This is a genomic window from Chryseobacterium sp. T20 (assembly GCF_047345655.1).
Taxonomy (GTDB): Bacteria; Bacteroidota; Bacteroidia; order Flavobacteriales; family Weeksellaceae; genus Chryseobacterium.
Genome location: NZ_JBLFDU010000011.1, coordinates 115,344 through 173,014 on the forward strand (window position 1 = coordinate 115,344; position 57,671 = coordinate 173,014).

50 protein-coding genes (2 of these 50 cut by a window edge) are annotated in these 57,671 nt (G+C 36.1%); 30 read left to right on the plus strand and 20 right to left on the minus strand.

The annotated features are described in order from the left end of the window. A protein-coding gene (locus tag ACMA47_RS20490; protein WP_413931265.1) for a DUF6759 domain-containing protein crosses the window boundary here: on the minus strand, window positions 1–554 show its 5' portion. 217 nt of this gene lie to the left of the window's left edge; the window shows 554 of its 771 coding nt (coding positions 1–554); it begins with the start codon at window positions 552–554; its stop codon lies off the left edge, out of view. Window positions 555–697: 143 nt separating this feature from the next. Here ACMA47_RS20490 and tsf point away from each other — a divergent pair, with 143 nt between their 5' ends. The 9 genes from tsf (at window position 698) to ACMA47_RS20535 (ending at window position 12,848) form a co-directional block, all read left to right on the plus strand. Next, window positions 698–1,522 carry a translation elongation factor Ts gene (gene tsf / locus ACMA47_RS20495; protein WP_034692936.1) on the plus strand — a complete coding sequence of 275 codons (825 nt, stop codon included), beginning with the start codon at window positions 698–700 and terminating at the stop codon, window positions 1,520–1,522. Window positions 1,523–1,843: 321 nt separating this feature from the next. Next, complete coding sequence (locus tag ACMA47_RS20500; RefSeq protein WP_413931266.1) at window positions 1,844–4,669, plus strand: gliding motility-associated C-terminal domain-containing protein; 2,826 nt, start codon at window positions 1,844–1,846, stop codon at window positions 4,667–4,669. 221 nt (window positions 4,670–4,890) lie between these two features. Continuing rightward, on the plus strand, window positions 4,891–8,289 hold the full coding sequence (locus tag ACMA47_RS20505) for a T9SS type B sorting domain-containing protein (RefSeq protein ID WP_413931267.1): 3,399 nt from the start codon (window positions 4,891–4,893) through the stop codon (window positions 8,287–8,289). Between the two features lie 204 nt (window positions 8,290–8,493). After that, on the plus strand, window positions 8,494–9,288 hold the full coding sequence (locus tag ACMA47_RS20510; RefSeq protein ID WP_413931268.1) for a hypothetical protein: 795 nt from the start codon (window positions 8,494–8,496) through the stop codon (window positions 9,286–9,288). Between the two features lie 294 nt (window positions 9,289–9,582). Further along, window positions 9,583–10,347: a DUF6759 domain-containing protein gene (locus ACMA47_RS20515; protein WP_413931269.1), complete on the plus strand. Its 765-nt coding sequence runs from the start codon at window positions 9,583–9,585 to the stop codon at window positions 10,345–10,347. Window positions 10,348–10,443: 96 nt separating this feature from the next. Beyond that, window positions 10,444–11,121: a tRNA (guanosine(46)-N7)-methyltransferase TrmB gene (trmB, locus tag ACMA47_RS20520; RefSeq protein WP_034692928.1), complete on the plus strand. Its 678-nt coding sequence runs from the start codon at window positions 10,444–10,446 to the stop codon at window positions 11,119–11,121. A gap of 17 nt (window positions 11,122–11,138) precedes the next feature. Then, window positions 11,139–11,837 (plus strand): DUF6759 domain-containing protein, encoded by a 699-nt coding sequence (locus ACMA47_RS20525; RefSeq protein ID WP_413931271.1) that lies wholly within the window; start codon window positions 11,139–11,141, stop codon window positions 11,835–11,837. Beyond that, a complete protein-coding gene (locus ACMA47_RS20530) occupies window positions 11,834–12,274 on the plus strand; it encodes a DUF6759 domain-containing protein (RefSeq protein ID WP_413931272.1) in 441 nt (146 codons plus the stop codon). The genes ACMA47_RS20525 and ACMA47_RS20530 overlap by 4 nt, the downstream gene beginning before the upstream one ends. 388 nt (window positions 12,275–12,662) lie before the next feature. Beyond that, complete coding sequence (locus ACMA47_RS20535) at window positions 12,663–12,848, plus strand: bacteriocin-like protein (protein WP_131797547.1); 186 nt, start codon at window positions 12,663–12,665, stop codon at window positions 12,846–12,848. A gap of 71 nt (window positions 12,849–12,919) precedes the next feature. Here the strand turns inward: ACMA47_RS20535 and rpsB are convergent, their stop codons facing one another. The 3 genes from rpsB to rplM form a co-directional block, all read right to left on the minus strand. Next, window positions 12,920–13,681: a 30S ribosomal protein S2 gene (gene rpsB / locus ACMA47_RS20540; protein WP_034692922.1), complete on the minus strand. Its 762-nt coding sequence runs from the start codon at window positions 13,679–13,681 to the stop codon at window positions 12,920–12,922. A gap of 207 nt (window positions 13,682–13,888) precedes the next feature. Beyond that, window positions 13,889–14,275 (minus strand): 30S ribosomal protein S9, encoded by a 387-nt coding sequence (gene rpsI / locus ACMA47_RS20545; RefSeq protein WP_002976218.1) that lies wholly within the window; start codon window positions 14,273–14,275, stop codon window positions 13,889–13,891. Between the two features lie 6 nt (window positions 14,276–14,281). After that, the gene (gene rplM / locus ACMA47_RS20550) at window positions 14,282–14,737 is read right to left on the minus strand and encodes a 50S ribosomal protein L13 (RefSeq protein WP_002976217.1); all 456 of its coding nucleotides are present in this window, start codon (window positions 14,735–14,737) and stop codon (window positions 14,282–14,284) included. Between the two features lie 348 nt (window positions 14,738–15,085). Between rplM and ACMA47_RS20555 the strand changes: the two genes are divergently transcribed. Beyond that, the gene (locus ACMA47_RS20555; protein ID WP_413931273.1) at window positions 15,086–16,183 is read left to right on the plus strand and encodes a DUF3667 domain-containing protein; all 1,098 of its coding nucleotides are present in this window, start codon (window positions 15,086–15,088) and stop codon (window positions 16,181–16,183) included. 41 nt (window positions 16,184–16,224) lie between these two features. Here the strand turns inward: ACMA47_RS20555 and ACMA47_RS20560 are convergent, their stop codons facing one another. Further along, a complete protein-coding gene (locus ACMA47_RS20560) occupies window positions 16,225–16,557 on the minus strand; it encodes a hypothetical protein (RefSeq protein ID WP_034693234.1) in 333 nt (110 codons plus the stop codon). A gap of 256 nt (window positions 16,558–16,813) precedes the next feature. On the opposite strand from ACMA47_RS20560, the gene ACMA47_RS20565 reads away from it, so the two are divergent. The 4 genes from ACMA47_RS20565 to ACMA47_RS20580 all read left to right on the plus strand — a co-directional run bounded on the left by ACMA47_RS20565 (window position 16,814) and on the right by ACMA47_RS20580 (window position 22,603). Beyond that, on the plus strand, window positions 16,814–20,161 hold the full coding sequence (locus ACMA47_RS20565) for a methylmalonyl-CoA mutase family protein (RefSeq protein ID WP_034692919.1): 3,348 nt from the start codon (window positions 16,814–16,816) through the stop codon (window positions 20,159–20,161). A gap of 167 nt (window positions 20,162–20,328) precedes the next feature. Further along, a complete protein-coding gene (locus tag ACMA47_RS20570; protein WP_413931274.1) occupies window positions 20,329–20,529 on the plus strand; it encodes a hypothetical protein in 201 nt (66 codons plus the stop codon). A 37-nt stretch (window positions 20,530–20,566) separates the two neighbouring features. Continuing rightward, the gene (locus ACMA47_RS20575) at window positions 20,567–21,277 is read left to right on the plus strand and encodes a diphthine--ammonia ligase (protein ID WP_413931275.1); all 711 of its coding nucleotides are present in this window, start codon (window positions 20,567–20,569) and stop codon (window positions 21,275–21,277) included. A 213-nt stretch (window positions 21,278–21,490) separates the two neighbouring features. After that, on the plus strand, window positions 21,491–22,603 hold the full coding sequence (locus ACMA47_RS20580; RefSeq protein ID WP_413931276.1) for a serine hydrolase domain-containing protein: 1,113 nt from the start codon (window positions 21,491–21,493) through the stop codon (window positions 22,601–22,603). 16 nt (window positions 22,604–22,619) lie between these two features. On the opposite strand, the gene ACMA47_RS20585 is transcribed toward ACMA47_RS20580, so the two are convergent. Next, window positions 22,620–23,339, minus strand: a complete 720-nt coding sequence (locus ACMA47_RS20585) for a hypothetical protein (RefSeq protein ID WP_413931277.1) — start codon at window positions 23,337–23,339, stop codon at window positions 22,620–22,622. Continuing rightward, the gene (locus tag ACMA47_RS20590) at window positions 23,336–23,659 is read right to left on the minus strand and encodes a PadR family transcriptional regulator (protein WP_123279028.1); all 324 of its coding nucleotides are present in this window, start codon (window positions 23,657–23,659) and stop codon (window positions 23,336–23,338) included. Before ACMA47_RS20590 ends, ACMA47_RS20585 begins: the two co-directional genes overlap by 4 nt. 81 nt (window positions 23,660–23,740) lie before the next feature. Between ACMA47_RS20590 and ACMA47_RS20595 the strand changes: the two genes are divergently transcribed. Beyond that, the gene (locus ACMA47_RS20595; protein WP_413931278.1) at window positions 23,741–24,265 is read left to right on the plus strand and encodes a 2'-5' RNA ligase family protein; all 525 of its coding nucleotides are present in this window, start codon (window positions 23,741–23,743) and stop codon (window positions 24,263–24,265) included. A 30-nt stretch (window positions 24,266–24,295) separates the two neighbouring features. Here ACMA47_RS20595 and ACMA47_RS20600 read toward each other — a convergent pair whose 3' ends face one another. After that, a complete protein-coding gene (locus tag ACMA47_RS20600; RefSeq protein WP_413931279.1) occupies window positions 24,296–25,654 on the minus strand; it encodes a M64 family metallopeptidase in 1,359 nt (452 codons plus the stop codon). A gap of 2 nt (window positions 25,655–25,656) precedes the next feature. Continuing rightward, entirely contained in the window at window positions 25,657–26,142 is a 486-nt protein-coding gene (locus tag ACMA47_RS20605) for a hypothetical protein (protein ID WP_413931280.1), read from the minus strand. Window positions 26,143–26,242: 100 nt separating this feature from the next. Here ACMA47_RS20605 and ruvC point away from each other — a divergent pair, with 100 nt between their 5' ends. The 4 genes from ruvC (at window position 26,243) to ACMA47_RS20625 (ending at window position 29,487) form a co-directional block, all read left to right on the plus strand. Further along, complete coding sequence (gene ruvC / locus ACMA47_RS20610) at window positions 26,243–26,797, plus strand: crossover junction endodeoxyribonuclease RuvC (RefSeq protein WP_413931281.1); 555 nt, start codon at window positions 26,243–26,245, stop codon at window positions 26,795–26,797. Between the two features lie 154 nt (window positions 26,798–26,951). After that, on the plus strand, window positions 26,952–28,022 hold the full coding sequence (locus ACMA47_RS20615) for a DUF4407 domain-containing protein (protein ID WP_413931282.1): 1,071 nt from the start codon (window positions 26,952–26,954) through the stop codon (window positions 28,020–28,022). A 173-nt stretch (window positions 28,023–28,195) separates the two neighbouring features. After that, the gene (locus ACMA47_RS20620) at window positions 28,196–28,789 is read left to right on the plus strand and encodes a phage tail protein (protein ID WP_413931283.1); all 594 of its coding nucleotides are present in this window, start codon (window positions 28,196–28,198) and stop codon (window positions 28,787–28,789) included. Window positions 28,790–28,794: 5 nt separating this feature from the next. After that, window positions 28,795–29,487, plus strand: coding sequence for a T9SS type A sorting domain-containing protein (locus ACMA47_RS20625; RefSeq protein WP_413931284.1), 693 nt, complete (start codon window positions 28,795–28,797; stop codon window positions 29,485–29,487). A gap of 113 nt (window positions 29,488–29,600) precedes the next feature. Here the strand turns inward: ACMA47_RS20625 and ACMA47_RS20630 are convergent, their stop codons facing one another. The 6 genes from ACMA47_RS20630 to ACMA47_RS20655 all read right to left on the minus strand — a co-directional run bounded on the left by ACMA47_RS20630 (window position 29,601) and on the right by ACMA47_RS20655 (window position 36,510). Further along, a complete protein-coding gene (locus ACMA47_RS20630) occupies window positions 29,601–31,466 on the minus strand; it encodes a GEVED domain-containing protein (protein WP_413931285.1) in 1,866 nt (621 codons plus the stop codon). Window positions 31,467–31,814: 348 nt separating this feature from the next. After that, window positions 31,815–33,275 (minus strand): IMP dehydrogenase, encoded by a 1,461-nt coding sequence (gene guaB / locus ACMA47_RS20635; RefSeq protein ID WP_413931286.1) that lies wholly within the window; start codon window positions 33,273–33,275, stop codon window positions 31,815–31,817. Between the two features lie 241 nt (window positions 33,276–33,516). Continuing rightward, on the minus strand, window positions 33,517–34,020 hold the full coding sequence (locus ACMA47_RS20640; protein WP_413931287.1) for a DUF4252 domain-containing protein: 504 nt from the start codon (window positions 34,018–34,020) through the stop codon (window positions 33,517–33,519). A gap of 13 nt (window positions 34,021–34,033) precedes the next feature. Next, on the minus strand, window positions 34,034–35,320 hold the full coding sequence (locus ACMA47_RS20645) for a DUF4252 domain-containing protein (protein WP_413931288.1): 1,287 nt from the start codon (window positions 35,318–35,320) through the stop codon (window positions 34,034–34,036). 16 nt (window positions 35,321–35,336) lie between these two features. After that, window positions 35,337–36,026, minus strand: a complete 690-nt coding sequence (locus tag ACMA47_RS20650; protein ID WP_413931289.1) for a hypothetical protein — start codon at window positions 36,024–36,026, stop codon at window positions 35,337–35,339. Then, window positions 36,001–36,510 (minus strand): RNA polymerase sigma factor, encoded by a 510-nt coding sequence (locus ACMA47_RS20655; RefSeq protein WP_002976192.1) that lies wholly within the window; start codon window positions 36,508–36,510, stop codon window positions 36,001–36,003. Before ACMA47_RS20655 ends, ACMA47_RS20650 begins: the two co-directional genes overlap by 26 nt. Window positions 36,511–36,777: 267 nt before the next feature. Between ACMA47_RS20655 and ACMA47_RS20660 the strand changes: the two genes are divergently transcribed. Genes ACMA47_RS20660 through ACMA47_RS20670 form a run of 3 tightly spaced genes read left to right on the plus strand, consistent with a single transcriptional unit; the run spans window position 36,778 to window position 39,854 of the window. After that, window positions 36,778–38,103, plus strand: a complete 1,326-nt coding sequence (locus tag ACMA47_RS20660; protein ID WP_413931290.1) for a hypothetical protein — start codon at window positions 36,778–36,780, stop codon at window positions 38,101–38,103. Window positions 38,104–38,122: 19 nt separating this feature from the next. After that, entirely contained in the window at window positions 38,123–38,671 is a 549-nt protein-coding gene (locus ACMA47_RS20665) for a DUF6705 family protein (RefSeq protein WP_413931291.1), read from the plus strand. A 37-nt stretch (window positions 38,672–38,708) separates the two neighbouring features. Then, window positions 38,709–39,854, plus strand: a complete 1,146-nt coding sequence (locus ACMA47_RS20670; protein ID WP_413931292.1) for a hypothetical protein — start codon at window positions 38,709–38,711, stop codon at window positions 39,852–39,854. A gap of 37 nt (window positions 39,855–39,891) precedes the next feature. Here ACMA47_RS20670 and ACMA47_RS20675 read toward each other — a convergent pair whose 3' ends face one another. Both ACMA47_RS20675 and ACMA47_RS20680 read right to left on the minus strand, forming a co-directional pair. After that, entirely contained in the window at window positions 39,892–41,052 is a 1,161-nt protein-coding gene (locus ACMA47_RS20675; protein WP_185103638.1) for a GlmU family protein, read from the minus strand. Window positions 41,053–41,156: 104 nt separating this feature from the next. Next, entirely contained in the window at window positions 41,157–41,408 is a 252-nt protein-coding gene (locus ACMA47_RS20680) for a type B 50S ribosomal protein L31 (protein ID WP_002976190.1), read from the minus strand. Window positions 41,409–41,592: 184 nt separating this feature from the next. On the opposite strand from ACMA47_RS20680, the gene ACMA47_RS20685 reads away from it, so the two are divergent. The 5 genes from ACMA47_RS20685 to ACMA47_RS20705 all read left to right on the plus strand — a co-directional run bounded on the left by ACMA47_RS20685 (window position 41,593) and on the right by ACMA47_RS20705 (window position 46,790). Beyond that, entirely contained in the window at window positions 41,593–43,002 is a 1,410-nt protein-coding gene (locus tag ACMA47_RS20685; RefSeq protein ID WP_413931293.1) for a hypothetical protein, read from the plus strand. Beyond that, entirely contained in the window at window positions 43,002–43,328 is a 327-nt protein-coding gene (locus tag ACMA47_RS20690; RefSeq protein WP_047385875.1) for a nucleotide pyrophosphohydrolase, read from the plus strand. The genes ACMA47_RS20685 and ACMA47_RS20690 overlap by 1 nt, the downstream gene beginning before the upstream one ends. Before the next feature lie 70 nt (window positions 43,329–43,398). Next, complete coding sequence (locus ACMA47_RS20695; RefSeq protein ID WP_413931294.1) at window positions 43,399–44,622, plus strand: 3-phosphoshikimate 1-carboxyvinyltransferase; 1,224 nt, start codon at window positions 43,399–43,401, stop codon at window positions 44,620–44,622. Between the two features lie 240 nt (window positions 44,623–44,862). Next, the gene (locus ACMA47_RS20700) at window positions 44,863–45,546 is read left to right on the plus strand and encodes a hypothetical protein (RefSeq protein WP_413931295.1); all 684 of its coding nucleotides are present in this window, start codon (window positions 44,863–44,865) and stop codon (window positions 45,544–45,546) included. Window positions 45,547–45,815: 269 nt separating this feature from the next. Further along, entirely contained in the window at window positions 45,816–46,790 is a 975-nt protein-coding gene (locus tag ACMA47_RS20705; RefSeq protein ID WP_413931296.1) for a phosphatidylinositol-specific phospholipase C, read from the plus strand. Between the two features lie 216 nt (window positions 46,791–47,006). Here the strand turns inward: ACMA47_RS20705 and ACMA47_RS20710 are convergent, their stop codons facing one another. The 3 genes from ACMA47_RS20710 to ACMA47_RS20720 form a co-directional block, all read right to left on the minus strand. Continuing rightward, window positions 47,007–48,833, minus strand: a complete 1,827-nt coding sequence (locus ACMA47_RS20710; protein ID WP_413931297.1) for an alkaline phosphatase — start codon at window positions 48,831–48,833, stop codon at window positions 47,007–47,009. A 124-nt stretch (window positions 48,834–48,957) separates the two neighbouring features. Beyond that, complete coding sequence (locus ACMA47_RS20715; protein WP_413931298.1) at window positions 48,958–50,466, minus strand: RagB/SusD family nutrient uptake outer membrane protein; 1,509 nt, start codon at window positions 50,464–50,466, stop codon at window positions 48,958–48,960. A gap of 26 nt (window positions 50,467–50,492) precedes the next feature. Beyond that, window positions 50,493–53,381, minus strand: coding sequence for a SusC/RagA family TonB-linked outer membrane protein (locus ACMA47_RS20720; protein ID WP_413931299.1), 2,889 nt, complete (start codon window positions 53,379–53,381; stop codon window positions 50,493–50,495). Window positions 53,382–53,777: 396 nt separating this feature from the next. Between ACMA47_RS20720 and ACMA47_RS20725 the strand changes: the two genes are divergently transcribed. The 3 genes from ACMA47_RS20725 to ACMA47_RS20735 form a co-directional block, all read left to right on the plus strand. Then, window positions 53,778–54,572, plus strand: coding sequence for an SDR family oxidoreductase (locus ACMA47_RS20725; protein ID WP_047435743.1), 795 nt, complete (start codon window positions 53,778–53,780; stop codon window positions 54,570–54,572). Between the two features lie 44 nt (window positions 54,573–54,616). Further along, window positions 54,617–56,275 carry an autotransporter assembly complex protein TamA gene (locus tag ACMA47_RS20730; protein WP_413931300.1) on the plus strand — a complete coding sequence of 553 codons (1,659 nt, stop codon included), beginning with the start codon at window positions 54,617–54,619 and terminating at the stop codon, window positions 56,273–56,275. A gap of 335 nt (window positions 56,276–56,610) precedes the next feature. Further along, on the plus strand, window positions 56,611–57,671 hold the 5' portion of the coding sequence (locus tag ACMA47_RS20735; RefSeq protein WP_413931301.1) for a SusC/RagA family TonB-linked outer membrane protein. 2,080 nt of this gene lie beyond the right edge of the window; only the first 1,061 of its 3,141 coding nucleotides appear in the window; the start codon lies at window positions 56,611–56,613; its stop codon lies beyond the right edge, outside the window.

Below are 57,671 nucleotides of genomic sequence, written 5' to 3' on the forward strand. Positions count from 1 at the left end.
TCACTTTTGTTGACATCATTATTAAAAAGATGAGTAAGCATTGCTGCTCTCCTTTTCCCTTCCTCACTCGGTTCAGCTTTAGATGTTCCTGCTGTTTTTGCTGTACCTGCGGAGCCCACCGATGCAAAAGTAGTTCTTCTTTCTTCTTTTAAAGCTTCAATAGCAGCTGCAGTATTATTAGACACAGCTTTACCGTTTACTGTGTTTGTTTTATTTGCAGCAAGGGTTTTACCACTATTCAGTTCATTATTTTTTACAATATTTTCAATTTTCTCTTTACTAATTGGTCTAATTGTAGGCTTTGCTTCCGGAGAATTATCTGCCATAATAATATCAATCAGCTTTCTTTTAAAATAGTCTGTTTTAGCATGACCAGGGTTCTGTTTCAAAAATCCGGCAATGACTCTTGCCTCTTTTGAAATCTCAGCTTCCTGTTCAGTATAGATAATTACAGTTTCTTTTTCAACAACAGCTTTAGATTTTGTTTTTTTCTTTTTTTGAGAAAAACCTAGAGCAAAAATGCATATAAATAGAAGGAAGAAGATTTTTTTCATTAATCAAACCTTTAAAATAATATTAAATATATTAATAACGTGAAAAGTCATTTTTTAGTTTATCATTAAAATCATTATCTTTGCACTGCTCTAAAATTAAGCTAAAAATTAATACTAATCTTAAATAAAAAATAATAGATATTATGTCTTATACACCAGTTGCTGCAGACGTAGCTAAATTAAGAAACCAAACAGGTGCAGGTATGATGGACTGCAAGAAAGCTCTAGTTGAAGCTGAAGGAGACTTCGAAAAAGCGGTAGATATCCTTAGAAAAAAAGGACAAAAAGTTGCTGCTAACAGAGCTGACAGAGAGTCTACAGAAGGGGCAGTAATCGCAAGAGTAAACGAAGACAACACTTTAGGTGCTGTAATTTCTTTAAATTGTGAAACTGACTTCGTTGCTAAAAACGAAGCTTTCGTTGAGCTAGCTTACGAATTAGCTGAAATGGCTATCTTCGCTGCTACTAAAGAAGAGCTTTTAGCTACAGATTTCCACGGAATCACTGTTGCTGAGAAATTAGTTGAGCAAACAGGAGTTATCGGTGAGAAAATTGAAATCGGATCTTTCGAAAGAATCCAGGGAGATTTCTTAGGAGCTTACATCCACGCTGGAAACAAAATCGCTGCTATCACTTCTCTTTCTGCTAAAGTAGACGGAGCTGAAGAAGCTGCTAAAGCTGTTTCTATGCAGGTTGCTGCAATGAACCCAATTGCTCTTGACGAAACTGCAGTTTCTCAGGAAACTATCGACAGAGAGTTAGAGATCGAAAGACACAAACTTACTGAAGAAGGTAAGCCTGCAAACATTATCGACAACATCTTGAAAGGTAAAATGCAGAGATTCTACAAAGACAACACTTTGGTACACCAGGATTTCATTAAAGACGGAAGTATCTCAGTTGCTGATTACGTAAAATCTGTAAACGCAGACCTAAAAGTAACAGGATTTGTAAGAGTAAGCCTATAAGCTAACTGTTTCAAAAAATATAGAATCCCGGTGAAATTCACCGGGATTTTTATTTTTATATTACTTCTGCTATACTTATTACGTAAACCTATTATCCGGAGGTAAAACCAATAAGATTTTAAACAATTCAAATAGAGAAAATTTTCTCCAGGAAATACTGAAAGATAATTACATAGACTGGGTACAATATTCAATTACCAGTTTCATATTCAAGATGGCTTTTAATTAAATATCAAAGACGATTTTTTAACATTTATTTAAATTTTATTAAAAGTATTTCATTTTTTATTTTATTTTTGTAGAAATCCTAATTCCATACACATGAAAAGATTTCTACTCAGTTTGGTATTAATTTTTTTGACAATTAATACACTCTTTGCACAAAGGGATACCGAGCATTGGATTGCTCCTTATTATGACAGTGTTGGAGGGTATAACAATATGATATACCTTTCTACTGATTCAGACACTCCTTTTGATGTAACCATTTACAACAACAATGCTGTGGTTACTACCGTTACAATCAGTAAAGGTAATCCACAAACCTATAAGGTTACCAATAGCCTTATTTCCACAGGAACATCTACCGATGCATTCATTGTGGGTAACAAAGGGCTTTATTTAAAAGCCGTCAAACCTTTTTACTGCAGTTTAAGACTAGCTCAGAGTGTTCACGGGGAAGTCATTACCAGTAAAGGAAAGGCTGGAATCGGGAAAACATTTTTCGTTGCTGCCGCTCCTAATACCAATACCAGTAGTATTCAGAATTTTACAGCAGGTGTCCTTGCTACGGAAGACAACACGAATGTAACAGTATCATGGAACCCAACTGCCGGAGTAGTTTTTATTAACGGTAGCCCAACTGGAAATACTCAGACCTTTACTTTACAAAAAGGACAATCTTTCATTCTTGCAGGATCTGGCTCTCAGTCCGGAAACAAAACGGGTTTTATTGGCGCCAAAATAGTTGCAACAAAGCCAGTAACCCTTACCAATGGAAGCTGTAATGCCAACTTCTCAGCTTCAACAACAGGAAGTGATCCGGTTCTTGATCAATCTGTTCCGGTTGACAGACTTGGTAATACTTTTGCAATGGTAAAAACAAGATCTACTCAACCTAGCTTAAACATGGAAGGAGGTCTTATTGTTGCTACCGAAGATAATACTGAAGTCTATTTAAATGGTGGTGGTACTTCCGTTGCAACACTTGCTTCCGGAGAATGGTATAGAATTAACGAAACCAGCTATGTTGCTCAGGGGACATCAGGACATTCAAACATGTTCATTTCCACTACCAAAAATGTATATTTATATCAGTTTATCGGAGTTTTGCAAAGTGATGCAACCAATGGATTCAACTACATCCCGCCATTAAACTGTTTTCTTCCAAGAAAAATTGATGAGATCGGAAAGATTAATGAGATGCCTCTTGGAGTAGGAGGAGCCAGCACAACAACAAGTGACCTGGTCGTAAAATTAAACATCTTAACAGAGGCTGGTGCTACTGTCATGTTAAATGATGCTCCTCTTTTGCCTGAAGCCGGACCTTATCCATTGGCTGGAAATGCCAACTGGGTTACCTACGGAATCAACAGTGTATCCGGAAATATTAAGATTACCTCTACAAAAGCTGTAACAGCAGGTATCAACGGAGGATATAGTTCTGCAGGATACGGAGGGTACTTTGCCGGATTCTCATCAATCCCTGTCATTGCGAAAAAGACAGGTGAGTGTGTTCCGGGAATCGTTCTTGAGGTAGACGATGGATATGAAACATATCAGTGGTTCCGTGACGGAGTTGCCATTCCAGGTGCTACAAGTTATACATACACTCCTACACAATCAGGAAATTATACAGTAAAGGTAACAATGGGAACATGTCCTCCTGTGACAACGCCTATCTATAAAGTACAAACTTGTTTAAAAGAAACAACACAAGCACTTAATGCTTGTTCTACTAAAATTATTACCCCTACGTTTACTTCTTCCACTCAAACTGTGGTTCCAAGTACAGTAGTAATTTTAACCCCTCCTACGAAAGGAACAGCTGTAGTGAATCCAAACGGAACCATCACTTATACACCTAATCCTGGATATTTAGGACCAGACAAAATCATCTATAAATTCTGTGGAAACTCAGTTGAATTTACAGATTGTGAGCAAGTGACATTAAACCTTACTGTAGTACCATTCATCGTAACCGATGCTTCCATTAAGGCTTGTTGGTACGATGTGGATCCTTATGCTTATTTTGACCTTACAAAAGCAAAAGTAACGGACTATAATGCTGTTACAAAAAAATACTACCGCACCCTGAATGATCTTACTGCAGGAATCAATGAAATCACAACACCAACCAACTTCCCTTCAACAGGAGGATTTGTATATGTGAAAGTAACAACTGCTGAAGGATGTACGGCAAATGCCAAAATTGAATTAATTGTACTACCAATTAAAAAATCTCCAATCCTTGTAGATCAGTATATCTGTATGGATGCGAAAACTAACCTGGACGCTGGTCCTGGATATGATTCATACCAATGGAGCACTGGAGCTACCTCTTCAGGTATCAGAGACATAGGTGTTGGAGAATACACTGTAATTCTTGGTAAGAATGGATGTTTCCTTACACAGACTGTAAAAGTTAAAAAAGTTGAAGATCCAGTAATTCAAACCATTGAGATCAATAATAATACAGCAACTGTAATTGTAAGCGGTGGTAAAGCTCCTTACAAATATGCAGTTGATGGAACTGCAAACTGGCAGGATTCAAGCACCTTCACAGGTTTAACAAGAGGACAGCACACTTTCTATGTAAAAGATGTTTATAACTGTACTCCTATTGCTGTGGAAGTTACCATTCCTAATCTATTAAATGCCATTACACCTAATGGAGATAATGTAAATGATTATATAGATTACAGTGAACTGGCTTATAAAGAAAATCTAAGCTTTGTAGTGTATGACAGATATGGAAACATGGTGTTCACCGGAAATAGATTCAACAACTACAGATGGGATGGAAAACACTTTGATAAAAAATTAGGAACAGGAACATACTGGTATCATATCAGTTGGAATGAGTCCAACAAAGAAAAGACTCCAATAAAATATACAGGTTGGATTCTTGTTAAAAACAGAGAGTAATAATTAGTTTAAAACTATATTTAATGAGCCGCGATCAGATGATCGTGGCTCATTTTTTTTAGACTTTCAATTAAATCCGCTTATTATATTATGTTAAAAACAAAAAAAATAATATAAATTTAAATTTTGTTTAACCACCTTTTCAAAATCATATTTTTTTATTCTATTTTCAATAATTTAATACTTTTTATCACTAAATTTGTGATAAAGACCACCGCTGAATGAAAAAAATTTTATGTTTTCTGTTTATGCTTTGTACTTTCACCTTTGCTTTTGCCCAGTTGGACCGGGAGCATTGGTTTGCTCCAATGATAGACAGAACAGGCGCTCCCAATCCTTATCAGAAACTTTATTTATCTACTAACAGAACAACTCCTTTTCCTGTAAGCATTTACAATAATAATGTTCTGATTGGAACAGTAAATATCAGTAAAAATAACCCTCAGAAATTTGATGTATTAAGGACTTATATTATTACCAAACTGCAGGCCGATTTATTTACCCCTACAACCAAAGGATTATACCTTAAGGCAGAATTCCCTTTTTACGCCAATTTAAGATTCTCAGTATTCAACCATGGAGAAATTATTACTTCCAAAGGAATTTCTTCCACTGGGCTTAAGTTTTATGCAGCCACAGCTCCTATTACTGTGAGCAACCCCATTCTGAATTTCATGACCAGCGTATTGGCAACTGAAGATAATACAACTGTTACCGTTTCCGGCTACAGTCCTACTGTTCAGTTTTCAAATGGACTGAATGGAACAACCAACCCGACATTAACATTTACTTTAAATAAAGGGCAATCCTACATTATTGACGGTATCGGTAACATAGCAGAAAACTTTAATGGTTTCATTGGCGCAAAGATTACTTCAAACAAACCTGTGAATGTAACCAATGGAAATTTTAATGGTCAATATGCAGGAAATCATCCAGCTGGTTCAGATATTTTAATGGATCAGGCAGTACCTGTCAACAGGCTTGGAAATGAATTTGCCCTTGTAAAAGGTAACGGTTCTATTGGCTCCCATATGGAAGGGGCTATTGTAATTGCTACTGAAGATAATACTCAAATTTTTGTAAACAATGAAATTCCACCTATAGCAACCCTCAATGCAGGAAAATATTTTGTCATTCCTGACTCAAAATATATCCTTCAAGGTAACGGACATTATAACTTATATCTCAAAACATCAAAAAATGCTTATGTCTACCAAATTTTAGCAGGAGTTTCAAATGCAGGAAATGAAACGGCTACCGGTGGATTTAATTATATTCCTGCTTTGAACTGTTACCTGCCAAAGCAAATTAATGAACTTGGACTTATTAATGAAAATTTTGTTCATTCCATTGGTAATCCCGGAGGAGTGCTGAATATACCTACAAAACTTAACATCATTACAGAACGTGGCGCTACTATTACAGTAAATGGAGCTAATCCTCCTGCAATAACCGGCCCTTACAATATGACAGGTACAACGAATTGGGTTACTTATGGTATTCCCGATGTAACAGGTACAATTACTATAGTTTCAAATAGAGCAATTATGGCTGGTATTACTGCCGGCAGTGATGCTGTAGGATATGGAGGCTTTTTTGCCGGTTTTCCTACACAACCTGTTATTTTACAATCCGGAGGCGGCTGTATTCCAGGAATGAGTCTTACTGTAGATCCTTTTATTTATGATACCTATCAATGGTATAGAAACGGGGTTATTGTTCCAGGAGCTACCACTTCATCAATCACTCCTACATTACCAGGATATTATACATGCTCTGTAACAATGGGAAGTTGTGCACCTTTGGTTACTGAACAATTTAAAGTTCTGAATTGTACAAAAATATCCAGTACCTCATACACTGCATGTAATTCTAAAACGATAATCCCAGCATTCAGCGGTTCACCACAAACTCCCGTTCCAAGCACGGTAGCTATTACAACAACACCTTCATTGGGTACAGCTGTTATAAACCCTACTACAGGTGTTATTACTTATACTGTAAATACTACCGGAACGTCAGGAACTGATACGTTCTCCTATACATTCTGTGGAGATGATCCAGACTTTCCAGATTGTGAAACGATAACCGTTACGATGAATATTCAGGCTCTAACCGTAATGAATGCAACATTATTTGCTTGTGATATCAACGGGCAGGGAACCTTCAACCTGACGACAGCAAATATTACCAGTAACTCACCTGTTACTATTACTTATTACCCTACCCTTTTGGATGCTCAGAATGAAAATGCCGCAGCACTAATAACTAATACAACGGCCTATACCGCAACTAACGGAACAATAATATATGCGGTTGTGAATGACAATATTGGATGCAAAAATATTGCACAAATAACATTATCACTTTTTAATAAAGCTATTGTACTGGATAACTACAATGGTACCTTCTGTGATGATAACCTGGATGGAACAGTTACTGTAGTGCTTTCCAATATCACCCCTATTGTTCTTAATAATCCGAATTACTTTACGAATGTAAGATATTATGCAAATTTAGCAGATGCCAATGCAGGGAATAATAATACGCTCCCTAACAACTGGAGCTATACAGCAACTACAACCATTTACATAAGGGTAGATTCTCCGGATGGATGTGCTTCTGTGATCAAACCTTTACAATTTAGTATCGGAGCAAAAATAACATTGATTACAAAAACCGTTACAGAAAGCACCTGTGATGATGATTTGGACGGAATAAAAAGTGTCAACTTAGCTCAGTTTATTCCTCAGTTTACATTAGATCCAAATGTTACTTTCACTTTTCATGCAACTTTAGCTGATGCTCAGAATAATGTGAACGCAGTTTCATCCCCTGTTAACATTACTACTTCACAGACTTATTATATCCGTTTTGAAAAAAATGGAGTTTGTCCTGAGGTAGGTACTCTGAAAATCAACATTAAAGTTCCTAAGAAATCAGACATTTTAAAAGACAAGGCAATTTGTCCAAAAACTACTACTACACTTAATGCAGGACCTGGTTTTGAAAAATACTTATGGAGCACCGGAGCGACCACTCCTTCCATTACGAATGTTGCTCCCGGAAGTTATTGGGTTGAGCTTACCTCCAATGGCTGTGTGTACAAGCAATATGTAAACGTTACAGAATTACCTCTTCCTATCATAACCTCTATTGAAATTGATGGAACAACTGTAAAAGTTGGGGCGAGCGGTGGTACACCTCCATATGAATATTCTTTAGATGGCGTGGTATGGCAGAGTTCCAATGTCTTCTATAATGTACCCAGAGGAGCCCACAACATATTTGTAAGAGACTCTAAAATGTGTGCGGATGTTAAAAAACCATTTGCCATTATTAACCTGATCAATACCATTACTCCGAATGGAGATGGTCATAATGAAGTCATCGACTATTCTTCTTTAATGAAGAATGATAATCTTGTATTCCGGATCTTTGACAGGTATGGTGCAGAAGTCTTCAGAGGTACTCCTGAAAACAGATACACCTGGGATGGAAGAATCGGTGGCAGGTATGTTCCTACAGCAAATTACTGGTACTTCATCACCTGGACAGAATATGGTTCCAGCCTTATGGTAAAACATACAAGCTGGCTGCTTGTAAAACATAGATAACAACAGAAAGCCGGAAGAAAGAGCAACTGAAAATTCAGTACTTCTTTCTTCCGTTTTTTTTATGTAAATGTTTCGTTTTTTACATGAATGGCAAGTTTCTAACACTCCTTAACAATTTAATCCCAAAGTTTAATATAACTTTAACCACTATTCTTCATCTAACTACACAGAATTGCTTTATTTCTATGTAATTTTGCGCATTATATGAAGAAACTGTTTACTCTACTGCTATTGGTTTTTCTGGCAAAAATTAATGCACAAATATATTCCGGGGAGGTATTTCTGAGAGACAACTCTATTTTATATCTCAATCAGGTATATGTCACCAATCTGAATACACAGAAAACCGTTCTTACGGACTACAATGGAAATTTTAATATCCCGGCCAATACCGGGGATGTCATCCGCTTTACCTCTATTGTGACCGAAAGAAAAGACATCAAGCTGACTCCTCAATCCATGGTGCAAAAAAATCTGGTTGAGCTTAAAATCGCCTATTACGAAATTCAAGAGATTGTTCTCAGCAGGTTCAAGCCTACCGGTAACCTCCGATATGACGTCAACTCTTTAAGAAAAGAAGACAAAGCATATGCCCTTAAAAAAGTAATTGGTCTTCCTGAGCCCAAGGGAGACGGAACACCACCGGAACTTCCTGTTGCCGGACTTCGAGATGGAGGACTTACCTTCAGCCTGGAAAGTATTTATGATATTCTTTCCGGGGAAAGAAAGAAAAAACAGCGTTACCAGGCCTATGAAAGGATGAACAGCTCCGTAGCACAGATCAAAAATTATCTGGGTAAAGATTATTTTATAAAGTTTAAAATACCGGAAAACTTAATTGATAATTTCCTTCAGTTTGTTTATTCCTCCGAAAATATCCAGGCTTACGTATTAGCAGGTAACTTTGAAGCAGTAAAAATTCCTATTGAAAAATATCTTCCTATTTATCAGAAAAGGCTCAGAAGCTCACATCTTCAGGAAGTTGTAGGCGGTAACTAGAAATTTCGACAAAAAAAATAATTCAAAATATTTTATAACTCATGTAATTACATGGGTTATTTTTTTGCTGCATAGATGAAAGTACCTGCTATGCTTTACTAGAAGTATTCACAATATGAATTATTCAAATTTTGCAACAAATTATTCCTCAATATTCAAAAATATGTTTAATTTTATCTCACAAACAAGTGTTTAAAATAAAAACACCAGATATTTCGTTATCAAATAAAAAAACTAAGCAACCAAAACGCAAATTAAGAGTGAAGCACCAAATTTCTAACTTAATATTAATTAATGAAAAAAGTACTTTTACTTCTTGGCTGTATGTTCTTTTTTATGGTTTCTGCCCAAAAGAAAGGGAAAGATTATAGTGATATTTTAAAAAGTAAGAATATCTATGAGATCAATGCCTTTTTAAGGGATGCTCACCCTGATGATCCCCGAAGATCTGTTTTGAAACCCAGGGTAATGGAAATGATGAAAGAGTACATCAAAAATGCACACCCTGCTGATCAAAAGGTAAAAGACATGCAGGAAATGCTTGCTATGTTGAGGAGAAGACCTTCTACCAAAATTACTTTTGATGAAATGAATGCCATCATCAAACAAAAGCAAATTGCAAAATACAAAGCTGAGCTGGCTGCGAAACAATCTACCACAGTGTTTACCCCAAGTACTGCTCAAAATACATACGTTGTAAACGCCAATGCTAATGCTGCCATTCCTAATACTGAAGCAGAAGAATTCAATATGCTGATGGCTGTCTCCCCTGTGGAACATAAAAACAGAACTGTAAAAATCTTAAATTCCCTATTTGATAATGATCCTAATGCTAAAGAATGTATTGTTTTGATTCGAAATAAATCAGATTGCAACATCATTGTAAGAATGGAAGGTGTAGGAACGACCAAATATAGACTGGCTATTCCTGCTCAGGGTGAAGGTTCCATTGTGATAGATAAAGGGCAATATCTTTTTACCAGCCTGGTTTGCGGGGCTCAATATGCTTCACAAAAAACAATTGAAAGACCAATTATGGTGGCCTTGGGAGGTCAATAATACAAACTAAATACAAATGATCCCCTTGTCTTTTACTACCAAAAGACATAGAGACTCCATAAATTTTCACTATTTTTGCACTCATTTTATAACTCAATGGGCAAGAATAAATTAGCAAGATTTGCAGAAAACAAAATATTACCGAATGTAATCCAGCCAACAAGAGAAGATGCTTTAAACGGTTTCGATCTTAAAGGAAAATGGAGAGACAATTTTTTTAAAAATGATAATCCTATCGTATTGGAACTGGGCTGTGGAAAAGGAGAATATTCTGTAGGGCTTGCAAAAACATTTCCTGAAAAAAACTTCATCGGGGTTGATATTAAAGGAGCCAGATTTTGGTTTGGCGCTAAAGAAGCTGTGGATAACAACATGACTAATGTAGCGTTTTTGAGAACTCAGATCGAACTTGTAGATTATTTCTTTGCTGAAAATGAAGTAGACGAAATCTGGATTACATTCCCGGATCCACAGATTAAATACAAAAGAACAAAACACAGATTAACACATCCGGATTTTTTAAACCGATATAAAAAGTTCCTGAAGCCAGGAGGCATCATTCACCTGAAAACCGATTCAGAATTCCTGCATGGATACACGCTTGGATATCTACAGGGAGCAGGTTATGAGATCATTTCTGCCCACCATGATATCTATGGTGCACCAGAATATGATCCTAATACGGAACATTTGAGAGACATCAAAACGTATTACGAAGAGCTATTCTCAGCAAAAGGAAAAACTATTACTTACATCAAATTCCGGATAAGCTGATGAAATAAACAAACTTGATGAAAAAAAAATTTTTAACGATTTTATTCTTCACATTTCTTATTCCCCACTTTACACAGGCTCAGAAAAGCAGTAAAGACATTTTAAAAAGCACAAATATCAAAGAAATCGAAGAATACCTGAAGAACGCACACCCTGACGATCCTAAAAAGACTGTGCTGAAACCAAAGCTTATTGCTTTAAAAAACACAGAATGGACAAAGGGAGCACTTACAGCCAAACCTATGGAAGCAAGACCTGTTATTGCAGACATTCCTAAAGGTGCAATGAGAAATCCTAATTCGGACGATGCCGAAGAGTTCAAAAAGCTTATTGCTGAAACCTCTGCTGAACACAAGGCAAAAACTGTAAGAGTACTGAATGCAATGTTTAATGAGGATATTCACCGTAATGAAGCGATTCTCCTATTCAAAAATAATTCTGACTGTAATATTGTATTGCGGATAGAAGGAAAAGAGTTTTACAATCTTGCTGTTCCTGCTCATGCAGAAAATTTCATTGTACTTAAGAAAGACTCATATACATTGAACAGCAATATCTGTGATATGAAATATTCCTCTCAGAAAGACATTAAAAAAAGTATATTTGTAACGGTAGACAATCCAAAACCGTCCAATATTGAACTGAAATCTGCTCAAAAGGAGCCAATAACGGAAAAGCCACAGAAAAAACAAAAGTTAAAAAATAAAATAGGATGAAAAAACTATTAGTTCTTACCGGAATTTCGTTGATTCTTGCCAGCTGTAATGTCAATTATGGAGGCTATCCGGGAAGAACCTCCTACCCTTATCCTGCTAACAATTCAGGGAACAGAGCCAATACAGAAAGAGAGTATAACGATCTTATGAAGACTTATAAGCCGGAAACAGCTGATGTACTTAATGACCTTCTCAACAGTGATGATCCTAAAAATCCAAAGACCTCTATTTCCGTGGAAAATAAATCTCCTTGTAATATGGTCCTTATGGTGAGCGGCGGCAGTTTCTTCAAGAAGATTCCCATTGGTGCAGGTAAAATAGGATATACCATGGTTCCGAAAAATCAGAATTACAGATTATCCGGAGTAGTTTGTAATTCTAATTACCAGTCTACAAAGTTTGTCACAACTTCTTATTCTATAAAACTTTCAAACTAAAATATAACCTGCAGAATCCTGCAGGTTTTTATTTTTTAATGAAGGTATTCATCTTTATTATAATCAATAGCTATTGACCGCAAGACCATATTGCTTTTAAAGCTCTCAAAATAACTCGCTATAGGAAAAAGTATATGAAAGACTTTATACTGCCTGAAAACGCTTAATAGAATGATCAGCATCAACAAATATCCATAAGCCAGTCCTCATATTTCATTGTTCTTGAAATAATGCTGAGCTAAATTCCTTTTATTAAAAGTGAAAATCGGCATCCAATCAAAATAATATTTTGAAAATCAAATACATAAAAAATATTTCCATATATTTAGAAATATAATTGCGGTATCCGAAAAGCATATAGAGTAGGAAAAAAATTAAAACTAAAACCATGAAAAATTTAAAAAAAGTCTCAAGAACTGAGCTAAGAACAATCAAAGGAGGATACAGAAGCTGTATGGACGGCTGTAGTATGGAACTGGGAGAAATGTGCTGCAACGGAGTATGCAGAATTGGAGTAATTATTCCTAGTACCGACCCTGATCTACCGGAGTTGATGGTATGTCCTAAGAAATAATTCCTGGTATAAACAATAAAAAACGCTGGACCGAAATCCAGCGTTTTTCCTATATTAAAGAAAATCTTTAATTATTCTGCATCGAAATCAGCATCTGTATCAGCAGATACTTTTTCTCCTTCTTCTTTAGATTTTTCTTTATCAGCTTTTCTTTGAGACTGACCTTCTTTGATAGATTCAGAAACTACGCTAAGGATCATATCAATAGACTTAGAAGCATCATCGTTTCCTGGGATAACGAAGTCAACTTTTCTAGGGTCAGAGTTTGTATCAACTATACCGAAAACTGGAATACCTAGTTTCTTAGCTTCAGTTACCGCGATGTGTTCTCTTAAGATATCAACTACAAATACAGCAGATGGAAGTCTCACCATGTCAGCGATAGAACCTAAGTTCTTCTCTAGGTTAGCTCTTTGTCTGTCAACTTGTAATCTTTCTTTTTTAGATAAAGTTTCGAACGTACCGTCTTTTTTCATTTTGTCGATAGAGTTCATCTTCTTTACAGCCTTTCTGATAGTAACGAAGTTCGTTAACATACCACCTGGCCATCTTTCTGTAATATAAGGCATATTAAGTTCAGAAGCGTGTTTTGCAACTACTTCTTTCGCTTGCTTCTTAGTAGCTACGAAAAGAACTTTTTTACCTGCAGAAGTTAATTTTTCTAAAGCGCTGCACGCTTCATCCAATTTAACTGCTGTTTTATGTAAGTCTACAATGTGAATACCGTTTTTCTCCATAAAAATGTATGGAGCCATATTTGGATTCCACTTTCTAGTCATGTGACCGAAGTGTACGCCAGCCTCTAAAAGGTCTTTTACATTTGCTTTTGCCATGTTTTCTGTTTTTGTTAGTTTACTTTCCGTCTTTTAAACAATCAACAACTTCTTTAGATGGGAGAAGCGTTTGGATGCTAAACGTAACGGGCAATTGGCGGTTTGCTTTTTGCTTTTGGCAATGGGCTTTTCGCCGAGATTAAGTTTAAAAAAAATTTAATACATTCCTGTAGCCAATAGCTATAAGCCATCTGCCAACGAGAAATCTTAACGTTTTGAGAATTGGAATCTCTTTCTTGCTTTTTTCTGACCTGGCTTCTTTCTTTCCACCATTCTTGCGTCTCTTGTAAGTAAACCAGCTGGCTTCAATGCTAATCTGAACTCAGCGTTGATTTCGCATAAAGCTCTAGAAATACCTAATCTGATAGCCTCTGCCTGACCTGTATTTCCACCACCGAATACGTTTACGGTAACGTCATACTGACCAACAGTCTCAGAAAGGATAAACGGTTGGTTTAATTTGTAAACCATCACGTCTGTAGAGAAATATTCTTTAGCATCTTTACCGTTTACTGTAATAACACCAGAACCTGGTTTTACATAAACTCTAGCTACAGAAGTTTTTCTTCTTCCGATTTTGTGAACTATAGACATAATTAATTATTTAAATTCGTTAACATTAATTGTTTTTGGCTGTTGAGCTTCATGTTTGTGCTCAGTTCCTTCATATAAATAAAGGTTCTTAAGGATAGCAGCTCCTAATCTGTTTTTAGGTAACATACCTTTTACAGATTTCTCTAATACCTTTAAAGAATCTTTCTTTTGAAGTTCAGCCGCAGTCATAGACTTCTGTCCACCAGGGTATCCTGTATGCCAGATATAAGTCTTATCAGCCCACTTGTTTCCGGAAAGTGTAATTTTCCCAGCATTCAAAACGATTACGTTATCACCACAATCTACGTGAGGTGTGTAGTTCGTTTTGTGCTTACCTCTCAAAATCTTTGCAACCGTAGAAGCTAATCTACCTAACGGCTGTCCTTCAGCGTCTACCACAACCCATTCTTTATTAGCAGTAGCTTTGTTCGCTGAAACAGTTTTGTAACTTAATGTATTCACACGTTTTAGTTAAAGATTAAACATAATTTACCCCTAAAAGGGTGTGCAAAGGTACAAATTATTTTCGTAACCCAAAAACATATTTTATTTAATCTATATAATCTTCATTCTACACCCCTCTATCAATAGATTTTAACACTATTTATAATTTTGGCACAGATCTTGCGAACTAATGAGCCGATGAAAAAAACACTTCGAAGATTCTAAAAACACCAATGAAACAGCAAAGAGTTTATTCCCTCAACTCTTTCTTTTATTAAATTTACTTTAACGATTCACGTAAAATATACTAGTATATATATAATTTCATTGAAATAATTATATTTGTGGCAACCATACTCCATAATCATGAGCCACGGAAAAGTACGAGAAGATAAAACCTGTTTAAACTGCGGACACCAGGTTGAAGAAAGGTTTTGCCCCCACTGCGGGCAGGAAAATATTGAAAGACGACAACCCTTCTATTTTCTTTTTACCCATTTCATTGAAGATTTCACTCATTATGACGGTCAGTTCTGGGGAACAGTAAAAAATCTGTTATTTAAACCCGGTAAACTGACAAACACTTATCTCGAAGGGAAGAGACAGAAGTTCGTGCCTCCCGTAAAGCTTTATATTTTCGTCAGTTTTATTACATTCTTTGTATTTGCCCTGTTTCCTATGGTTAATATAGGTTCTCCAAAAGAAGGAAAGACGCAAGAGCACAATAAGACGAGTCTTTTAAAAATCATGAACCCAGTCGGGAAACAGAAGCTGATAGACAGTATAAAAGCAAAAAAGCATCTGACTGAAAAGGATTCTCTTACTATCGAAGAGCTAAAAGCAATCCCTGATTCTTCTGAGATAGGAGACATGATGAACATGGACAAAAAAATAGATCCGGACGTTAGCTTTGGAGAATATAAAACCAGAAAGGCTTATGATTCTGCTAAAGCCAAAAACCCGTCATCTCTCAGTTTTATTGAGGCCCCCATTGTTCACAAATTCTTTGAACTTAAAGAAAAAGGGGTTAAGAAAAAGGAGATTATTGCCGGTATGGTAGAAAAGTCTTTTCATAATCTTCCAAAAGCTCTTTTCATCTACCTTCCTCTTTTCGCATTCTTTTTATGGGTTTTCCATAGTAAGAAAAAGTGGTGGTATTTTGATCACGGAATCTTTACGCTGCATTATTTTTCGTTTTTACTACTCACCATCTTATTCATATTTTTACTTTCCAAATTGACAGGTCTTATAGACTTCTGGCCTATTAATACCATTTTATATTTAACAATATCATTCCTGTTATTATATACTATGGCATATTTCTTTATTGCCCACAGACGGGTTTATCGTGCCCATGGTTTGGTAAGCATTATTGTCGGAATGGTATTATTCTCCATTAATTTTATAGCATTCATGTTTTTACTCCTGGGCCTCGCTCTGATAAGTTTCATGATGATCCATTAATAAAAAAAAGAGGCTTTCCAATGTGAAAGCCTCTTTTTTATTTATTTTCTTAATGATTTAGTTGCCCTAAAGCTCGCTATGACATAATAGGCGACAAACACCATGGAAAACTTCAGAATGGATGGAATAGCCAGCTCAAGTTTAAAAATGAGAGTTCCTACAACAACCAGAATAGCCATTACTACAAAAGACAGTCCCAGTTTCTTTACCAATGTAATATCCGGAGTATCTAGATAATAAGCAATCCCCCACGCTGCACCAAAAGCAATAGCGTAATAGAACTCTAACCCGATATTCTCTGAACTTAAAAAGAAATAATTAATCAGGAAACTTACTGCAGTTCCCAATGCGAAATATATCAACGCTTTTTGCATGTCTGTAAAATATGGTGCAAAAATAGAGAAATTAATTTGAGAATCTGAAGAAGCCCCTTTTGAAAATGAAATCGTCATAACTCATTTTAATTCTGTAGTTACCGAACCATTCAACTTTCAAACATTTAAACACAAAATTGGGGAGATATAATTAAATAACACAAAGTAACAAACTGAAAGTCAAAAATATAAAATCAAACACTATGTTCTTTTTTTATTATTATATTTGGAAACTTAGAAACTTTCTAGAATTTTTATGGAAACCCAAAAATATACTCCAACCAACAAGGTAAGAATTGTAACTGCTGCCTCATTATTTGATGGGCATGATGCTGCAATCAATATTATGCGTCGTGTCATCCAGGGCACAGGATGCGAAGTGATCCACTTAGGACACGATAAATCAGCAGAAGAAGTTGTAAATACAGCAATCCAGGAAGATGCCAATGCTATTGCATTAACTTCATATCAGGGTGGTCACAATGAATATTTCAAATATATCTATGACCTTTTGAGAGAAAAAAATTCACCTCAGATCAAGATCTTTGGCGGCGGTGGCGGTGTAATTCTTCCGGAAGAAATCAAAGATTTGATGTCTTATGGAATCGACAGAATTTATTCTCCGGATGACGGTCGTGAGCTTGGTCTTCAGGGAATGATTGATGATCTGGTACACAGATCAGATTTTGCAACTGGAAAAGATGTTACCGCAAAAGATCTTGACGATATCAGTTTTGAAAACCCTTCAAGCATTGCACAAATTATCTCAGCTGTTGAAAACTTCTCCGAAGAAAAGCCTGAACTTGTACAAGCTATTGATGAAAAATCTAAAGATTTAACCATTCCTATTATTGGTATCACAGGTACTGGAGGAGCTGGTAAATCTTCTTTAACAGACGAATTGGTAAGACGTTTCTTACGTTCCAATACAGATAAAAAAATTGCCATTATTTCCATCGACCCTTCGAAAAAGAAAACCGGAGGTGCTTTATTGGGAGACAGAATCCGTATGAATGCGATCAATGATCCAAGAGTTTATATGCGTTCAATGGCAACAAGAGAAAACAACGTTTCCGTTTCTCCTTTCATTCACTCTGCACTTAATGTATTGAAACTGGCTCATCCGGATGTTATTATCCTTGAAACGTCAGGGATCGGGCAGTCTGGTTCAGAAGTTTCTGATTTTGCAGATGTTTCCATGTATGTAATGACTCCTGAATATGGAGCTTCTACACAGTTGGAAAAAATCGACATGTTAGACTATGCAGATCTTGTAGCATTGAATAAATCTGACAAACGTGGTGCATTGGATGCGCTTCAGGCGGTAAGAAAACAGTTCCAGAGAAACCACCTTCTATGGGAGAGCCCATTAGATGATATGCCGGTGTATGCAACCAAGGCCTCTCAGTTTAATGATCACGGAACTACAGAATTATACAACAGATTAGTTTCAAAAGTAAACGATAAATTCGCTGATTTAAATCTAAAAACTTTTGTAGAACAGGAAGTTACTGAAGAAGTAACAATTATTCCTCCAAAAAGAGTCCGTTATCTTTCTGAAATTGTTGAAAACAACAAACAATACGACATCAATATTGAAAAGCAGGCCGAACTGGCCAGAACAATGTATCATATTGAAGGCGTAAAAAATATCATTTCCAATGAAGTTTTAGAGACTGAATATCAAAAAGCAGAGAAAGAACTTCAACAGGATAATATCGACTTCTTAAAAACATGGGACGATACGAAAAAAGCTTTCCATGCTGAGTTTTATTCTTATTACGTAAGAGGAAAAGAGATTAAAGTGGAAACGTCCACAGAATCTTTATCTCATTTGAGAATTCCAAAAATTGCATTACCAAAATACAATGACTGGGGTGATCTGATCAAATGGAAAGGTCAGGAAAATCTACCGGGAAGCTTCCCTTATACTGCTGGTATTTATCCGTTCAAAAGAACCGGTGAAGATCCAACAAGGATGTTTGCAGGAGAAGGAGGTCCTGAAAGAACCAACAGAAGATTCCATTATGTTTCTGCAGAAATGCCTGCAAAACGTTTATCTACAGCATTTGACTCTGTAACGTTATACGGTCAGGATCCTGCTTTACCACCAGATATTTATGGTAAAATTGGAAATGCCGGGGTTTCTATCGCAACACTGGATGATGCTAAAAAATTGTACTCCGGATTTGATCTGGTGAATGCATTAACTTCGGTTTCAATGACAATCAACGGCCCTGCACCGATGCTACTGGCTTTCTTTATGAATGCTGCCATCGACCAGAATGTTGAAAAATATATTAAAGAAAATGGTTTAGAGTCTAAAGTAGAAGCTAAACTGAAAGAAAAATTTGATGATAAAGGCTTAGAAAGACCGAAATACAACGGTGAACTTCCTCCATCCAATAACGGTTTAGGACTACAGCTCTTAGGATTAACAGGTGACGAAGTAATCCCTGCTGATGTATATGCAGAAATTAAGGCTAAAACAATTGCTACGGTTCGTGGTACTGTTCAGGCTGATATTTTAAAAGAAGACCAGGCTCAGAATACTTGTATCTTCTCTACAGAATTTGCATTGAGATTAATGGGTGACGTTCAGGAATATTTCATCAGAGAAAAAGTAAGAAACTTCTACTCTGTCTCCATTTCAGGATACCATATTGCTGAAGCAGGAGCAAATCCGGTTTCCCAATTGGCATTCACACTGGCTAACGGATTCACTTATGTGGAATATTACTTAAGCCGTGGAATGGATATCAATGATTTTGCACCGAACTTATCTTTCTTCTTCTCTAACGGTATTGACCCTGAATATTCAGTAATCGGACGTGTAGCAAGAAGAATCTGGGCAAAAGCCATGAAATTAAAATACGGAGCAGACGAAAGAAGCCAGATGTTGAAGTACCACATTCAGACATCAGGTCGTTCTCTTCACGCTCAGGAAATTGATTTCAATGATATCAGAACAACTCTTCAGGCGCTTTACGCGATCTATGATAACTGTAATTCACTTCACACGAATGCCTATGACGAAGCCATTACAACGCCTACTGAGCAATCAGTAAGAAGAGCAATGGCGATTCAGTTGATCATCAACAAAGAATTAGGATTGGCTAAAAACGAAAATCCGCTTCAGGGATCATTCATCATTGAAGAATTAACGGATCTTGTAGAAGAAGCTGTATATACTGAATTCGACAGAATCACAGAAAGAGGTGGTGTTCTTGGAGCGATGGAAACGATGTATCAGCGTTCAAAAATCCAGGAAGAGTCTATGCATTACGAATGGTTGAAGCATACTGGTGAATATCCAATCATCGGGGTAAATACTTTCTTAGGAAAAGATGGTTCGCCAACCGTTTTACCAGGAGAAGTTATCCGTTCTACAGAAGAGGAGAAACAAGCGCAGATTGAATCTCTTCACAATTTCCAGCAAGCGAATGACAGCAGATCTGAAGAAGCCTTGAAACAACTTCAACATGCAGCTATCAACCAGCAAAACTTATTTGAAGTGATGATGGATGCTGTGAAATACTGTTCTTTAGGACAAATCACCAATGCTTTATTTGAAGTGGGCGGTAAGTACAGAAGAAATATGTAAGCTTATACAGCAAACATTTTTTATAAAAAACCTCAAAGGATTCCTTTGAGGTTTTTATTTTTAATGTCACAAAAATCTATTTTTTTTTACCGGTTTCGATTATAATGTTTGTTAAAAATTAAAAACAAACTAACCTGACCCTATATATTTGTCATCAAAAAATTCGAATGAAAACATGTATTAAAATTATTTCGGTGTTTGGTCTTTTTGTGGTATTAAGTTCTTGTAAAACTACTCCTGTGGAAAATGCTCACAAAAGCGATATGGTTAGAAATGCTGAAGAATTACAAAAAAGAAACCAGGCAGAAAAAGATAGAGTTGATGTTACAAGCTCCCAAAACAATTACGGAAAACCCGTTTCAAAATAAGAAAATCTCCCTACTTTTGGGAGATTTTTATTTTACAATGAAACCAAAAGCTTTATTCAACTGGAGCAGCGGAAAGGATTCTTCCCTCGCTCTTTATAAAATACTCCAGGAAGGCCAGTACGAGGTCAGTACTCTGCTTACCAGTATCAATCAGGAATTTCAAAGGATCTCTATGCATGGAGTTCATGTGTCGCTTTTAGAAAAACAAGCGAAAAGCATTGGTATTCAGCTAATTAAAATGAAGCTTCCCAAAGAACCCTCTATGGAAGAATATCAGCAAATCATGAGTACAACAATGACTGAAATTAAGGCTCAGGGCATTACGCATTCAATTTTTGGAGATATCTTTCTGGAAGATCTGAGAAAATACAGAGAAGACCAATTAAACGCTATTGGTATGAAAGCCGTATTTCCTCTTTGGAAGCAAAATACCTCCAACCTCATCCATGAATTTTTAAGTCTTGGCTTTAAAACTATTGTAACCTGTGTGAACGGTGCTTACCTTGATCAAAGTTTTGCAGGACGAATTATTGATCAGCAATTCATTGACAATCTTCCTGAAAATGTAGATCCATGCGGAGAAAACGGAGAGTTTCATACTTTTACTTTTGATGGGCCTATTTTCAAAAATCCGGTTCAGTTTAAAATTGGAGAAACAGTAAAGAAAACGTATCCTAAACCCAAAACATCTCCTGACGAAGAAGATGGAGAATATGTTTTCTGGTTCAGCGACCTGGTATTAAAATAAGCCTGTGAATTTCCTTCCACAGGCTTTTTCAATGTACTATTTATTCCAGGAGTTATTTCATTCATAAGACTGAAATATTCCACAAAGATTGATTAAATCAGTATTAAATTGCTCCGAAACCTCATCCTAGCACGCAATTTGCTTCCCTTACTGCTCTTTAGGATATTTTAGTATCTTTAAGAATATCAATCATCATTAAAAAATACAACACCTGTGATCAAAAATTTAGTATTCCTTTCCCTTTTCTGTGCTTTGCTTTCATGTAGTACTACTGAAGCACCAAAAATGACGTATGTTGATAAAAAAGCAATTATTGATTCTACCATCGCTGCTTTTGAGAAGACACTTTTAGAACAACAGATTGATTCTACTTTCAAGAAGTACCATTTCAATGGAAGTATTGCTGTTTTTAAAGATTCTATCCCACTTTACAGAAGGGAAAACGGTTATTCAGATTTTAAAAGAAAAACTAAAATTGACAGCAATACTATTTTTGCAATCGGATCTGTGAGCAAACAGTTCACTGCTGTTTTGATCCTGCTCCAGATGGAACAGGGAAAACTGAATGTGACAGATAAAGCCTCAAAATACCTGAAAGAGTTTCAGATCAAAGAATATGAAAACATCACAATTCATCAGCTGTTAAACCATACTTCAGGATTGAATCTGATGGGCGGAAAACTGATGTTTAAAAGTGGTTCAGACTTTTTCTATTCCAACGACGGATTCAATACTCTTGGAAAGATTGTGGAAAAAGTCACTGGGAAATCATATGATGAGAATGTATTAGAACTGTTCAAAAAAGCAGGAATGACCCATTCTTCAACAGGAAATATTTTCAAAGGGAATAATTGTGCCAGTGCGTATGTCGGGACACCTGCCAAATACTCAGAAGTTCCCAATATGCCGAAAAGATTAGGTGGATCAGAAATCGGTACACCCGCTGGTGGAATATTATCTACGATTCAGGATCTTCATTCATGGAATAATGCTCTCTATGGCGGAAAAATTTTAAAACCGGAAACCCTTAAACTCTTCATGGCAAAAAGTTCAGAAAGACACCATGCTATTTTGGGAAAAATGGGTTACGCTTATGGAATTATGCTTAATATCGGTCAACCCAATTCTTATTTCCACAGCGGTTATATAAAAGGTTCTCCTTCCTTAAACATCTATTATCCGGACACCAAAACGTCTGTCATTATTCTGTCTAATATTGCGGATGAAGAAAGAGGAAAAGGAGTGATCTTCAGACCTCATATTGAAGTGAAAAAGATCACTGATCATCTTGAGAATACGCTTACACAGCTCAGGGTAAAACAGTAGTTTTAACGGTAGGCTTCTATGCAGGTTTTAGAAATTCCAGCATTTTTACCAGGTTCTTTTTATGTTCAATGAAATTAAGTACAGCAAAAGTAAGTGCAGTTTGCAATACAAAAGGAATTATTAAAGTCATCAATACCCCAACAACATCCGTATAATTTTGTTGTCCGAAAAACTGGTAAGCATAATCTCCGCTCTTCAATGCTACCTGTGTCATAGAAGTGGCACATACAACCATTAATCCAAGATTCTGCTGATACATGGTATAAAGACATTTTCCTTTGTATTTAAAGTCTGCTTTTATATACTTCCAGATTTTATAATTAAAAATCCATATCAATAGTGTTGTCACTACAAATGAGCCATTAAGAAGTCTGAAAAATAGTTTATATTCCTCCTGATTTCCTGCCATAAAAATCAATAATAGATTAATTACAAATGCAAGAACGGCTACCATTAAGGATTTTTTGAAAAGACCACTGTATTTCTCCTGAATAATTCTTTTGGCAATCAAAGGAATTTTAGTGGGATAAAACAGCAGGTAATTAACCATTGTAAACTCTCCTTTCCAGGATTCTTTTACTTTTGAGAAAGCTTCCTCAAAATTGATATTCTCATGGCTCTGAATATCCAAAATCTGACTGATCATATGATCTCTGATTTCTACCAGAATATCCAGAGACAACTCTTGGGCTACCAGATAATCTGTAATTCTATTTTCCTGTGCTTCGGTCATCATATATTGAATATTGTCTGTAGGTTGAGTAAATAACTTTTCATCTCAGTTTCCTGTTCTGCCTGTTGTTTTTTCCCTTTCTCGGTCAACAGGTAATACTTCCTGTCTCTCCCATTAATCTTCTGAATTTCGGAAGTGATCATGCCATCGCTTTCTAATTTATGCAGCAATGGGTAGAGCGCACCTTCCGTCATTTCAAGTTCACCCAGAGTAAGTTCTTTAGCTCTTTGGGTAATCTGATAACCATACATCTTCACTTCTTTCGAAAGGAGCTTCAAAATAATATTCTGCAAAGTACCCTTATAGAGACTATTCTTTTTCATAGAATGATTTATATACATTGCAAACTTATGCATAATTTTCTTATGTATTAAAATTTAATTTAAAAACTTTTAATTTGTCATATGAAAAAAATGTACTTCATAGCCATCTATCCTCCTCAGGAAATTATTGAAGAAGTAAAAGCGTTTAAAGAAGATCTGGCAACCAATTATGCCAATTCCAAGGCTTTGAAAAATGAAGCACATATTACCCTCTTTCCTCCCTTCTCAAGAGAAATTGAACTTGAGAACGATATTCACATTGCTTTTCAGAAGATCAATACAGAAATCACACCTTTTGAAGTAGAGGTGGATGGCTTTGGAAGCTTTCCCAATCCTAAAAATCCTGTACTCTATATTCAGCCAAAAGAAAATATTCAATTAACAGAGCTTTATCATAGGGTAAAGCAGCATTTTAATTTTGCTCAATATTCTTTTCACCCGCATATGACAGTGGGATTCAGAGATCTGACCTGGGAAAATTATCTTAAAGCCTGGGAAAAATATGAAACCATGGAATATAAAACTAAATTCATAGTTGATAAAATTCTCCTTCTCCGTCATGATGGACAATGGGTACCTGTAGCAGAGAAAAAACTGGAAAAATAAAACCGGCTGCTGGAGCCGGTTTCGTTTCATTTATTCTTTGATAATTTTCTGAGAAATAATCAGGTTTTTATTTTCTTTTACATTCAACAGATAAGTACCTGCCGGATAGTTTTTAATATCAACCTTTATAGCAGAATCATTCAATTCAAATCTGGATGGAATAAGCTTTCCTGAAGCATCATAAACTTCTACTCTTACCTCTTTTGAAAAGGCTTGTTTGCCTTTAATGAAAAATTCTCCATCTGTTGGGTTCGGATAAATACTAAACCGTCTTTCTTCAGCTTTTACCTCTGAAATTTTAAGCGTAGTTTTGCTCAAAGTCCAGGAAACATTGGTGACATGGAGTGTACTATGATTGTCCACTTTCAAAAGCGGATTGTTATCCACTACCGAAAGTGTCAGGGTATTATTTCCATTGTTAAGTTGTCCCGGAGTGATAGTAATGCTACTTCCTGTTTCTCCAAGAGTCGTTCCGTTTAAACTCCAGGAATTAACCAGCGTATTCGGGATGGGAAGGATTTCATTGGCCGTGAAAGTAACATTGGATGTAGCATCCACCGTTGTATTATTTGCCGGAGTATAGGAATCTACAGGAGAAACCAGACTATGAATTCTTTCAATAATTGCCTCTTTACATACGGAGCAGAACTGTTGATTAAGATATCTCATTTCACAACTCTGATGCGGTCTGAACCAGGTTGGGCTCTCAGCATGGGCATACACCCCTACTCCATTCAATCCCACCCAGTTTTTCCATTTTATCGTTGCCGGATTAGAGTTCTGAGTTTTATTCGGAGATTCCAGTGACCCAGCAAACCAGTATTCATCAGCTAATTTTCCAAAAGAATGTCCCATCTCGTGTACTACAACTTCATTTGCAGAAGTATTTAACGAAGCAAAAGCATAAGTTCCTCCACAACCACCATATTCTGTAGAATTACCCAGCACATAAGTAATATCATAGTCTGGAATATTGGCCGCCAGAACCTGTCCTACTTTATTGCTTGTATTACTGTAGATACAACGGTGAACTCCTACATCAAAAGTAGATCCAAGATAGTTATTGGGGTTGGTTACAGGAATTACGGGCTCGGTAACGTCTGTTGCTGTTCCCGGATGCTTTACTCCGGATTCGGCAGAAATTACTTTTACGGCATAGGCATTAAAGTAATTTTTATATTCCGTATAGGGACTTTTGGTAAAAAGATAATTGACTGTATTCAGAGCCGATGTTGTAAAAGCAGTTTGCTGTGCGGAAGTAAATCCGTCTCCTAAAATGGCAATCACTACACGTTTACTGTTGTCTCCATTCTGTAAAAGTGGAACAGTCTCGAATGTCTGTGCAAAACAACTGCTCCCGATTAAAAGGGATAATAAAGTTTTTTTCATCATTATAATTTTTGTGTGAATAATATCTGTACTCCATCATCAGTTGCTTTTTCAATCTTTACTGACTGTACATTTTCAGAATAAGAAAACCGTGTACTGAATTCCGTATTTTGAAGGGAAGCTTTATGTCTGGAAATTCCTTCTTTTTCATATACCTCCAATTCAGGATTAAAAGGATCTTTCACAAGCTGTTTACCTACTTCTTTTCCATCAGACCCTGTTAATGTAACCACAAGATCACCCTTACGAATGTCATCTCTTTCAAAAGAAGGTATATGTTTTAGTCTACCGTCTGCAATTTTAGTACTCTGAAGCGTAATTTTTGCATTTCCTGAATGATCTTTATCCGCCTTGAAAAACAGATAAATAATTCGCTCGCTCTTTGTTGTGACGATTTCCGAATCCTTACTTTGAATTAAACTACTTTCCTTCTGGAAGCTGCATAACAGGAAAGCAGGAACAATAAGTGCATTAAATACATTTTTCATAATCATTTTTGTTTAAAGGTACTAAAGTTTTAAATAAAAATGAAAATCATTATCAATACTTTTTTATACTCAAAACATAGAAAGCCCTATCTTTGAAGCAATGATTTCAGAGAAAATAATTTTAGGAATTGACCCGGGGACAACGGTAATGGGATTTGGTATCATCTCCGTAAAAAAAGGAAAAATGGAGATGGTCTCTATTCATGAACTGATCTTAAAAAAATATCCCAATCACGAAACTAAACTTAAGTATATTTTTGAAAGAACCTTGTCTCTTATTGACGAGTTTCATCCTGATGAAGTCGCTCTTGAAGCTCCTTTCTATGGAAAAAACGTACAGAGTATGCTGAAGCTTGGACGTGCTCAGGGCGTTGCCATGGCTGCCAGTCTTTACAGAAACATCCCTATTACGGAATATTCTCCGAAAAAAATCAAAATGGCTATCACCGGAAATGGTAACGCCAGTAAGGAACAGGTAGCAGGTATGCTTCAAAACCTTCTTAAATTAAAGGAATTCCCTACAAAATATTTAGACGCTTCCGATGGTCTTGCTGTTGCAGTATGTCATCATTTTAATTCAGGAGCTATAGCTGATACTAAATCGTATTCTGGATGGGAAAGTTTTTTAAAGCAGAATCCGGATAGATTGAAATAATTTTTGCATTCCCTTTGTAAGTTTTCAAAAAAATAAATTTTAACCTTCTTAAAAACAACATTTTAAGCAAATATGCATAATTACTTGGTAAAACATAATACTATCTTTTACATTGGTATGATTTTTAGTACTACCTTTGTATAAATTTTCAGTTATGAAAACAAACCAACAAACTATAAATCAAGGGACTCATAAAATAAACTGGTTCCAAAAGTTTCTGATGGTATGTTCTGGCGGGAACATCCATATTTTAAGAAAGACTCCGAGTGAATGGAATAAGTTTTCCGGCATTGGAGGTATTGTCCTTTTCACTGCAGTATTCGCCACTTTGTCTGCAGGCTATGCCATGTATACAGTCTTCGATAATATTTGGGCCTCTGTAGGATTTGGAATTCTGTGGGGATTAATGATTTTCAATCTTGACCGTTATATTGTTTCTTCCATCAAAAAAACAGGAACATGGTGGAATCAGATTCTGATGGCTATTCCTCGCCTTATCCTTGCGACTTTTCTGGGAATTATCATCTCTAAACCTTTAGAACTTAAAATTTTTGAAAAGGAGGTGAATAAACAGCTGAATACCATTATTCAAAGAAATAAAAAGCAGCTTCAAGGTGAAATGAATGGCAGGATCCTTCAACAAAGCGGTCCTTTTGAAACAGAAAAGCAGCAAATTTCAGGAAAAATTGCTCAGTACCAGCAATCCTATGACTCTGCTTCTGTAGAGCTTGAAAAAGAAATCCTGGGAAAGCAATCGGGATTAACCAGTGGAAAAGAAGGTTATGGGCCAAATGCCAAACGTAAGCAACAATTGAAGGAGCAACGCCGATTGGATCTTGAAAACTATCAGAAGCAGGCAGCTCCCAGACTTGAATATCTGGATAAAGAAATATCCAAGGTATACACTAATCTGGAAACAGAAAGAAAATCTACAGAAACTTTTGAAGATAAATTCAATGGTTTTGCAGCAAGACTTCAGGCATTGGATGAGCTTGGTAAAAATTCTGCGATCATTGGACTTGCAGCTGCTTTTATCATGGGATTGTTTATCTGTCTTGAGATTTCTCCGGTTCTGGTAAAGTTAATCTCTCACGTAGGACCCTATGATTATCTTTTAGAAAAAACAGAAAATGATTTCAGGTTGTATTCCAAAGAGAAAATTGAAAAAGGCAATGCTCTGACTGATTTCAGAATTGATGATTTTAAGGATAATCTGAAAAATTAAAATGATAATTTACTCCATCATCCAACCTTAAACATTAGAGAAAAAATCTATAATAAATTATTTTTCAATAAATAAAATCTAACCTTTCGTTTTATAACGAAAGGTTTTTCTTTTAATTAAGTGTTTTATGTAAAATATTTTTTAATTTTATATTACTTAAAATTCTTGCTATCATGAAAAACTTAATTTTTGCTTGTACACTGCTAATAGGCAGTGCATTTGCTCCTGCTCTAAAAGCACAGGCATCAGAACCATTTTTAGGGCAAATAGCCTTTGTACCTTATAATTTTGCTCCAAAATACTGGGCAGAATGTAATGGGCAGCTTCTGCCTATCGCTCAAAATCAAGCACTTTTTTCATTGTTAGGAACCACTTATGGAGGAAATGGGACCACCACATTTGCTTTACCAGACATGAGAGGGAGAGTACTTGTTCATAACGGACAGGCTCCGGGAGGTCCTACTACGTATACCATGGGAGAAACCGGAGGAACTGAAAGTGTAACACTATTGATAACACAAATGCCTGCCCATAACCACACGGTAAATGCTGTAACTACTGAGGGGAATCAAAATTCTCCTACCAACAGCCTTCCGGCAGACACCAAAATTCTTGATAAAGAGTATTCTGATGCACCAGCAAATACTACTATGAAGAGTACAATGGTAAACAACACCGGCGGAAGTCAGCCACACGAAAACAGACCTCCGTTTATTACCCTGAAATGCATCATTGCATTAGCGGGAGTCTTTCCATCACAAAACTAATAATTATGAAAATTCTTTACTTATTATGTCTTGCTATGGGAAGCTCAGCTTTCACGCAGACAATAACTTTTAGCGGATGCCCTAATCTGTTTGATAGTCCTCCTAATACTTTTGTTTTTAACAAAACAGGTGTAGATGCCTTTAGTAAGAACATCTATATGACCACTCCTATTGATGGTGGACAGGATTGTAGTGGACTAGGGACCTGTGAATTTAAAATTCAATGGAACAATGCTCTTACAAGATGGGAATTTCTTGGAGATGAAGGAAACGGAACCTTTACCACTCCTTCCCTGATTTATTATAATTCAACAGGAAATAATGCTCTCCCTATCCCTCCAGGTAATATTGTTGGAACCTGGGTAGAGAATACAGCAATTACAAATGGACAGTGCGGTGGAAATCTTACTGCAGCAAATTCTACCATGACCGGTGATGTACAAACCACAACGTTAGGAACTTCGGAGCTTACGAAAAATAAAATTCAGATTTTCCCTAATCCTGCGACTGAACTCATCAGTATTAAAGGTATCGACAACGGAACATCAATCCAGATTTATACTATTGACGGACGTCTTGTAAAGTCAGAAATGTTTGATTCTAAGATTGATGTTTCACAACTTGTTCCCGGAGGATATGTACTGAAAATAAATACCAGAAATTTTCAGACGCATCAATTTAAATTCGTGAAAAAATAAATGATTAAAGCTTTCGAAATTTTCGGAGGCTTTTTTTGAATCCAATTTTGACGTAAAATAAAAATGTCCCCATGTAAATGAGGACATTTGTATTTATTTAGATGATATTCAATTTATTTGATGATCAACTTAGAAGACTTACTGTCTTTTCCATTAGAAACCTGAATCATATAAACTCCTTTTTCTAATTGCTGGTCTACTTTGAAAACACCATTTCCTTCTTCAGATACAGATGGGCTTGATACCAATCTTCCTGACATATCAGAAATAGAAACTTTCAGATTCTTACCATTTTTAGCTTTAATGAAGATTTTATCTCCGGTTGCTACTGGGTTAGGATAAACAGTTAAGTCACCATTATCGGCTTTCACTTCACTTGTTCCTAAGTTGGTAACAAATTTTACAGTATAATCTTCAACCTGTCCGTACTTTAATTGTCCACAAGGAGTCATGTTAGAATTCTCATCATCTACAAGGACTCTCATTCTTAGTGGAGTATTCAATACTACTGAAGCCGGAGCTGTAATGGTAGTACTGTAAGTACCTACTAAAGTAACAGGATCTGCAATAATATTATCAGCCGAGCCTACAAGTTCAGAAGCTTCAAACGTTCCGTTATTATTATAATCGATCCATACTCTTACATCGTTATTTGAATCTGATACATTCACCTGAAGATTATGAGTTCCCGTTGCAGAAAGCTCAGTTGATGTTGCTCTTAAGCAGCTTGCTCCTGTATAATCTTCATAGAAATTAGCAGCACTCTGCCAATATCCTGTTGATGCATTATTGATATTTCCTAGTTTCACTAAAGTAGGGCCTACGAAATAATTACTTGGTGTAGTAATACCTGTTGGATTACATGCAGCCGCAATAGGAGCTCCAATAGCTGCTCCTGCAGAAGGAGCTGTTGCTCCTAATGAAGTACTTAGCCCTCCTTTCATCAAGAAGAAATAAAGAGCTGCTCTATCATGTTGTCCATTAGTAAATTTAAATGCTGATGGATTTGTATAGTTCATCATATTGTACTGTACTCCCTGATAGTTCACCCCTGAACAATAATTCATATCATTGTTGGTTGGTGCAGGATCATTTAGCAAACTTCTTGATCTTTCTGTGTCACATACCTGATCATCATCTGTAGCACAGTTACCAGTAGTTGGTGGGCAGAAATTAGTAGTTGTATCTCCTTGTGGTGCATTAGGGTCTACATTTCCAAAAGTATGAAGTAATCCCATACTGTGTCCAAATTCGTGCGCCAAGGTAATATCATCCTGTAGTGTAACTACAAAAGATTTCATAAAGGATTCATAAGAAGAATCAGGATTTTGAGGTAATCCTGCCCATCCCATGATACCATAAGTACCACCGCCATCTACTTTATTCATAATATAAATATTGAAGTAAGATGCTTCCGGCCAGTGAGGAGCAATAGTTTTTACCTGTGCTGTTGTAACTCCATTAGCTCCGTTACGCTTTACTCCATAAGTATCATATCCGGTAAGAGCTCCTCCGTTATATCGAATAATCCCCGTAGTAGCATTACAGCTAGGATCTCTTTTAGCCAATACCAATTTAATTGGCATTGTAGCTGCGTTACCAAAATCTGCAGGAATTCCCTGAGCCCATTGATAAGTCCCTGCATACATTTGATTACAATGATCCAACCAAGCCTGAATTTGTGCATCACTCTTATTGTAAGCTGTACCAATAGCAGCACCGGTAGGTGCTATTACGTGTACTACTACAGGAATTTCGTAAACTCCATTTACAATTTTGTATGCACTTCCATTTTTAGCAGTAGTATTTTGATTACCGCTAATAATTTTGTTACGGATATTGCGAATCATTTCATCAATTTCCGCATTCTGTTTTTGGTGTACTCTCTGTTCATTATCAAAGTCACACCAATCTTTTTTTTGCTGTGCAGATACTGAAAGGGATAGTAACAAAGCCCCACAAAGGATAGTTTTCTTCATTTCACTAATTTAAAAAATTAAACAATTTGCAAATTTACTGCCTTTACATCCTTACTCGTGATATTCACAACTAAAACAAGCAATAAATTTAAAATTTTATTACAGTTAGTAGAAAAAACTTAACTATTGTTACATTTAAATCAAAAAATAAAATTAACACAAAACCCAACAGAGCTAATTTTATTTATATTATAATTAAAAAACACAGAAAAATAAAAACAAATTGACAATTTAAAAAACAAACAATTTAAAATTAACACCCTATCAGCCAAATCATTAAAACAAAATCAGAAAATAAAAAAACCGCACAAATTGTACGGTTTTTCATATTTAAATTCAATTATAATTTTATAAAGAATAATTCGGCGCTTCCTGTGTAATAATTACATCATGCGGGTGAGATTCTTTCAATCCGCTTCCGGTAATCATAACCAATTTTGAGTCTCTTTGAAGGGTTTCAATATCTTTTGCACCACAGTATCCCATTCCGGCTCTTAAACCTCCTGTCAATTGGAAAATAACATCTTCCAGCTTTCCTTTATGCGGCACTCTTCCTTCAATTCCTTCCGGAACGAATTTTTTAGCTTCACTTTGGAAATATCTTTCTTTACCACCTCTCTTCATTGCTGAAAGGCTTCCCATTCCCTGGTAAGATTTGAATTTTCTTCCCTGGAAGATAATTTCTTCTCCCGGAGCCTCATCTGTACCTGCTAAAAGTGAACCTAACATTACAGCACCTGCACCACTCGCGATAGCTTTTACAATATCTCCGGAAAGTTTGATCCCTCCGTCGCCAATTACCGCTACATTTTGAGATTTAGCATATTCATAAACGTTATAGATAGCAGACAGCTGAGGAACTCCTACTCCGGCAACTACTCTGGTTGTACAGATAGATCCCGGACCTACTCCTACTTTCAATACGTTTGCTCCTGCTGCAATAAGATCTTTTGCGGCATCTGCTGTTACAATATTCCCTCCCACAATATCAAGGTTAGGATATGCTTTTCTGATTTCTGAAATTTTATCTAAAACTCCTTTAGAATGACCATGTGCAGAATCGATCGCTACGATATCAACTCCTGCCTGTACTAAAGCCTCAATTCTCGTTAATGTATCTTCTCCTACTCCTACTCCTGCTCCTACGATAAGACGACCATTTTCATCTTTATTAGCGTTAGGGTACTCCAGCTGATTATCGATATCCTTGATGGTAATTAAGCCTACAAGTTTGTTATCTTTATCTACGATAGGAAGTTTTTCAACTCTGTTCTTAAGAAGGATTTCTTTAGCCTTTTCAAGATTGGTATCTTTGTCTGAAGTGATCAGATTTTCTTTAGTCATGATCTCTTCTACTTTCATATCAAGATTTTCCTGATATTTTACATCTCTGTTGGTAATAATTCCGATCAGGACATTATCGGGATCTACTACCGGAAGACCGGAAATCTTATATCTTGACATAAGATTTTTAGCTTCACCTAAAGTATGATCTTTAGATAAAGTAACCGGATCAGAGATCATTCCGTTTTCGGAACGTTTTACACGGTTTACCTGAGCAGCCTGCTCAGCGATTGTCATGTTTTTGTGGATAAATCCTAACCCTCCAACTCTTGCTAAAGCAATTGCCAGATCAGCTTCAGTAACAGTGTCCATCGCAGCGGAAACTATCGGAACATTCAGCGTGATTTTGTCGGTAAGTCTTGATTTTAATGAAACCTGGTTAGGTAAAACTTCTGAATAAGAAGGGACTAGAAGAACGTCATCGAAAGTGATGGCTGTCTCTACAATTTTGTTATGAATAGACATCTTTACTTTCTTTGCAAAATTAGGTTATTTTAGTGAGATATGAAAATCCTTTTTGATAGTTTAAATAAAAATTAATAATCAATAACTTAAATCAAAAAACCGTTCTTTTATCAGAACGGTTACGGTACAAAATAATTGAATAAGTATGAAACTACTTTATTTATATATTAAATATGAACATTGAAGGTCTGTTTCACGAGGTTTCCATTTTCATCCAGTTTGAATGCTTGAGGTGATGTGATTACTTATCAGAAACAGAATTTATCATTCTTGAAATATCATGAGCCGTAAAGTTTCCTTTCACATCTACGAAAACCATTTCATTCTTACTGGAACCTACAGTGATCAGCATATTTTTAATCATCTCACCATCCTGTTTTACTCTAATGTTAACATCCTCTCCATCATGTTTTATGCTGGCCCATTCTTCATAATGATTGTTATTCAAAAACTGGGCATAGTCATTTAGCATTTCCTTACTCCCATTGGTTACAGTAAGAACTTTTATTTTAGAGGCTTTCTTAACCAGCTCTATGGTCTCTTCACTTTCTCCTTCTTCTCTCAGAGCTTTCTTAATATAAGATTTAGCTAAAACCATAGGCACATTAATACTTGCAAACTGCGCCCCCTTGAAATCATATTTTGAATTCTGAAAAAAATCTATATTCGGCTTTTCTGAAACAATACACGACTGCATCAGCCCTATTGTCAGAATCATGAGAAAAATGTTTTTAAGAGTCTTCATAGGTTAGTTTTTTTTATTTGACTTGTCTGAGGCTTCCTCCTGAAATCTTGTCTACTTTGGCATCCAGTTCGGGATTTCCTTTCAGTTTCACATCAGCTCCTGAAGAAACACTTACTTTTAATTTATCTGTAACAAGTAAGGAAAGACTTGCTCCTGAAGTAGATTCTACTACTGCCGTGGTAATCTTAAGGTCATCGGCTTTGCACGAAGCTCCACTGCTCGTTTCTATTACTGCGGAAACAGCTTCTCCGGATAAATTTACACTTGCTCCGCTTGAGGTATCCAAAGCCAGTTTCTCAGTGATAAGTTCAGCATTCAAAACAGCACCAGAGCTCACGGCAACAGCGGCAGCTTGTCTTACATTGAAAGCTCCCTTAATAATAGAACCTGATTCCGCATCAATCTCCATGCTATTCCCATTAACAGGATCCACAGCTGTAAAAATACTTCCCGATGAAGTTTTTATACCGTGAAGATTAGGAGCAGAAACATTAACATTAAGGTTTTTAAATCTCAGATTTCGAACGCCTTTATTATCCACATATATTTTCAGCACTCCGTTTTCCACTTTAGTGATGACATATTGAAGTTTATCTGCATCAGCAATCACTTTTACACTTCTGTTATTTTCCTGCTTGAAGGTAACATTTACTCCCACGCTGGCATCTATTTTTGAAAACTCACCTACATTTCTGCTATCTCCATTCAGGTAAGAAGATGTATTCTCCGAAGTAAGGCTGCTTTTCATGGTACTTGTCACAGAAGAAGTAATAGTTTCGCCGGAATTAATAATCTTGTTTACATCTGACAGCTTCATTTTTCCATTAAGAATAAAAATGATATTCTCTTCTTTGGAATCTACATTGAACACTAGGTTTTCAAGATAATTATCTTTTTCTTCTTCGGCAAGAAACTTCATGGAAGTACCGTCGCTGCTCATGGACATCAGTTCATTGAAATTCAGAGACCGTAAAGCTTTGTTTACCCGATCTGTCTTCTCTTCGTTCATTCTTATATTCGCAAGATTTTCATCTTTCAAACGGTCCGGGAATGTTATTTTGGGAATGATCAGAATTTTCAACCCCTCTACTTCGTTCAGAATAGGTTTTATCTTTCCAATATAGGCATCATTAACATCAATGGTATTCAATAGCTTGAACATCGGTTTTTTGATATTGATAGAAGTTACTCTTCCATTTTTTTCAAAATCCTGAAAAAGCTTGTCTAATTTCTCAGTCTGTGCAGAATAAGTTGCAAAGCTGCTTAGCATCATGGCTATTATAAAAAATATTTTTTTCATGAGATTGATCTGATTTTTAGTATTCGCTGTCAAGATTTTCATTTTTTTGGGAAGATGCTACTGTTTTTTTAAACTCGTTTCCTAATTTCATAAAGGAGTATCGTGTAACATCCAGGGCTTCTTTTTCACTACTAATTCTTTTTCCGTTTACAATAACATAAGAGTCATTGTAAGCTGTTGCAGAATCATTTAAATTTTTATTTGGGAAGGAAGAATTATCAACATATCTAGGTTTTCTTTCTTTTTTAAGTCTTCCTCTTTTTGGCAGAATTTCGTCCATTACATCTTTTTCTGCTACCTGATTGTCCTGAAATACAGAATCTTTTTTCACTCCGGAAATAGAGTCTGTATGATTCACTGCAACCTGTTCCTGATGATCGCTGTTTTCCTCAATGAACCCGGATTTCTGTTTTAAGATCTCGTCTTTTACCAGTTTTTCTCTGTCCTGGGCATCTGCTGTCCTGGAATTATTATAATTGATAAATAAGCCGATACCAAAAACCAGCATTACACTGGCGGCCATCCAGAACCATTTGGGAAAAGAAGGTTTCTTTTTTTCGCCCAGTGGGATGATAGGTGCCATATCCTTTTCAGGTTCCGCACCTTCTGCAGTCTGAAGAAAGTCTTCAAAACTCCAGTCCATTTTTTCTTCCTTAATATCCCGGAAGACTTCGTTGTATTTATCTTGTAATTGATCTTTTTTCATAGCTCATCAGTTGTGAGATTTGTTCTTTTACTTTTTGTCTCGCACGCATCAGGTTTACCCTTACTGCATTTTCCTCCATTTCCAGCATTTCAGAAATTTCGGAAACATCATACTCTTCTACATCTTTCAAGTGGATGACCATCTTTTGTTTTTCAGGGAGCTGATTGATAAATCCTACAATATGTTCCTTAAGGTTATCAACTTCCATACTGTAAAGCTCCGAGCGATGAAGCTGCATATCCGCAAAGCCGATCTTTACGTCGTGATGCTTCAGGCGGTTCAGGCATTCGTTCCGGACAGACTTCAGCGCATAGGATTTAAAATTCCCGAATTGCTCAAGCTCATCCCTCTTCTGCCAAAACTTCATCATGAGATCCTGTACAACATCTTCTGCTTCATCACTGCTCATGACAAACCGCTTCGCAAAACGATACATCTCGTCTTTGAGAATAAACACCGTATTCTTGAAAGTTTCTTGGGTCATGAGTTTTGTTTCTTATAAGTAAGACAATTGCCGTTACTTATCTATTACATCAAAAATAAAAAAACTTTGAAAAATTTTGACATTTTTTATTTTTGACCAAAGACTCACTGAGCCAAACTACTGTAAAATCACAAATCGTTCTTTCCCAAAAGATACTATACATTACGGAAACCCATAACTCTACTCTCTATTATTTCAATTTATTATTCACACATTTGTAGAGTTATAAAAGTTTTATATATTTAACACTATAAAAACCAAATGTCTATGATGAAAAAAAATTTGAAGCTGCTCGCTTCAGCAATGGGATTCATTTTCCTTCTCTACGCCTGTAGAACAGATGAAATGGTCAATTCTGAGCAAAGAGCACAAAATGAGAAAATAGGAGCTTTCGAAAGATTTGAGAACCTTCGCTCCCAGGAAATTCTCAACAAGAAAACCCACTCTTCTAAAAGTGGAGTCTCTCTTCCGCTAAGCTATGCACAGCCTTTCAGTGAAATTATTTACCAATTTCTGGTGAACCATCCTGATTTTTATGATAAACTAGCGGACGATTTTGGAGAAATAGATTATAATGTGGCTTCACAAACCTTCGGTGAGGATAAGAAATACATTTTCTATCCGATATTGAAAGATGGAAAAGTGACCTCTTTATGGTATGGAAAGCTGAATGAAGACAGAAGCTGGGTAGATTTTTATCTGGTACATGATTCTTCTGCTTCTACTCAGAGAATGATTGGAGAATTTCAGAATTATTATTCTAAAAAAATGGCAAGCAGAGGTGAGCCAGATCCTCCTGTAAAAGAAATTCCAGAGATCATCATTACCCCTCCAAGCACCAACCCTCCCATACATGATCCTATTCCCGGTACAGGTGGTGACGGAACCTATACACCTCCCTATACCGGTGATATGAGCGGTGGCCCGATTATGCATGGTGGAGGAACTGGAACCAGTACGACGCAGGATCCTTGCAAAAAATTGAAAGCTCAGAATACAGATTCAAATTTTAAAGCTAAAGTTGCAGAACTTGATAAAAAAGAAGTCTTTGATAAAAAAGAGGAAACAGGTTTTGCTGCAGTATATGGTACAACACCTTTTGAGCCTTTAGCAAATACAGCAAATGATAACCTAAAATTTCCTCCTGGAAATAAATATTTTGGGTATATTCACTCTCACCTTGACAGTAAAGAAGGAGTTGTAAAAATATTTTCTCCAGCTGATATTTCTACTTTTCTTACATCCTGCGTAAGAAATGCAAAGGATAAAGGAACAATGACAGATGCCTATGGTATGGTCATCACCTCCCAAGGTAATTATATATTAAAATATTCCGGGGATGGTAATTATGGTATAGGTCCTGTTCAAGAAACTGCTTGGCAAACTTGGTATAATGATAATTATACACAACTTAATGAGGATGGAGGATTAAATAATTCGGTTAGTGTTGAAAAACTATTTACCCAGTTTTTAAAAGAAGTAGTAAAAGTAGCAGGTCTAGAAGTATATAAAAGTGATAAAACCACTGGAAATACTACTAAGCTAGAATATAATGGAAAAGATCAACCTGTAAAAACAACACCTTGTCCATAAAACAATTAAATATTACATTATGAAAAACCTATTTTTATTTATATTATTATACATTTCATTCTCTTGCAATGCACAAGTTTATCCATTAAGAACATTCACCCAAATTCCTGAAAACGCTTATCTAAAGGATACGAATAATGAGCTTCCAGCTTATGAAGGCATATGGAAAGGTACTTGGAACAACAAAACTGTTTATATCACCTTTAAGAAGGTTATAAATAAGTATAATGAGAATTTAAAATATTATAAAGATAATTTGATTGGTAAATTTAAAGTTCTAGATTCCAATGAAAATACTCTCTTTGATAATACAAATTTATCTGATGATAACCCTAAAATATGGGGAGGCAAATTTAGAAAGATAGATGATAAATATTCTTTAGTTTATTTAGATTCTGACCTTTGTAATACATCAGGAAATATAATCATTAATTTTACAGATTCTTCTAAAACTAAACTCAATTGGAAGCTTACTTTAGGCAGTAATATGATTACAACAGATTGTCAATATTACAACACCGGAATTCCTGAAGCACTACCAAAGGAAATTATATTAATAAAACAATAAACAAAGCCTCTTCGGAGGCTTTTTCAAATGATGATATATGAAACAAATACTATTTATTTTAATTTTTTTATCTGCTTGTTTTAACTCTCAAGTTATAAAAGATACAGTTTTAGGGAATCCAAAATTCGTAAAAGAATATGTAGTTTTTCTAAATAATTCTGGCCCATTTACCTTTATGAAGGGTGATGATGAATATGGACATGCTGTAATCATGACTCCCAAAAACCTAAGAAGCAGAATGCGGGAGACATGGTTTGAAACAGATTTCTGCCGATATATAAATAATGAAACTTACTATGATAAAAACCGGAATATAACAAAAGAAACGTGGTATTACAAATCAGGAGAAATTGTTGATAATTATGATTATACATTTGATAGTCTTAATAGGTTAATTGAAGAAAAAAGGAAAAACAAATACTCCGAAATCTCTTATCATTATTTTTACAATGGAAATAATAAAACCGTAAAATTTAAAGAAGCCTACTACAAAACTAAAAATAAACCTATGGAAAAATACATAAGCAATATTGAAAGTTTCAAACCTCTGTATATAACGAAATTTGATACTCTAACAAGAACAGACAGTATTTTTACAATAACAAATGATATTTGGAAAAAGGTAGGTGAGCGTTCTTATACTGAGGTTAAAGATTCTATTTTCCATAAGAAACTAAATCGTGTAAAAATTTATGATAATCAATATAGGGTAATTGAAGAAAAATCTTTCGATCATAAACTTGATTATGAAAACAAAAAAATATTTTTAAGCAAGCATATGAAATACGAATATGATAAATCCGGAAATCTAATACAGAGAGCTGAAATTAAAGACGGAAAGTATCATTATTATACTATACTTGAAAACGGTAAAATAATCACAGAAGAAAAAGATGGTAATTATGGAAAACCCATGACTATCACTTATACTTATACCAAAGATCAAAAACTAGAAAGAGTGACAGCACACCACAATAATAATATTTGGCATGATATCCGATTTGAATATAAAGATAATTATATAGCTAAAATATTTTATTTAGATGAGAGCGATAAAAAAAAAGAACCAACGGTAATTATTTTCAAATATAAGTTTGATAAGCAAAAAAACTGGACAGAAGTTATTAAAAATATAGATGGAAAAGATTTATATAAATGGGTCAGAAAAATCGAATATTACTAAAACTACCCCTCAGAAATTCTGAGGGGATTTTATATTTTTAATACGTATCAAAAATATGTTTCAGAATCGCTTTATCCTCTTCTGTTAAAGCCACTTTTCTTCTCGCCATAGCTCTTTCTGCCACTTCATATACTTTATCCAGTTTGAACCTTTCATCGTCTTTCAATCCGCCCCATGAAAAGTTTTCCACAAGGTTAGGCGGAAAGCCCGGTTTGAATATATTGGATGCAACGCCAATTACCGTTCCTGTATTCAATTGGGTATTGATAGCCGTTTTGGAATGATCTCCCACAATCAAGCCCGCAAACTGCAAGCCTGTATCTTCAAACACTTTGGTTCTATAGTTCCAGAGTTTTACATGACTGTAATTATTTTTAAGATTGGAAGAATTGGTATCAGCACCGAAGTTACACCATTCCCCAATCACGGAGTTTCCAATAAAACCTTCATGTCCTTTGCTTGTATATCCGAAAATGATAATATTATTCACTTCACCACCTACTTTACATTGAGGGCCGATAGTAGTAGCTCCGTAAATTTTAGATCCAAGATTAAATTTGGAATCTTCTCCTAATGTAATAGGTCCACGCAGATGACACCCTTCCATTATTTCTGCATTTTTTCCAATATAAATTTTTCCTGTTTTAGTATTCAGAGTAGAAAATTCAATTTCCGCACCTTCTTCAATAAACAGGTCTTTTTTATCTCCTAAGAATCCGTTCGTAGAAGACAGTTCCTGTGAAGTTCTTCCTTTAGTAAGCAGTTCAAAATCAAAATCAATCGCATGATGGTTATAAGAAAACAGATCTTTCGGTCTTTTGAAGAAAATAAGCTCTTCCTTAATATCCGTCATTTTTTCAATCTGATTCAGAGAAAACCCTTTCATATTGATTTTAGCAGCAATCAGTTCGTCTTCATAAACCAATGCTTCCCCTTGCTTAAGATCTTTAATCTGTTGAATTACAGTTTCTGTGGGAAGGAAATTGGGAACTAAAAAAAGACTTTCTTTTTCCTCCGGACTTTTAAATTTATCCTGAAGATACATTTCTGTGAAGTAGGTTACTTCAGTATTTTCAAGAATCTTCTGCCATCTTTCGGAGAAGGTAAGAATTCCGCATCGCATTGCTGCAACCGGGCGTGTAAAAGTAAGCGGAAGAAAGTCTTCCCAATATTGTGCGTCTGAAAATACCAATTGCATCATTCAGTTTTTAAGTTTAAGGTTTAAAGTTCAAGATCAACAAATTTACAATAAAAAAAGTCTCCCAATAATTGGAAGACTTTAATATTTTAAATGTATAAAAATTACTTAGCGAATTTTTTATACTTGTTCATGAACTTATCAACTCTACCTGCAGTGTCAACTAGTTTTACTTTACCAGTGTAGAAAGGGTGAGAAGTTGAAGAGATTTCCATTTTGATTAGAGGATACTCTTGTCCTTCGTACTCGATAGTGTCTTTTGTTTCTGCAGTAGACTTGCAAAGAAACACCTCGTCGTTACTCATATCTTTGAAAACAACAAGTCTATAATTTTCTGGGTGGATTCCGTTTTTCATAATACTATTTTTAAAAAAATTAAGTTTGCTTTCGAAATAGTAATGGATATTTCTCTGCTAAATTTTAGGTTGCAAAAATACAACATTTTTTCTAAATTCCAAATACTGAATTCAATATTTTTTTATTGATAAGAAATTCAAAGTATTTTCGTTAAATTTGGAACTTACTTAAACTTTAATTTCAATGAAATTCAAATTATTACTGGCTTTTTCCTTCTGGATGTTACTTGTAGCAGTATCATGTAATAAAGATGACATAACGTTTGACAGTCCTTCACAAGAACTGCGTTTCTCAAGAGATACGGTATTTTGTGATACAGTATATCATCAGGTACGTTCAGAAACTTATGTTGTAAAAGTATATAATAATGAAGATAAGGATATCATGATCCCAAGAGTGAACCTTGAAAAAGGAGCTGCTTCATTATATAGAATCAATGTAGATGGAAAACCGGGATATGATTTTAAAAATGTTCCTTTAAGAAAGAAAGACAGTCTTTATATTTTTGTTGAAATTGCTCCGGAAGCTACAGGACCGGAAGCCATTGCAGAAGACAAAGTTCTTTTCACAAGCCCTGGCGGACAACAGCATGTCACTTTATTTTCTGTGGTTCAGGATGCTGAATTTTTCATTCAGACGCCTAGCAACCCGAATGTAATTACCAGTTCCACCACATGGAATAACAATAAAGCAAAGATCATCTACGGAAATCTGACTATCAATCCAAGTGTAACTCTTGATATCAACGCCGGAACTAAAGTTTATTTCCACAAAAACAGCGGAATGAAAGTTTCTTCCGGAGCGGTCTTAAATATTAACGGAACTCAGGCCGATCAGGTTATCCTTCGTGGTGACAGAAATGATCCTTATTATGATACGATTCCTAAAAACTGGAATTCTATTAAAATGGAAGCCAATTCTACCCTTAAGATGAACCATGCAAGACTTTTCGGAGGGACGAGAGGACTGGATATGAAGCAAACCAATGCTACCATTACCAATTCCTTTATCCACACTTTCTTTGAATATGGAATCTATGCTGTAGGTTCTACCGTGAATGCGAACAATCTTGTGATGAACAACTGTGGTTTATCCTGCGTAGGGATTTTCCTGGGAGGAAAACACAGCTATACTCATGCTACGATTGCTAACTATTCTAAAACAATGAGTTCTTTTGACAGAGCAGGAATTTTTGCGGCCAATGAATGGAAAAATGATGCCGGACAGACACAACAAGGAGCTTTGCAGCTGCTTGACATTAAAAACAGTATTATATATTCCGATAGGGAGGATGCTGTTCATTTTGAACAAACTCCGGGACAGCAGTTTGAATTCTTACTTCAAAATTCATTAATCAAATATACGAGTGCCACCGGAGCAGGTTTCACTTTTGATAACAATCCGAATGTGATACAAACGGTGAAGAATGCAGAACCTCAGTTTGTGAATTATTTTATGGCTAAAATGAATTTAAGAGTAAAACCTGGTTCACCAGCTCTTGGAAAAGGCAATACAGCGGTAGCAGCAACGGTACCTTTTGATATTGTGAATGTATCCAGAACGACCAACCCAACTTTAGGAGCTTATCAATAATGGAAATTACACAGTTACAGCAGCAGGTAGATGAATGGATCAAAACCATTGGAGTAAGATATTTTAATGAACTTACCAATATGGCGATGCTGACAGAAGAAGTAGGCGAAGTAGCAAGAATCATTGCCAGAAGATATGGTGAACAAAGCGAAAAGGAAAGTGATAAGACTAAAGATCTTGGTGAAGAACTGGCAGATGTGCTTTTTGTAACATTATGTTTAGCCAATCAAACCGGAGTCAACCTACAGGACGCTTTCGACAGGAAAATGAAAATCAAAACAGACCGTGATAAAGACCGGCATCAGAACAACGAAAAATTGAAATAATAATAAATGATGAGTTATAAATAATACATCAATTTGTAACTCATTATTTTTTAAGATAATGTAGATCATAATGAAGCTAGAAAAATCAAAATTAGTAGGTGATAAAACAGTACAGATCAGCGGTTCGAAAAGTATTTCGAATCGTTTATTGATTCTGGAAAGTCTGTTTAACAATATAAAAATCGGGAATTTATCCAATTCTCAGGATACTCAGTTGCTGAAAAAAGCTTTATCTGAGAATACCGATGTAGTAGATATTCATCATGCCGGAACAGCAATGCGTTTTCTTACTTCTTATTATTCTATTCAGAAAGGAAAAACTACTGTTCTTACCGGTTCCGGAAGAATGAAAGAAAGACCGATCAAAAATCTGGTAACTGCTTTGAGGGATCTTGGAGTAGAAATTGAATATATGGAGAATGAAGGATTTCCTCCTTTAAAAATTACAGGAAGAAAGATCACTCAGACTTCCGTGAATGTTCCTGCCAATATTTCAAGCCAGTTTATCACTTCCCTGCTTCTTATTGCAGGAAAACTTGAAAATGGATTGGTGATTAACCTTGTAGGTGATGTTACTTCAAGATCTTATATTGAAATGACGCTTGATATCCTGACCAGATTTGGTATCCAAAGCAGTTTTGAAGGAAATACCATCAAAGTAGAACCTTTTACCCCTCAGAATGATGCTGAGACAGTTTATTATGAAGTGGAAAGTGACTGGAGCTCGGCTTCTTACTTCTACTCTATCTGCGCATTGGGAAGAGAAACGATTCATCTGAAAAGTTTTTACAAAGAATCCACACAGGGAGATTCTGCCATTGCCAATATTTACGAAAAGTTCTTCGGAATCAAAACTACATTCTCTGAAGGCGAGCATCAACTAACGCTTGAACCTCAGCCTGATTTTTCTTTCCCGGAAAAAATTATTCTGGATATGAACGACTGCCCGGATATTGCACAGACTCTTTGTGTAACGGCAGCCGCGTTAAAAATCCCTTTTGAAATTTCCGGATTGGGGACCTTAAGAGTAAAGGAAACCGACAGACTTCTTGCCTTATATAATGAGCTTAAAAAGCTGGGGACAGAAACAGAGATCACAGATTTAACCATTCAATCCATCAGTTTTGGAGAACCTGAAGATGATATTTCAATCAAAACCTATCAGGATCACAGAATGGCGATGAGTTTTGCTCCATTCAGTCTGATTAAAGAACTCAATATTGAAGATGAAGATGTAGTAGAAAAGTCTTATCCCATGTTCTGGAAAGATCTTGAAAGCATACTGACTTATTAATGTCATAAGAATGTGGTAATTTGAAAATGATTTTTTATTTCGGATTACCACATTTTCACATTGAAGCTGTTTAAAGTTATATCTATTAAAACCATTAAGAAGGATTGAAGAAATAAAGTTTAGTTAAGATGAATCATTCTGATTTTTAAGCTTAAAAGCGAAGCTCATCTTAATACTCTCAACACCTTAATACAATCTTAATGTTTCAAAAACAAAAATTTAAACAAGTTGAATATAATAATGATGAAATATTTCTTTTCCTTTTTGATTGTCTTAGTTGTTTCGGGTTTATCTGCTCAGAATTTGAAAAACTTTTCAGTTCCGAAAGGATATACCCAGATTGCAGAAGCCAAAGGTGATCTTGACAAAGATGGAAAAGAGGAAATGGTATTGGTATTTGACACCCATATAAAAGCATCAGACGACCGAAATCTGGAAGGTACTCCAGATTACAAAAGAGTTTTCTATATTCTGAAAAATGAAAATGACGGACTAAAAGTATGGAAGGAAAATTCCAGCATTCTTTTTTCAAGCGGAACCGGATTCTATCCTTCTGACAATACGCTTGAGGTCACCATTAAAAATAACAGCCTTCATATTGGACAAACCTTTTTTACCAATTCAAGACATACTCAGAAATACAAACATACTTTCAGATTTCAAAACGGAGATTTTTATCTGATCGGATCTCATGACCATTTTGAAGATACCTGTGATTTCAGTTTTACGAATGAAATTAATTTTTCTACAGGGAAAGTAATTGTAGACAAACACTTTTCTTCCTGTGAGGATGATGCGAAAATACCTCAGGATTTTCACAAAGAGTTTACTCACAAACTTCAGAATTTGATCAAGATGAATGATTTTAAAATCGGGGAACACAAGTTTAAAATTCCCGGTTTGAAGGATGATTTTGTTTTTTAAGAGGGAAGATTGAAGCTGGACGCTGGAGGTTACTGTTTGACGGTTAATCTATGATAGCAGCTTTTATTGTAAATACTTTCTCTTTAAAATCGGAGTACTCTTTAACTATTAACAACTTCTCCTCTTCCATCCTCCAGCTTCAAGCTTCCTGACTTTATACCAACTTAATCATCTCTTAAAGTTAAATTAACTCCTAGTGCTTTGATATATTCTTATTTTTAAGCTACTTTAAAAATAAAAAAACTATGTTCAAACAAAGCATGAAACGTATGACAGCTATCACACTTGGAGTGGTTACTGCATCTATCTTTTTTTCCTGTTCCAATGACAGTCTTATGGAAAGAGACTCTAATGAAAACAGCTTAGCATCTTTAGCAAAAGTTAGCAGTAGAGCTTCTTTAGCTCCTATCGAGATGAACAGTTGGATGTCTGGTCTTCAGGATAACATTTCCATTTCAAAAATCTCAATTCCCGGAACTCATGATTCCGGAGCCCGCGTAGATGCACCAGTTGTATCAGGTACGGCTAAAACTCAAGACCTCAGCATTGCTGAACAATTGAATGCCGGAGTCCGTTTTCTGGATATACGTTGCAGACATATTGACAATGCTTTCACCATTCATCACGGAGCGATTTACCAAAATCTGAATTTTGATGATGTACTTAATGCGTGCTATGCGTTTCTTAACAGCCATCCTTCTGAAACAATCATCATGTCTGTAAAAGAAGAATATGATGCTTCCAATACCACCAGAAGTTTTGAACAGACTTTTGATTCTTATGTACAGAAAAATCCTTCTAAATGGGATCTTGGAGCAAACATTCCTACGCTGGGTGCTGTAAGAGGAAAGATCAAATTATTAAGAAGATTCTCTTCAGGAACAACTAAGGGAATCAACGCTTCACCATGGGCAGACAACACTACTTTTGACATCAATAATTCCGGGGTGCAGTTAAAAGTGCAGGATTATTATAAAGTAACGAATAACGACGATAAGTGGAATGGAATTTTCAACCTTCTTAATGAAGCTAAAAATGATACGAATGGTAAGCTTTTCGTGAATTTCACCAGTGGATATAAACCTGGAATCTTCGGTATCCCAAGTATTCCTACGGTATCAAATAATATTAATCCAAGACTTAAAACATTCTTCCAAACCAATACTCAGGGATCATTCGGTATAATGCCGATTGACTTTGTGAATGCTGAGCTTTCTGAATTAATTGTTAAGACGAATTTCTAAATTATTATTTGTTAGATATACTCAAAGGCTGTCTCTCTTTTTGGGGCAGCCTTTTTGAATTTTTCTCTGCTTTTATTTCCCTCAGATTACACAGATTATCCACAAACGTCTGCTTAATCTGTGAAATCCGCGGGAGCTCAAAATGAATTCATAAAAAAAGACTGCTTCAAAAATGAAACAATCTCTCTTTGTAAAAGTAAAAGTATAAATTAAAAGCTATTTCTTAATTCCGTAAGCGGCCAGTATTTTGTTGAAAATCTCCGTGTTTTCAAACAATCCTGTGAATTCTTTTGAATTAGGGCCATAAGCAAAAACACTTGACGGAATAGAGGTATGATCATTCGTACTGAAATTTCCGAATATCCAGCCATCTTTCAGACTGCCATCCAAAAGTGTTAACCCCCCGGTTTCATGGTCTCCCACTACAATCACTAAGGTTTCTTTATTTTCATCAGCAAATTTCATGGCTTTTCCTACTACATGGTCGAAATCCAGTAATTCTGTTACCAGCTGTTCTATATTATTGCTATGTCCTCCTCCATCTGTTTGGGAAGCTTCAATCATCATGAAGAATCCTTGTTTATTATTCTTTAAATCATTTAAAGTAAGATCAAAAGCATCTGCCAGCCAGTTTCCTCTTCCATTAGATATTCTTTGCGAAGCTAAGGGATCAATCACCAGAGTACGGTTATTAATTTTCGTTACTGATTTCAAATCCTGATACAAATCTATTTTTGCTTCCTTAAATTTCTGAAGATTATCCTGAGACAATCCGCTTGTAGGACCACCAATCAGTATTTTTGTTTTTGAAGCGGCAAAATCTTTTAAAATAGGCTCCGAACTGTTTCTGTTATCCGAGTGGGCATAGAAATCTGCAGGGGTAGCATCTGTAACATCTCCTGTAGAAATCAAACCGGAAGTCATTCCTTTTTCAAAGATGATATCAGGGATTTGTGCTAATGCTTTTCCCATAGGGTCTACTCCTACAAAAGTATTTTTAGTTTTCACACCGGTTGCAAATGCTGTAGAACCCGGTGCAGAATCTGTAATGTAGGCGTTAGATGAATTGGTTTTGGAAAGCCCTGTGGATTTCATGTTGAAAACATTCAGTTTTCCCTTGTTCGCTGTAAAGGCAGCATAATATTGCGGTAAGGAAGTTCCGTCCGGAATGAGAAGGATCACATTCTTTACCTTTTTCTCCACACCGTCTGATTGATAAGTTGGAGTATAAGTGGTATATTCCTTTGTATTCTTATAAAAGTTTTTCGGAATCGTATTCATGAATTTTTTAAGATCCGGAATATGATCCGTATTGATATAATCTACACCTAAATCCATCAGATTTACCCAGGCATTCGGGAAATCCGGAGCTCCATAAAAACGAACAGGTTTCTGCTGAGCATGAGCTTTGTCTACAGCAGTTTTGATTTTTTGTGTTTCTTCATCCCTTGGAATTCCTTTTCCGTTCCATTTTACCAGTCCCGGAAGATCTGCACTGAACATTCCTACTCTTTTCAGCTGATCTGCAGAATAGGTTTTATCAAGATCTCCATCAAAATAAAGATAATTCGGATAATTTTTAAAATCTGCAGGCTGAGGTCTTCCTCCGGTAATGACAATTTTAATTCCGGAATTTCCGGTAATCTCCGGATATTTTTCCAGCGTACTCACCAAAGCTGCCAGTGAAGTTTTATAATCCTGTTTTATATCAATCAGCAATTGAAGTTTCTTACCTCCATCAGGATAAATATTTCCTTTATTCAGCTTAATCTGTTTTGAAATATTATCGAGATAAAGATTTTCCAATGTTCTGTCTGCAGAAAGTTCCTTTTCGGTATGTGCTACCCAAAGCTTTCCTTTTACCAGAAAAACATCTGCCTCGATAGAACCAAAGTTAGCATAATAAGCCTGCCAGAAAGGGATTTCCTGCATGTAATCATTATGTGAATGCGCATTCCCTACATTATAATGTAAATAATTCTGTGCCTGATTTTCAGAAAAAACAGCAAGAGCCAATACAGCCCATATTTTTGATAATTTCATTCGTATATCGTTATTATTTTATAGATCAGATGAAACGACCTATCTCCATGCCTGTGAAAAAAACTATATCACCACAGAAGGTTCTGTAATGATATAGTGACTTATATATAAAAAGATTAAAATTTTACCAGCCCTCATTCTGTTTAATGATCCCGTGACTGTTTACGATTTCAGCCTGTGGAACTGCCCAAACATTATGTACAGCTGGATTAAAGTTTCTTGCTGCCCAGACTACCTGTCCATTGATACCGTGCAGAGGCTTAGCATACGCTGCCTGCGCATCTCCCCAACGTACAAGATCTCTGTGTCTGTCTGCCCATTCACCCGCCAGTTCGCAACGTCTTTCATGTTTCAGATCGGCCAGTGTACATCCGTTTTTCACAGGTAAGCCTGCACGTACTCTGATCATATTGATTTCCTGGTCCGCAGATTTCCCTTGCATCAGTGAAGCTTCTGCTTTGATCAGGATCACCTCAGCATAACGCATAATCGGAACGGCAAGGTCTGTACACGGATAATCTCCGTTGGCGCTTACGTGACCACTGTTCAGCTGATATTTGAAGGCATCCATATATTTATTGAACTGGTATCCGGTAAGGGAATTGGTAGAAGCGTATGTTCTTTCTTTTCCGTTAAAGGTAAATTTGTCTCCTATTTTAAGAATGGTAGCACTTCTTCTAAGGTCTCCGGTTTCATATTCATCAAACAATTCCTTAGTCGGTTGGAAGTATCCCCATCCGTTATATTCTCCCCAGCCTTTGTTTTCAAGCATTACGCCCGGAAGAATACTTCCCCAGGCTGTAAACTTCGGAGTTCCGGGGATTGACCAGATATATTCTGAGCTGTAGTTATTTTCAGCTTTAAAAACATCAGCGAAATTACCTAATAAGGCTCTGTTTCCTTTAGTCATTACTTCATTAGCCCAGAATTCTGCATTCTTCCAGTCTTTCATAAACAGATATACTTTTGCTAACAATGCCCAAGCTGCTGCTTTATGAGGTCTTCCGTAATCTTTTGCAGGAAGTTCGGCCTGTGTAGGTAATAATTCGGCAGCTCTTTTCAGGTCGTTTACAATGTAAGTATAGTTCTCCATGACGTTAGCTGCTCTTGGAATCGGGTTAGGATCCGGATCTTTTGAACGGTCAATAATCGGAACTCCGGCTTTTTCATTTCCGTAAGAATAAGCCAGCTCAAAATACATTCTGCTGCTCATGAACAAAGCTTCTCCAAGGTATTTATTTTTAGTAGCCTGCGAAGTCTGAATATTATCAACATTACGGATCACGCGGTTGGCCACCCCAATTACGTTATATCTTTTGTTCCATTGAGTTTCAAGATCTCCTGCCGCAATATAATTGCTACTGAAGTTTTTGGCGTTATCCGCTTCACTTTTTGCTCTTCCCGTTACCATATCATCACTGGCATTGATAAACCAGAACAGCCCTCTTCCATAAAATTCACCATCGAATAAAGGCTTGTACATGGCATTGGCTCCGGTAACCAAATCGTTTTCCGTTTTCCAGAAACTGGCTTCCGTAGGGGTTCCTTCCGGCTGAACATCCAGCTCTCCCGTACATGAAAGAAGCATTACGGATATTCCTGATACTAACAATATTTTATTGAAAAATTTCATTTCTTTTACTTTTTGTTGGTTAAAAATTATAATCCGATCTCCACCCCAAAGATGAATGAGCGTGCCTGAGGATATCTTCCGGTATCTACTCCGTAAGAGTTCATTCCTACTTCAGGATCAAATCCTGTATATTTCGTAATCGTAAACAGGTTGTTGGAAGTCATATAAATTCTCACTTTGTTTACATCCAGTTTTCTGTACAATTCTTTTGGTAATGAATACCCGATGGTAAGGTTCTTCAGTCTTAAATAAGATCCGTCTTCCACATAGAAATCTGATACTTTGGAATAATTACCGCTTGGATCACCATGTACCAGTCTTGGAATATCGGTATTGGTATTCTGAGGAGTCCATGCATTCAGGATATCTCTGTCCATATTATAATTCTGTCCTGTTCCACCCGGGTTTAAAGAAATAAACTTCATTCCGTTGAATATCTTATTTCCGTAAACGCCCTGGAAGAATAAGTTAAGATCAAAGTTTTTCCAGGTCATGTTGTAAGAGAATCCGTAAGAAAACTTAGGATATGGACTTCCAAGATTGACGAAGTCATTATTATTAAGCACTCCTGTATTTCCTTCTTTCTTCAGGAATTTAATATCTCCCGGCTTAGCATTCGGCTGGATAAGATTTCCGTTGGCATCTTTATAATTGTTGATTTCTTCCTGAGTCTGGAAAATCCCACCAGTCTTATAACCATAGAAAGAATACAGAGGATCACCCACTTTCACACGGGTTGGCTTCAATACGCCCCTTACTCCATTATCATTGATAAAGATCTCATCCACATTGGCAAGTTGCTTCACCGTATTTTTTAGTTGACTCATCGTAGCTCCCACTGAGAATGTAAAATCATCTGAAATCACCTTGTTATAATTGATTCCCAATTCGTATCCTTTATCCTGGAATAATCCCGCATTCACATACTGATTATTATACGTTGCTGTACTTGGCAAGCTTACATTGAAGATCTGATCTTTGGAATTCTTTACGAAATAATCAAACTGTAAGGAAAGGCTGTTGTGAAGGAATGAAGCATCTACCCCAAAGTTGGTCTGCTCAGATTTCCCCCATTTCAGATCCGGATTCGGACGTGTGGTTGCATAATAAGCAATATTCTGAGAAGGATCCTGACCGAAAATCACATTATTATCTCTGGTCATTAGTGGGTTTACTGCTTGTGGTGAAATTCCTCCAAGATTCCCCAGAATACCATAGCTTCCTCTCAATTTCAGACTTGACAACCATGAAATCTCCTTCATAAAGTTTTCTTTCGAAACAACCCATGCACCGGAAACCGCATAATAATTAGCAAATCTGTTCTGTTTTGCTACGAGTGAAGAACCATCACGTCTTCCCAATAAGCTTACAATATACTTTCCTGCATAGTCGTAGTTTACTCTCGCCAGATAAGAAACCAAAGATTGTTTGAATCTGTAACTGGAAACATCTTTATTGGTATCAGCAGCATTCTGAAGATGTTGGAAAACCTCAGCTTCACTTCTGAAGTCATATGATTTTGCCACAAAACCATCATCAATTGTTTTCTGGAAAGTAAAACCTCCAAGGAAATCAAAATTATGCTTTCCTGCTGAAATTTTATAAGTCAACAACTGCTCAGCAAGTGCTGTAGATGAATTATTGGATTGATATTCTAAATTATTGGTATCAAAAATTTTTCCTACTTCAAGTACTCTGTACGTAAAGTTCTTTACATCCCCCAATTTAAACGTCTGGGAGAAATTGGAACGGAATTTTAAATCTTTTGCCAGTGTAATTTCAGCATAAGGGTTGATTAAAATCTCGTGGGTAGGGTTTCTGATGCTGATTCTTTTAAGATAAGCCACCGGATTGATCATATCTCCATATCCACCTGCCACATCAATCGGAAGTCCTGAAAATGCACCACTCGGTGTATACACTGGTACATTGGGCGGATAATACATGGCAGCAACCAAAGCTCCTGTATAGCCACTCTTGGTATCGGCTGTGTTTCCGTCAGAGTAATTATAATACATATTTTCTCCGATCGTCAGCCAGTCTTTTACTTTATGCTCTGAATTAACTCTGAAATTGTATCGTTTTGCCTGAGTATTCAATAAAATTCCTTCCAGGTTTCTGTGGTTCATTCCCACAAAATATCTGGATTTATCACTTCCGCCGCTCAGATTTACATTGTATTCCTGAATCGTTCCTGTTCTGAAAATTTCTTTCATCCAGTCTGTTCTGGTAATTCTCCCGTCCGGATATTGATTAGGATTAAAAGCCATGGGTAAACTTCCCAATTTCCCGGCATTTTCATAGGCCTTGTACATCACGTCCTGAAATTCCGCAGCATTCAGAGATTCTTTCAGTCTCCATGCCTGGTTTACTCCGTATTTCACATCAAAATCTACTGTTAGATTTCCTTTCTTCCCTTTTTTAGTGGTAATAAGAATAACCCCTCCGGAAGATCTTGCTCCATAAATAGCTGCAGAAGCATCTTTAAGTACAGAAATATCCTGAATATCGTTGGGATTAATAGAAGGGGTTCCGTTGAAAACTACTCCATCTACTACATATAAAGGAGTTTCTCCATTGATTCCTCCCAAACCACGAATATTTACCTTAGGTGCTCCGTTAGGATCTCCACCTTCGTTCACTACAGTTACTCCGGGAGCTTTACCCTGAAGAACTTCTCCTACTCCGGACAAAGATCTGGAAGTAAGCTTATCCAGTGAAGCCTCCGAAACAGCTCCGGAAACTTTACTTTTTTTCTGTGTTCCGTATCCAACCACAACAATCTCGTCGATGGATTTTTCTTTTAAGCTATCTTTTTTCTGAGCGAGGAACATCGGTGAAGCTGATATTGCACCAATAAGTAATACCCTTCCCGTTAAATACGTTACGGATACAGGGATTTTAAATACATTCATGATCTCCTTTTTGATTAGGTGCAAAATTAGAACAGCCTGCTCCCACACCTCATTAAGGTTTTCTTATGTTTTTATTAAGAAATTTTAGCTTTTTTAAGATACGAGCTACCACAAAATAAAATTAAACAACTGTATTTCAAATACATACGTAATTAAAAATAATCATTCTCTTAATATTCTATGCATAACTCAGATTAACTTTATTTTAAGTTTATCATCAATCCGGGACAATAGGTCAAGAAATTATTAAAAATTATTTCAGAAATAATAAATAACTGAGTTCATTTTTCTTTTTTTACATTTGCTGAAAATAGATTTTACTTTTGAACACAGACCTTTAAAAACGTCTCACTGGCATCAGAAGAAAATAAAAACATTAAAAATCATACGAATTCAATGACCATCATTATAACAGGAACCTCATCAGGAATCGGCTTCGCATTAGCCGAATATTTTGGTAAAAAAGGGCATAAAGTATATGGATTAAGCAGAAAGCATACAGAAAGCCAATACTTCAAATCTATCCCAACTGATGTGACAGACAATACAGCAGTTCAAAATGCTGTAGCTGAGGTTTTAAAAACAGAAACTAAAATTGATGTTCTGATCAATAATGCCGGAATGGGAATGGTAGGCGCCGTAGAAGATTCTACCAAAGAAGATATTCTGAAACTTTTCAGTCTGAATCTTGCCGGACCTGTACAGATGATGAGTGCCGTTCTTCCGAACATGCGTGAACATAAATTCGGAAAGATCATCAATGTTTCCAGCATCGGAAGTGAAATGGGGCTGCCTTTCCGTGGATTTTATTCAGCTTCCAAATCTGCATTGGATAAAGTAACGGAAGCGATGAGGTATGAAGTTTACCCATGGAATATTGACGTTTGTTCTCTGCACCTGGGGGATATTAAAACCAATATTGCAGACAACAGAGTGATTGCACAGGTTTCTCAACCTTACAAAAATGTTTTTGACAAAGTATATGCGCTGATGAACTCTCACGTAAATGACGGAACAGAGCCTTTGGAAGTTGCAGAATACATTGAAAAACTTTTAGCAAAAAATAAATGGAAAGCTCATTATTATTTTGGTAAATTCGGGCAGAAAATCGGGGTTCCTTTGAAATGGATTCTTCCGCAGGGAACTTATGAAAATTTGATGAAGAAGTATAATAAACTGGATAAAAATTAGTTGATTGATAAGGCGCATTGTCATTCTGAACGGAATGAAATGCAGTGAAGAATCTTTTATATTTTATAGAGATTCCTCTTCATATTCAGAAGAATAAATTGAAATTACTTTTAAAAATATTTTTTGTACTGTTCTGCGTTTTCACACAAGCGCAGAAAAAGCAGTATTGGCTGATTGATTCAGAAACCAAAGTCCGAAAAAAAGTAAAAGATTCTACTTCTGCTGTAAAATTTCTGGATTCTTTAGCTCAAAGTAATTATTTCTTCACGAAACTGAAAGAAGTAAAAGTAAAAGGGGACAGCACGGAAATTTTCTATGATAAAGGGAAAAATTTCAATGAAACTTATGTAAACCTTACGGATTCTTTGGTTCAAAAATTAAAAATTCAGAAGGATTTTTTTACTAAAAACTTAGATTCCACCAAGAAAAGCATCAACAAAACTTATATTGATGAAGGGTATTCTTTCAGCAGAATCAAATCTAAATACAAAGGACAGAAAAACGGCTACCCGATTGTAGAACTTGACATCAATAAGAATGATAAAAGAACGATCAATGGGTTTGTGGTAAAAGGATATGAAAAAGTGCCCAAAAGATTCATCAAAAACCTGGAAAAGGAGTTCAAAGGCAAAAACTATGATGACAAAAATCTTTTAGCCATCAACAAAACCTTTCAGAGTCATCCTTTTCTGACCCTCGAACGGCAGCCACAAACTTTATTCACAAAAGATTCCACCAGTATTTACCTGTTTCTGGAAAAGAAAAAGACGAATACCTTCGATGGGGTCATTGGTTTTGGAAATGACAAAAGCTCAAAGTTTACGTTAAACGGAACCATGAATGTCAATTTCAGGAATATGTTCAATGGTTTTGAAACCGTCAATTTATACTGGCAGAGAAACCCTGATAAAGGACAGAATTTCGATCTTAGAGTGGATATTCCATACCTTTTCAAATCGAATGTCGGGATGGATACAAAAGTAAATATCTACAGACAGGACTCAACATTTGCCAACGTGAAATTCCTTCCTGCTTTCTATTACCATATCAATAACAGGAATAAAATCGGTTTGAGAGCGACTCTGGAAACCTCTACTATTATTGATACATTATACGTTCAGGGAAAAGACTACAACAAAAAAGGGCTCGGGATATGGTATGAAATGACAGAACCCACTGATATTGACCTTTTCCTTTACAAAACAAGGATCAATGCCGGATATGATTTCTTAACAACTACTTATTCTAAAGATAATATTAAAGCCAATCAAAACCAGTTTTATTTCTTTGGAGAACACAATTACCACATTTCCGGAAATCACTTCCTGAACATCAAAGCGGAAGGTGCGATGATGGATTCTAAAATAGAATTCTCTGCCAATGAATTATACCGTTTCGGAGGATGGAACTCCATGCGGGGATTCAATGAAAACTCTCTCGCTGCCGACTTTTATTATTATGGAAGTCTGGAATACCGGTATCTGATCGGTAACCAGGCCTTCTTTGACGTCTTTGGACAATACGGACAGCTTAATAATAAATCTTTAAATGTAAAACCTAAGCTCTACAGTGTCGGGCTCGGTTTCAATTTCTTCATCCCCATTGGTCTGATGAGTTTCCAGCTGTCTAATGGTAATGAGTTCGGAAATCCGTTTAAGTTTAATGATATTAAAATCCACTGGGGAATTCTGAGTAGGTTTTAGAAAGAAAAGAAGGAACTGCGAAGCTGGAGGCTGGAAGTTATCAGAATCCTGTTTTCACAATCTGTTTCTTTCATAAGACTGAACTTTTCCTTCAAAAATTTATTACAGAGGACTTCAAGAAGTTGATACCCACAATAACTTCCAGCTTCCTTCTCCCAGCATCCCTCCTTATTTATTAATATCTATATAATAAAGCAAAAGTCCCTATACAAAGGACATTTTTCATTTTACTTATTTATTAATTCTTATTGTTAAAAAATATTAAATCGTATTTTTATTTTAATACATCATTAAAGTACTGGTAACAGTGCACTGCTAAATTTGCCTTCAAAAAAATGAAGAAAACTCTAGCCACTTTTGCCGTTTTTTTACTTCCCCTTTATTTTTCTGCTCAGGAAATCAATATTTCAGGAAATGTAAAATCAGAAAACGGTTCTAGTGTTTCCGGTGTGAACATCACCGACAAAAACACAGGAAAGACTGCTACTACAGATGAAAATGGTAATTTCACTATTTCTGCAAACCCTAAAGACATTCTTGAATTTTTTGCTCCTGATTTTTCTGTTTATACCGTTGAGGTTTCTTCCAAAAAACAGTATTCTGTTGTATTAAAAAAGCCAAACGAAAAGCAGATTGAAGGCGTGGTGATTACCGCTTTAGGGATTGCCAAAAAGAAAGAAAAAATCGGATATTCTACTCAGGAAGTAGGAACAAAACAGTTTGAAACCCTCACTACTCCAAGTATTGGAAATTTATTCTCCGGACAGGTAGCCGGACTGAATGTTTCCAATCCGACGGGAATGCAGCAGGCTCCACAGTTTACGCTGAGAGGAAACTCCAATCTGGTTTTTGTCATTGATGGTGTGATTGTGGAAAAAGAGGTTTTCCAGAATTTAGACCCTAACAATATTGAAAATATCAATGTATTGAAAGGAGCTACCGCTTCTGCCCTATATGGTTCAAGAGGTCGTTACGGAGCTGTTTTAATCACCACAAAAAATGCTAAGAAGAAAGGATTCTCAGTAGAGTTTTCTCAGAATACCATGATTACAGCTGGGTTTACCAACCTTCCAAAAACCCAGACTGAATATGGAAACGGCTCACACGGAAAATATGAATTCTGGGATGGAGCCGATGGCGGGGTGAATGACGGAGATATGATCTGGGGACCAAAATTCGTTCCCGGATTACAGATTGCTCAATGGAATAGCCCGATCAGAGATAAAGTAACAGGACAAGTTGTTCCTTGGTATGGAGCCGTGACAGGAACTCAGTATGATGATAAATCAAGGTATGAAAGAGTTCCTATTGACTGGAAATACCATGATAACTTAAGTACGTTCTTAAAACCGGCAGTGATCAACAATAATAACTTCGCGATCAGCTATAGAAATAA

What these genes read in the sequence shown, in the direction of transcription:
- tsf (WP_034692936.1), top strand. Translation starts at nt 698, where the DNA reads ATGTCTTATACACCAGTTGCTGCAGACGTAGCTAAATTAAGAAACCAA.
- ACMA47_RS20500 (WP_413931266.1), top strand. Translation starts at nt 1,844, where the DNA reads ATGAAAAGATTTCTACTCAGTTTGGTATTAATTTTTTTGACAATTAAT.
- ACMA47_RS20505 (WP_413931267.1), top strand. Translation starts at nt 4,891, where the DNA reads ATGAAAAAAATTTTATGTTTTCTGTTTATGCTTTGTACTTTCACCTTT.
- ACMA47_RS20510 (WP_413931268.1), top strand. Translation starts at nt 8,494, where the DNA reads ATGAAGAAACTGTTTACTCTACTGCTATTGGTTTTTCTGGCAAAAATT.
- ACMA47_RS20515 (WP_413931269.1), top strand. Translation starts at nt 9,583, where the DNA reads ATGAAAAAAGTACTTTTACTTCTTGGCTGTATGTTCTTTTTTATGGTT.
- trmB (WP_034692928.1), top strand. Translation starts at nt 10,444, where the DNA reads ATGGGCAAGAATAAATTAGCAAGATTTGCAGAAAACAAAATATTACCG.
- ACMA47_RS20525 (WP_413931271.1), top strand. Translation starts at nt 11,139, where the DNA reads ATGAAAAAAAAATTTTTAACGATTTTATTCTTCACATTTCTTATTCCC.
- ACMA47_RS20530 (WP_413931272.1), top strand. Translation starts at nt 11,834, where the DNA reads ATGAAAAAACTATTAGTTCTTACCGGAATTTCGTTGATTCTTGCCAGC.
- ACMA47_RS20535 (WP_131797547.1), top strand. Translation starts at nt 12,663, where the DNA reads ATGAAAAATTTAAAAAAAGTCTCAAGAACTGAGCTAAGAACAATCAAA.
- rpsB (WP_034692922.1), bottom strand. Translation starts at nt 13,681, where the DNA reads ATGGCAAAAGCAAATGTAAAAGACCTTTTAGAGGCTGGCGTACACTTC.
- rpsI (WP_002976218.1), bottom strand. Translation starts at nt 14,275, where the DNA reads ATGTCTATAGTTCACAAAATCGGAAGAAGAAAAACTTCTGTAGCTAGA.
- ACMA47_RS20555 (WP_413931273.1), top strand. Translation starts at nt 15,086, where the DNA reads ATGAGCCACGGAAAAGTACGAGAAGATAAAACCTGTTTAAACTGCGGA.
- ACMA47_RS20560 (WP_034693234.1), bottom strand. Translation starts at nt 16,557, where the DNA reads ATGCAAAAAGCGTTGATATATTTCGCATTGGGAACTGCAGTAAGTTTC.
- ACMA47_RS20565 (WP_034692919.1), top strand. Translation starts at nt 16,814, where the DNA reads ATGGAAACCCAAAAATATACTCCAACCAACAAGGTAAGAATTGTAACT.
- ACMA47_RS20570 (WP_413931274.1), top strand. Translation starts at nt 20,329, where the DNA reads ATGAAAACATGTATTAAAATTATTTCGGTGTTTGGTCTTTTTGTGGTA.
- ACMA47_RS20575 (WP_413931275.1), top strand. Translation starts at nt 20,567, where the DNA reads ATGAAACCAAAAGCTTTATTCAACTGGAGCAGCGGAAAGGATTCTTCC.
- ACMA47_RS20585 (WP_413931277.1), bottom strand. Translation starts at nt 23,339, where the DNA reads ATGATGACCGAAGCACAGGAAAATAGAATTACAGATTATCTGGTAGCC.
- ACMA47_RS20590 (WP_123279028.1), bottom strand. Translation starts at nt 23,659, where the DNA reads ATGAAAAAGAATAGTCTCTATAAGGGTACTTTGCAGAATATTATTTTG.
- ACMA47_RS20595 (WP_413931278.1), top strand. Translation starts at nt 23,741, where the DNA reads ATGAAAAAAATGTACTTCATAGCCATCTATCCTCCTCAGGAAATTATT.
- ACMA47_RS20600 (WP_413931279.1), bottom strand. Translation starts at nt 25,654, where the DNA reads ATGAAAAAAACTTTATTATCCCTTTTAATCGGGAGCAGTTGTTTTGCA.
- ACMA47_RS20605 (WP_413931280.1), bottom strand. Translation starts at nt 26,142, where the DNA reads ATGAAAAATGTATTTAATGCACTTATTGTTCCTGCTTTCCTGTTATGC.
- ruvC (WP_413931281.1), top strand. Translation starts at nt 26,243, where the DNA reads ATGATTTCAGAGAAAATAATTTTAGGAATTGACCCGGGGACAACGGTA.
- ACMA47_RS20615 (WP_413931282.1), top strand. Translation starts at nt 26,952, where the DNA reads ATGAAAACAAACCAACAAACTATAAATCAAGGGACTCATAAAATAAAC.
- ACMA47_RS20620 (WP_413931283.1), top strand. Translation starts at nt 28,196, where the DNA reads ATGAAAAACTTAATTTTTGCTTGTACACTGCTAATAGGCAGTGCATTT.
- ACMA47_RS20625 (WP_413931284.1), top strand. Translation starts at nt 28,795, where the DNA reads ATGAAAATTCTTTACTTATTATGTCTTGCTATGGGAAGCTCAGCTTTC.
- ACMA47_RS20630 (WP_413931285.1), bottom strand. Translation starts at nt 31,466, where the DNA reads ATGAAGAAAACTATCCTTTGTGGGGCTTTGTTACTATCCCTTTCAGTA.
- guaB (WP_413931286.1), bottom strand. Translation starts at nt 33,275, where the DNA reads ATGTCTATTCATAACAAAATTGTAGAGACAGCCATCACTTTCGATGAC.
- ACMA47_RS20640 (WP_413931287.1), bottom strand. Translation starts at nt 34,020, where the DNA reads ATGAAGACTCTTAAAAACATTTTTCTCATGATTCTGACAATAGGGCTG.
- ACMA47_RS20645 (WP_413931288.1), bottom strand. Translation starts at nt 35,320, where the DNA reads ATGAAAAAAATATTTTTTATAATAGCCATGATGCTAAGCAGCTTTGCA.
- ACMA47_RS20650 (WP_413931289.1), bottom strand. Translation starts at nt 36,026, where the DNA reads ATGAAAAAAGATCAATTACAAGATAAATACAACGAAGTCTTCCGGGAT.
- ACMA47_RS20655 (WP_002976192.1), bottom strand. Translation starts at nt 36,510, where the DNA reads ATGACCCAAGAAACTTTCAAGAATACGGTGTTTATTCTCAAAGACGAG.
- ACMA47_RS20660 (WP_413931290.1), top strand. Translation starts at nt 36,778, where the DNA reads ATGATGAAAAAAAATTTGAAGCTGCTCGCTTCAGCAATGGGATTCATT.
- ACMA47_RS20665 (WP_413931291.1), top strand. Translation starts at nt 38,123, where the DNA reads ATGAAAAACCTATTTTTATTTATATTATTATACATTTCATTCTCTTGC.
- ACMA47_RS20670 (WP_413931292.1), top strand. Translation starts at nt 38,709, where the DNA reads ATGAAACAAATACTATTTATTTTAATTTTTTTATCTGCTTGTTTTAAC.
- ACMA47_RS20675 (WP_185103638.1), bottom strand. Translation starts at nt 41,052, where the DNA reads ATGCAATTGGTATTTTCAGACGCACAATATTGGGAAGACTTTCTTCCG.
- ACMA47_RS20680 (WP_002976190.1), bottom strand. Translation starts at nt 41,408, where the DNA reads ATGAAAAACGGAATCCACCCAGAAAATTATAGACTTGTTGTTTTCAAA.
- ACMA47_RS20685 (WP_413931293.1), top strand. Translation starts at nt 41,593, where the DNA reads ATGAAATTCAAATTATTACTGGCTTTTTCCTTCTGGATGTTACTTGTA.
- ACMA47_RS20690 (WP_047385875.1), top strand. Translation starts at nt 43,002, where the DNA reads ATGGAAATTACACAGTTACAGCAGCAGGTAGATGAATGGATCAAAACC.
- ACMA47_RS20695 (WP_413931294.1), top strand. Translation starts at nt 43,399, where the DNA reads ATGAAGCTAGAAAAATCAAAATTAGTAGGTGATAAAACAGTACAGATC.
- ACMA47_RS20700 (WP_413931295.1), top strand. Translation starts at nt 44,863, where the DNA reads ATGATGAAATATTTCTTTTCCTTTTTGATTGTCTTAGTTGTTTCGGGT.
- ACMA47_RS20705 (WP_413931296.1), top strand. Translation starts at nt 45,816, where the DNA reads ATGACAGCTATCACACTTGGAGTGGTTACTGCATCTATCTTTTTTTCC.
- ACMA47_RS20710 (WP_413931297.1), bottom strand. Translation starts at nt 48,833, where the DNA reads ATGAAATTATCAAAAATATGGGCTGTATTGGCTCTTGCTGTTTTTTCT.
- ACMA47_RS20715 (WP_413931298.1), bottom strand. Translation starts at nt 50,466, where the DNA reads ATGAAATTTTTCAATAAAATATTGTTAGTATCAGGAATATCCGTAATG.
- ACMA47_RS20720 (WP_413931299.1), bottom strand. Translation starts at nt 53,381, where the DNA reads ATGAATGTATTTAAAATCCCTGTATCCGTAACGTATTTAACGGGAAGG.
- ACMA47_RS20725 (WP_047435743.1), top strand. Translation starts at nt 53,778, where the DNA reads ATGACCATCATTATAACAGGAACCTCATCAGGAATCGGCTTCGCATTA.